General features: G+C 50.3%; 36 protein-coding genes and 1 pseudogene. 9 read left to right on the top strand and 28 right to left on the bottom strand.

Annotation, left to right across the window (positions count from 1 at the left end):
• Together RW092_RS10415 and RW092_RS10410 are read left to right on the top strand one after the other, a co-directional pair.
• A partial coding sequence (locus RW092_RS10415) for an ABC transporter permease (RefSeq protein ID WP_316010169.1) occupies nt 1-726 on the top strand: 726 nt, incomplete at its 5' end.
• Between the two features lie 330 nt (nt 727-1,056).
• Nucleotides 1,057-2,256 (top strand): IS4 family transposase, encoded by a 1,200-nt coding sequence (locus RW092_RS10410; protein ID WP_316010168.1) that lies wholly within the window; start codon nt 1,057-1,059, stop codon nt 2,254-2,256.
• 285 nt (nt 2,257-2,541) lie between these two features.
• Here the strand turns inward: RW092_RS10410 and RW092_RS10405 are convergent, their stop codons facing one another.
• The 3 genes from RW092_RS10405 to RW092_RS10395 all read right to left on the bottom strand — a co-directional run bounded on the left by RW092_RS10405 (nt 2,542) and on the right by RW092_RS10395 (nt 9,533).
• Nucleotides 2,542-3,513: a LacI family DNA-binding transcriptional regulator gene (locus RW092_RS10405; RefSeq protein WP_016313072.1), complete on the bottom strand. Its 972-nt coding sequence runs from the start codon at nt 3,511-3,513 to the stop codon at nt 2,542-2,544.
• Nucleotides 3,514-3,981: 468 nt separating this feature from the next.
• A complete protein-coding gene (locus tag RW092_RS10400) occupies nt 3,982-7,335 on the bottom strand; it encodes a GH36-type glycosyl hydrolase domain-containing protein (protein WP_316010167.1) in 3,354 nt (1,117 codons plus the stop codon).
• A gap of 32 nt (nt 7,336-7,367) precedes the next feature.
• On the bottom strand, nt 7,368-9,533 hold the full coding sequence (locus RW092_RS10395; protein ID WP_316010166.1) for a glycoside hydrolase family 3 N-terminal domain-containing protein: 2,166 nt from the start codon (nt 9,531-9,533) through the stop codon (nt 7,368-7,370).
• 475 nt (nt 9,534-10,008) lie between these two features.
• Between RW092_RS10395 and RW092_RS10390 the strand changes: the two genes are divergently transcribed.
• From RW092_RS10390 to RW092_RS10380, 3 genes are all read left to right on the top strand, one after another.
• Nucleotides 10,009-11,280, top strand: coding sequence for a sugar ABC transporter substrate-binding protein (locus RW092_RS10390; protein WP_316010165.1), 1,272 nt, complete (start codon nt 10,009-10,011; stop codon nt 11,278-11,280).
• Nucleotides 11,281-11,387: 107 nt separating this feature from the next.
• Entirely contained in the window at nt 11,388-12,275 is an 888-nt protein-coding gene (locus RW092_RS10385; protein ID WP_316010164.1) for a carbohydrate ABC transporter permease, read from the top strand.
• Nucleotides 12,276-12,299: 24 nt separating this feature from the next.
• Nucleotides 12,300-13,130, top strand: a complete 831-nt coding sequence (locus tag RW092_RS10380) for a carbohydrate ABC transporter permease (RefSeq protein ID WP_016313077.1) — start codon at nt 12,300-12,302, stop codon at nt 13,128-13,130.
• Between the two features lie 60 nt (nt 13,131-13,190).
• Here the strand turns inward: RW092_RS10380 and RW092_RS10375 are convergent, their stop codons facing one another.
• The 4 genes from RW092_RS10375 to RW092_RS10360 all read right to left on the bottom strand — a co-directional run bounded on the left by RW092_RS10375 (nt 13,191) and on the right by RW092_RS10360 (nt 17,282).
• Nucleotides 13,191-14,255, bottom strand: a complete 1,065-nt coding sequence (locus RW092_RS10375; protein ID WP_016313078.1) for a sulfate/molybdate ABC transporter ATP-binding protein — start codon at nt 14,253-14,255, stop codon at nt 13,191-13,193.
• Nucleotides 14,256-14,592: 337 nt separating this feature from the next.
• The gene (locus RW092_RS10370) at nt 14,593-15,189 is read right to left on the bottom strand and encodes a TetR/AcrR family transcriptional regulator (protein ID WP_016313079.1); all 597 of its coding nucleotides are present in this window, start codon (nt 15,187-15,189) and stop codon (nt 14,593-14,595) included.
• A gap of 5 nt (nt 15,190-15,194) precedes the next feature.
• On the bottom strand, nt 15,195-15,827 hold the full coding sequence (locus tag RW092_RS10365) for a YigZ family protein (RefSeq protein ID WP_085170038.1): 633 nt from the start codon (nt 15,825-15,827) through the stop codon (nt 15,195-15,197).
• 99 nt (nt 15,828-15,926) lie between these two features.
• Nucleotides 15,927-17,282, bottom strand: coding sequence for a glucose-6-phosphate isomerase (locus tag RW092_RS10360; protein ID WP_016313081.1), 1,356 nt, complete (start codon nt 17,280-17,282; stop codon nt 15,927-15,929).
• A 237-nt stretch (nt 17,283-17,519) separates the two neighbouring features.
• Between RW092_RS10360 and RW092_RS10355 the strand changes: the two genes are divergently transcribed.
• The gene (locus RW092_RS10355) at nt 17,520-18,407 is read left to right on the top strand and encodes an NAD(P)-dependent oxidoreductase (protein WP_036625137.1); all 888 of its coding nucleotides are present in this window, start codon (nt 17,520-17,522) and stop codon (nt 18,405-18,407) included.
• Nucleotides 18,408-18,508: 101 nt separating this feature from the next.
• Here RW092_RS10355 and ppnP read toward each other — a convergent pair whose 3' ends face one another.
• The 4 genes from ppnP to RW092_RS10335 form a co-directional block, all read right to left on the bottom strand.
• Entirely contained in the window at nt 18,509-18,838 is a 330-nt protein-coding gene (gene ppnP, locus RW092_RS10350) for a pyrimidine/purine nucleoside phosphorylase (RefSeq protein WP_016313083.1), read from the bottom strand.
• Nucleotides 18,839-18,919: 81 nt separating this feature from the next.
• A complete protein-coding gene (gene tkt, locus RW092_RS10345; protein WP_016313084.1) occupies nt 18,920-20,944 on the bottom strand; it encodes a transketolase in 2,025 nt (674 codons plus the stop codon).
• Between the two features lie 384 nt (nt 20,945-21,328).
• A complete protein-coding gene (gene purU, locus RW092_RS10340) occupies nt 21,329-22,228 on the bottom strand; it encodes a formyltetrahydrofolate deformylase (protein ID WP_085278947.1) in 900 nt (299 codons plus the stop codon).
• A 39-nt stretch (nt 22,229-22,267) separates the two neighbouring features.
• Complete coding sequence (locus RW092_RS10335) at nt 22,268-23,380, bottom strand: deoxyribonuclease IV (protein ID WP_016313086.1); 1,113 nt, start codon at nt 23,378-23,380, stop codon at nt 22,268-22,270.
• 237 nt (nt 23,381-23,617) lie between these two features.
• On the opposite strand from RW092_RS10335, the gene RW092_RS10330 reads away from it, so the two are divergent.
• On the top strand, nt 23,618-24,031 hold the full coding sequence (locus RW092_RS10330; protein ID WP_410055530.1) for a DUF2621 domain-containing protein: 414 nt from the start codon (nt 23,618-23,620) through the stop codon (nt 24,029-24,031).
• An 81-nt stretch (nt 24,032-24,112) separates the two neighbouring features.
• On the top strand, nt 24,113-25,036 hold the full coding sequence (locus RW092_RS10325) for a TIGR01777 family oxidoreductase (RefSeq protein ID WP_316010163.1): 924 nt from the start codon (nt 24,113-24,115) through the stop codon (nt 25,034-25,036).
• A gap of 60 nt (nt 25,037-25,096) precedes the next feature.
• Here the strand turns inward: RW092_RS10325 and RW092_RS10320 are convergent, their stop codons facing one another.
• The 12 genes and pseudogenes from RW092_RS10320 to RW092_RS10265 all read right to left on the bottom strand — a co-directional run bounded on the left by RW092_RS10320 (nt 25,097) and on the right by RW092_RS10265 (nt 36,905).
• Nucleotides 25,097-26,131 carry a FecCD family ABC transporter permease gene (locus RW092_RS10320; protein WP_016313089.1) on the bottom strand — a complete coding sequence of 345 codons (1,035 nt, stop codon included), beginning with the start codon at nt 26,129-26,131 and terminating at the stop codon, nt 25,097-25,099.
• Nucleotides 26,128-27,165: a FecCD family ABC transporter permease gene (locus tag RW092_RS10315; RefSeq protein ID WP_316010162.1), complete on the bottom strand. Its 1,038-nt coding sequence runs from the start codon at nt 27,163-27,165 to the stop codon at nt 26,128-26,130. Before RW092_RS10315 ends, RW092_RS10320 begins: the two co-directional genes overlap by 4 nt.
• A 122-nt stretch (nt 27,166-27,287) precedes the next feature.
• Entirely contained in the window at nt 27,288-28,931 is a 1,644-nt protein-coding gene (locus RW092_RS10310) for a DUF6382 and FHA domain-containing protein (RefSeq protein WP_316010161.1), read from the bottom strand.
• A gap of 20 nt (nt 28,932-28,951) precedes the next feature.
• Nucleotides 28,952-29,455, bottom strand: coding sequence for an A24 family peptidase (locus tag RW092_RS10305; protein WP_316010160.1), 504 nt, complete (start codon nt 29,453-29,455; stop codon nt 28,952-28,954).
• A 19-nt stretch (nt 29,456-29,474) separates the two neighbouring features.
• A complete protein-coding gene (locus RW092_RS10300) occupies nt 29,475-30,485 on the bottom strand; it encodes a pilus assembly protein (protein WP_316010159.1) in 1,011 nt (336 codons plus the stop codon).
• A 31-nt stretch (nt 30,486-30,516) separates the two neighbouring features.
• Complete coding sequence (locus RW092_RS10295; RefSeq protein WP_244268315.1) at nt 30,517-32,838, bottom strand: TadE/TadG family type IV pilus assembly protein; 2,322 nt, start codon at nt 32,836-32,838, stop codon at nt 30,517-30,519.
• Nucleotides 32,753-33,415 carry a TadE/TadG family type IV pilus assembly protein gene (locus RW092_RS10290; RefSeq protein WP_316010158.1) on the bottom strand — a complete coding sequence of 221 codons (663 nt, stop codon included), beginning with the start codon at nt 33,413-33,415 and terminating at the stop codon, nt 32,753-32,755. Before RW092_RS10290 ends, RW092_RS10295 begins: the two co-directional genes overlap by 86 nt.
• 2 nt (nt 33,416-33,417) lie before the next feature.
• Entirely contained in the window at nt 33,418-33,612 is a 195-nt protein-coding gene (locus RW092_RS10285; RefSeq protein WP_016313096.1) for a Flp1 family type IVb pilin, read from the bottom strand.
• 22 nt (nt 33,613-33,634) lie between these two features.
• A complete protein-coding gene (locus tag RW092_RS10280; protein ID WP_410055529.1) occupies nt 33,635-34,510 on the bottom strand; it encodes a type II secretion system F family protein in 876 nt (291 codons plus the stop codon).
• Nucleotides 34,511-34,526: 16 nt separating this feature from the next.
• On the bottom strand, nt 34,527-35,345 hold the full coding sequence (locus RW092_RS10275; RefSeq protein ID WP_316010156.1) for a type II secretion system F family protein: 819 nt from the start codon (nt 35,343-35,345) through the stop codon (nt 34,527-34,529).
• Between the two features lie 24 nt (nt 35,346-35,369).
• Nucleotides 35,370-35,720 (bottom strand): annotated as a pseudogene (locus RW092_RS10270) (CpaF family protein); the annotation flags it as partial.
• Between the two features lie 81 nt (nt 35,721-35,801).
• Nucleotides 35,802-36,905 carry a DUF3800 domain-containing protein gene (locus RW092_RS10265; RefSeq protein ID WP_089545517.1) on the bottom strand — a complete coding sequence of 368 codons (1,104 nt, stop codon included), beginning with the start codon at nt 36,903-36,905 and terminating at the stop codon, nt 35,802-35,804.
• Nucleotides 36,906-37,234: 329 nt separating this feature from the next.
• Between RW092_RS10265 and RW092_RS10260 the strand changes: the two genes are divergently transcribed.
• Nucleotides 37,235-38,998: a DUF4365 domain-containing protein gene (locus tag RW092_RS10260; protein ID WP_316010155.1), complete on the top strand. Its 1,764-nt coding sequence runs from the start codon at nt 37,235-37,237 to the stop codon at nt 38,996-38,998.
• 145 nt (nt 38,999-39,143) lie between these two features.
• Here RW092_RS10260 and RW092_RS10255 read toward each other — a convergent pair whose 3' ends face one another.
• The 5 genes from RW092_RS10255 to RW092_RS10235 form a co-directional block, all read right to left on the bottom strand.
• Nucleotides 39,144-40,511, bottom strand: coding sequence for a VWA domain-containing protein (locus RW092_RS10255; RefSeq protein ID WP_316010154.1), 1,368 nt, complete (start codon nt 40,509-40,511; stop codon nt 39,144-39,146).
• Between the two features lie 3 nt (nt 40,512-40,514).
• On the bottom strand, nt 40,515-41,609 hold the full coding sequence (locus tag RW092_RS10250) for an AAA family ATPase (RefSeq protein WP_316010153.1): 1,095 nt from the start codon (nt 41,607-41,609) through the stop codon (nt 40,515-40,517).
• Nucleotides 41,610-41,807: 198 nt separating this feature from the next.
• A complete protein-coding gene (locus RW092_RS10245; RefSeq protein ID WP_316010152.1) occupies nt 41,808-42,167 on the bottom strand; it encodes a hypothetical protein in 360 nt (119 codons plus the stop codon).
• Between the two features lie 145 nt (nt 42,168-42,312).
• On the bottom strand, nt 42,313-42,654 hold the full coding sequence (locus tag RW092_RS10240; RefSeq protein WP_009225706.1) for a DUF4258 domain-containing protein: 342 nt from the start codon (nt 42,652-42,654) through the stop codon (nt 42,313-42,315).
• Nucleotides 42,655-42,679: 25 nt separating this feature from the next.
• Nucleotides 42,680-43,576, bottom strand: coding sequence for a DUF6744 family protein (locus RW092_RS10235; RefSeq protein ID WP_316010151.1), 897 nt, complete (start codon nt 43,574-43,576; stop codon nt 42,680-42,682).
• Nucleotides 43,577-44,297: the final 721 nt, after the last annotated feature.

Genomic DNA, 44,297 nt, shown 5'->3' with positions numbered 1-44,297 from the left:
TTCTTATCCTGGTTGGGACCGCTGATCGGAATCACGTTAGGGTTCGACGCCGTCAATTCCGAACGGAACAAAGGCACATTGGGGCGCCTGCTGTCGCAGCCGATCTACCGCGATGACTTCATCAAGGCCAAATTCGTTTCCGCTTTGGTGATCATTGCGGTCGTGGTCTTCTCGCTGGGGCTGCTGGTGATGGGACTCGGGTTGTTTACGATCGGATATCCGCCAACTCCAGAGGAATTCGCCCGCATCCTGATCTTCCTGCTGATTGCGGTGGTCTACATCGGCTTCTGGCTTTGCTTGTCGATCCTGTTCTCCATCCGCTTCCGGCAGGCAGCCACCTCAGCGCTGTCGTCCATCGCCATCTGGCTGTTCTTTACGATCTTCTACGGCATGATCATCAATATGATCGACAGCGCGACGGCCGTGTCGCAAATGGCGGCACCGGATGCGCAGCTGCGGCAGATGAACCTCGTGCTGACGTTGAATCGCCTGTCCCCGACAGAGTTGTTCTCGGAGACGATCTCGACAATGCTCTCCCCTGGCGTTCGCGCCTTGGGGCCGCTGACGATGGATCAGCTCGTCGGGGCGATCGCCAGCCCGCTGTCGCTGGGCCAGAGCCTGCTGTTGATCTGGCCGCAGCTGACCGGTCTGCTGGCCGCCACTATGATCTGCTTCGGCCTGTCCTACGTCCTGTTCATGCGTCAGGAAGTTCGGTCGAGAGCCTAAAATACGAAGAAGCCGCTGATTCGATGGATCAGCGGCTTCTTTTGGGTTTCGTCGCGGTGATTCACTTGTCAAAATAGCGGTCATTTATGGCCTTATTTCGGCCTTAACCCCTTGTTGCGGGAAAATAAGGCCATTTTAGGGTCTTATTTTCGCCAGATAGTGCTTTGAAGGGCACTCGCGTTGCATTAACTTTTCAAACGATATTTCAAATCAACAATTTACTAAATCTGCAAATTATAGGCTGGTTTTCATGTACAAAAATAAAGAAATCCCCTAATGTTGAGTTGATCCAAAGGTTATCCATCAACCTCTCAACAAAAGGAGATTTCTATGGATAACAGTACAAATTTAAGTGTCATATGTCAATGTCTACAAATGTTAAATATTAATTCTTCCCGAGATAGCGTTTTGGATTATCGTGCTCGCAAGCTTTTTGTCGGTTCTTCCCTACTGCTGTTCATTGAAGCCCAGTTACAGCAACGAGAGTCTTATGCTGAAATGTCCGAGCATCTTGAAGCCAATGAAGATTTTCAAGCGATACTTGGTGGACTTGAAAGCATAAGCCCATCCCAACTCTCGCGGAAAATGAAGAAGCTTCCCCTAGAGAACCTTCACCTGCTTTTCATGCAAGTAACGAGACAAATCCAACAACTAACGGAGAATAAGCCAGGAATCACGACTAAGATCGGAAAGCTCGCGATCATGGATTCTACTCAAATCACCTTGCCAGCGATTCTTTCCAAATGGGCTTACTGCTCTGCGTCCAATCACGGCGTGAAAATGCACACTTCACTTCTAGTCGTCGACGCGAAGACGATGGTTCCAGATAAAATCATCGCCTCAACCAAAGATGTCGCAGACCACGAAGTTGCCCCAAACTTTACGGTCGATAAAGAAGTGACCTATGTGATGGACCGGGGCTATCAGGTACACAAGCATTTTCAAGCCTGGGTGGACCAAGGGATGAAGTTTGTGGCTCGGGTTAAGGATAATACCCGATTGACGATCATCAAGGAACGGGCTCTTCCCAAGCGGGGAGATTTCATTCGGGATGCGGATGTAACTCTGCCAGGGCAGCAAATGAAGTTGCGACTCATTGAGTTTCAGGATCAGCAAGGTCGTTTATATCGCCTTGTGACAAGTCGCATGGATTTATCCGTGCACCAAATTGCAGATGTATATCGGCATCGTTGGCAAATCGAGCTATTCTTTAAATGGATTAAGCAACACCTCCGTTTAGTGAAGCCTCATGGGTACACCGCAGAAGCCATCTGGAACCAGATGTATATCGCGTTGATATCCTATGCTCTGTGCCTGTTGCTACGCCTGAAGCTAGAGTGCAAGCAAACCGTTTGGCAGTTACTTCGATTGATTCGACTCTATGCCGATCGGTCATGGACTAGGCTGCATGAAGCCTTATTCAAAAAGCCCACACGGAGTTCAAAAGGACGAACGAAGCGAAACGGTCGGCCCCCCAAGCAGGCGAACAAATCGATGAAGCCACGAATCATTGTAGAAGTATTGAACTAAATACTTAAATTTTATAAAATGGGTAACGTGCGGGTTTAATCCCCTCTAAACTTTTTCAAATTTAAGCAAAGTGTGTCTGTAAAATATATACTAATATGGTTTATATATACTATATCGTTGTTCTGTATTTGTCTGAATCAAAGCAGAAAGAAGTCTTAATGCAACGCTAGTGTTTGAAGGGGGATTTCGGCTCGTTTGGGGCAGAATAAGACCCTTTTTTACCGTTATATGCCCGATTCTTCGCTTAACATGAAAAATAAGGGTAAATGATACCCTTATCTCTCCTTACGATCTCGCTTGGCCCACGGATTCGCCCTTCACCAACGTCACGTACACCCGCTCATGCTCAACCGGCTCCCCGGCCAACACCTTCAACAACTGCTCGGATGCCAACGCTCCCCACTTCCGTTTGGAATAGTCAATCGTCGCCAGACGCGGCACCGTATATTCGGCTAACTCGATGTTATCGAAGCCAATAATATGGATGTCTTTGCCGATCACATAATCGGTCTGTTTCACCGCATTGTAGAGGCCTATCGCCATTTCGTCGTTCAGGCAAAATACGCCCACCGGTGAGGTCGCGTCCCGAAGGATCTGCTCAGCCGCCCGTTCGCCGGCGTCCTTGTTGAAGTTCCCCTCAATTTCGGTCAGCTCCACCCCGTCGAAACGAGCAACCGTCTGCTTTACTGCTTTTAGCCGCTGCTTCGAGTCGTAGGAACCTTTGGGCCCTGTAACGACATAAAGCTTGCGGTGCCCCAACTCGATCAAGTGCTCGACCGCCAAGGTCGCTCCCGCCTTGTTATCCAGCAGAACTTGATTAATGTTCGGATGGTTAAGCTCACGGTCGAGCACTACGATTTTATGCCCAATGTCAGCGTATTTGAGCAGCTCCTGACTGGAGAACGTGGCATCCAAAATAATCGCCCCGTCGACCATCCGTTCAGGCAGCAATCGATGGGACTGCTTGCCGCTGCATACGACCATGTCGTACCCTTTTTGATTCAGCACTTCTTTGACGCCTTGCAACAAGTCGCCGTAGAAAGCGCCGCTGAAGTCGGTCAAATACACGCCGATGATTTTCGATTCACGGGTTTTCAAGGAACGTGCGGCAGCATTGGGCACATAATTCAGTTCTTCAGCGATCGCCAAAATTCTTGCGGTCGTCTCGTCGGTAATTTTCGGGCTTCCATTTAGAGCATAGGATACCGTGGAGATGGAGACTCCGGCTTTTTTGGCTATGTCCTTAATGCTTACCACAACATTACTCCCCTTAATTGGTAGTTCAAAAAGTGTTCTTCCCATCACGATGAGTTTCTTAGATGCAAACTCGACGTCGAATCTTGAATTCAGCCGGCCCTTCCGTTGCTCACGTAGGTTTTGCCTACGCTCCGCTACTCAGTCCCTAAGCTTCATCCAACCTTCTCGGTGCTGGAAACCCCACTTTTTGAACCTCTATTTTACTCGGTAGTTCAAAAAGTGTTCTTCCCATCACGATGAGTTTCTTAGATGCAAACTCGACGTCGAATCTTGAATTCAGCCGGCCCTTCCGTTGCTCACGTAGGTTTTGCCTACGCTCCGCTACTCAGTCCCTAAGCTTCATCCAACCTTCTCGGTGCTGGAAACCCCACTTTTTGAACCTCTATTTTACTCGGTAGTTCAAAAAGTGTTCTTCCCATCACGATGAGTTTCTTAGATGCAAACTCGACGTCGAATCTTGAATTCAGCTTACATCCAGATTTCAACGACGTTATGATCATTCGACCCGAACGCCGCAAAATCCTGCCGGCCGATCCGAACGCCGCCGCTCCGGTAAAAGCCCGGGTTCTCCCGGACCGGGATCAATTGGCCGTTGATCCGCACCACGCGGCCTTGGCCTTTCAGGTGGTAGATGAACGTGGTGGGGATGCCCATCCACGCAAATTCAAACCGCAGTCCATCTAAATGCGGCGGCAGCACAGGGTCGATGATTAGGTCCTCCCCTCGCACTCGAATGCCTAGGCAGTTGGAGATCAGCTGGTTCATATAGATTCCGGGGCCGCTGGAATAGATTCGCCAGCCGCCTTTCACCGGCACCTTCCCGCTCCGCAACTCATCAAACCGCTCCTCCGCCTCGTAACGGGTGGCGAATTTACCGTCCGAACTGCTGAAGTAGACGTTGCTTTGCCGCAGCTCCGCATTTGGCACGACGTCCTTCAGCCCCACCGGGTTAATCTTGTGCAACCCGCTCCAAGCTTCCTCGGCTTTGCCCAGCTTCGCCATCGCTTCGATGAAGCGGATATGGGCATGGACGTACTGCAGTCCGATCTCACGCCCGAAGTTGGACGCCTGCTCCGCCCGCTTGAAGTGCGTGCTCACACCGCCTCGGTATTTGGCCGGCCGATCCATCAAGCGCACGCCATCCGGATGGTACAGCTTCTCTCTAATCACGCCGTAATGGGCTTCCGCCTGTTCCGCAGTGAGCAACTCGGCGATCATACTGCGAGTCATCGGCAGCAGGCGGTAATGAATTCCCGTTTTCGTATCCGATGGATGCAGCATTAGTTCGGCTTGGCCCGGTTGTTCCATATAGACGAAGCCCGGGATTACTTCGGTGCTCAGCATATACTTGTTAAAATCACGCTTGATGCCCTCCGCCAGCTCCGCAAGCTCCTCCGCCCAACTCGGTTCCTCTTCCGACAGCGCCTCCGCCAACTGACGGAACGTCTGGTACGTTAACGCCACCGTCCAGCTGCTGCTCATAAAGCGCTTGAGCTGGGCGTTCGCCGGTTGAAGCGTATCATCCCAATCCCCGTCGCCGTAGGAAGACAAGTAGGTGTCATGCAAGAAATGGCTGCGGATATAGCCAATTTCCTTCATCGCATGCTCGCGGATCGTCGCCGATGCAGCAGACGGTTCAAAGCTTCCTTTGACCGTATACGGAACCTTTTCATCCAGCAATCCATAGTCCCCGGTCGCCGTCAGATAATCACTTAGCACCTTCAGCGGCCAAACGATGATGTCGCCATGGCTCTCCTCTTGCTGAATCCGGAAGTACCGATCAAACATAAACCATTGCGGCCAATTGCCATCATCCTCATATTGGTGAGCATACACCGTCTTCAGGATGTCCTTGACCACCTCGTATTTTTGCGTCGCCAAAAAATATTCCGCCGGCCCCTGGCACACATCGCGGGTTCCCCAAGCGGCCCCGCCGTATTGCTCCAGCCCGTGAGGCACCGAGAAATGAACGAGCATATTGTGCGTATACCACCAGGCCAGCGTATTAAGCTTTTGCAGCTCCTGAGCTGCGGGTGCGGACACTTCCTCCAGCGATAACCGGAAACCGTTCATCACTTGGCTCAAAAACGCACGATACCGAACACTTTCTTCCTGGACTTCCTGAATCGCTGGCTGCGATTCCCCGCCGTGCAGCAGCCCTTGCACCGTCAGTGTCCAATGGCTGCTAGGCTCTGTTTCCAACACCACCAGTGACGAGCTGCCCGGCGCGGCATCCGGAGCCAGCCGACGCTCATCAACCACGCTAAAGCCCGTTCCCGTCACGTGCATCCGGTACGCCAGGTCCGGATAGACGGAAGCAGACAACGCTTCACGGTCGGCGCGGAATGTCAGCACTCCATTGTTTTGCTCCATAAGGAAAGATCGTTGGAACTCCACATCATTCATCACGATTTGGTTTGTCACCAAATAACGGTACGCTCGGCCGTTCTTAGACACGACGTTAAGCGCAAGTTCCGGGGAATCCGTTGCGGTATAGTTGGTGATGACGATTGTATCTTCTGCCAGTTTATAGGTCCAACGGGCATAGTTAAAGCCCATCTCAAACATCGACGGCATCGTCAGCAGCCGATACACTCCGTCCACTTCCACATAGATCCGTTGCCCAGACGCTTTGGAGACGTTCAGCGCGTTGCGTACGTTGGATACCCACTTGTGGAACGAGGTGTTGCCCACGACGACTTGGGAATTAAAGACGCCGTACATGTATGAAGTTGTCGTGATCACTTCGCTGCCCACCCGGTCGTTCCCGCCGGACATCAAGATGATGCCATGCGGACGCTCAACTCGAAGTTCTTTGGCCTTCAAAACGACATGCTCGTGCGTATCCGTAAAGAATGACAGCAGCTGCCCGTCATCCCGCTCCTCATGCTGACGATGCGGGAACGAAGCCTCGATTTCGGCCTCGTCCATCGGTAAACCCGACAACGGCTCGCCAATTTCCTTCGCCAAGGCTACGGAAGCTGCAGCCTCAACCGCATTTACAGGAGCGGCCTCGAATTCACGCCACGCATCTTCAATCAACTCCTGGAATTCCAGCGTCTCGATCGCTTCCGGATGATCCTCCCGCACCAGCCCGTAGAAGACAACCCGCGCTTGCCCATTCAGCACCTGACGACCTGTTTGAAGCGCCGCATACGCAAATTCGTATTGATATACTTCGTTCGCCAGCTCCTTGCGCATCAGCGCTTCAGGGTGATCCGTCTCCTTATAGGACAACCCAAAAAATTGAAAGCCATCGGTCGAAAATCCCGTTGCTCCAGTCAGCGCCCCTTGCTGCAGATATGGGAATTTCCCGCGCTGCGGCTGGTTTTGCCGCGAGCAGATAACCGCCCCTCGCCGTTCATGTTGAAAGACGGTATGGTCAATGTATTGTGACATATACGCTTCATTACTTCGCACCGCTCCCGGTTCGGCAAGCCCGATATCTTGGCCATAAACCACATCGACCTCAACCGTGGTTTGTCCCTCCAACCGAACATCCCAGAACCAAATTCCCCGGGAATCGAGTCTCAAAACGACCTCGTACTGAATCCCTTCGGCTTCCCCTTTCCAAACCGCACGATCCGCTCCGAAGCTCAGCCGACTGTTCGAGCGAATGCCGAGTAAGGGAATGGCCCGAATCCCTTCGGGATGATGCAGCCGTAAATAAAGATTGTTCATCGAGCCTTCCACCGGGCCGGATAACAGCTGATTCATCAGGATGTCCCGATATTTCATTTCGTACAGATCGCCGCTGTTCCATAACGTAAAGGTCAAGTCCCCCGCACGAAGAACTTTCCTCGCCTCCGTTGCTGTCGTCATCCTTTCCACTCCTTTGATCCTTATGATGATTTCTATTTTTGCAAAATAAATCGCACGCCGGCAGCATCTCGGCTGTTGGGACCGACAAAGGCAATAAACTCGCCCGCATCGCTGCTGTAAGTCAAATCGCTGTGATGATATCGCAGCTGCGCCTCGTTGATGTCAAAAGTGACTTCCCGCGTTTCCCCGGGCTGCAACAAGATTTTGCGAAATCCCTTCAGCTCCTTGACCGGTCGAACCACGTCCCCCGCGATATCGCGGATATAGAGTTGTACGGTTTCCTCAGCAGCTGCCGATCCGGTATTCGTCACCTTCACCTTGATGGTTAGCGGCTGCTTAGGTGTCATCACCGTTGTCGAAAGTTCCGGCTCGCCATATTCAAATGTGGTGTAGCTAAGACCGAATCCAAACGGGAATAGAGGCTCGTTTGGCATGTCCAAATATTGCGAAACGTATCTGATCTGAGCATCTGGCGCTCCCTTCGGACGTCCGGTGTTGAAATGGTTGTAGTACACAGGAATTTGCCCTGCAGCATAGGGAAAAGACATCGACAACCGTCCCGACGGCTGTACGTCTCCATACAATAGGTCGGCGATCGCGTGGCCGCCTTCGCTGCCCGGGAACCACGCTTCCAGCACGGCATGGGCGCGATCCGCTACGCCGTGAAGATCCAGCGGCCGGCCGTTAAACAACACCGCCGCCATCGGTTTGCCCAACTCAGCCAGGCGCTCGATCAGCGCCAGCTGCACCTGTGGCAGCCGGATATCTCCCCGGCTTCCTGCCTCACCGCTCATTTCCGAGCTTTCGCCTAAGGCCAGCACGATCACATCGGCGCGAGCCGCTGCAGCCACCGCTTCCTCAAGCTGGCGCTCATCGCCTTCCTCGATACCGCATCCCTTTGCTACAACGATGCGGCTTGCGCCTGCCTTCGCGACGAGGCCGTCATAGAGCCGAACCGCCGCTTCCGTCGACCCCTGCCAGGACCACGGCCCAAGAATGTCGCCGCTTTGCGCAAACGGACCAATCAACGCGATGGACTGATCCCGCCGCAGCGGCAGCACGCCGTCGTTTTTGAGCAGAACGCAGGATTTGGTTGCCAGCTCGCGGGCAGCGGCCCGGTGTTCGTCACAGAAGACGATCTCCGCTTCCCGCTTCGGATCTGCACCGCGATAAGGATTGTCAAACAGCCCCAGCTTCTCTTTAAGTTGCAGGATCCGCAGCACAGCTTCATCAATCCGCTTTTCCTCAACCACCCCGGTCTTCACCAGCTCCGTCAAGTGCTTCATATAACAGGTGGTCATCATCTCGATGTCGATGCCCGCTTCGATTGAGCGGCGGGCCGCTTCCTTCTCGTCAGCTGCAGCTCCGTGCGGGATCAATTCCTTGACTGCGCCCCAATCCGAGATAATCACGCCGTCAAAGCCCCATTCCTCGCGAAGCAGCTGACGTAACAAGCGCCGATTACCGGTTGCCGGAATGCCATCCACCGTATTAAACGACGCCATGACCATTTCGCAGCCCTCTTCCAACGCGGCCTTGTAAGCCGGCAGATAAGTCTCGCGGAGCTGCCGTTCCGACATATCGACGGTGTTATAATCCCGTCCGCCTTCAGCCGCGCCATAGGCGGCGAAATGCTTCACGCAGGCAGCCACCCGGCTGGTATCGTTCCGCAAATCACGTCCCTGGAAGCCGCGGACAAACGCCCGAGCAAATTCGCTGTTGAGGTATGGATCTTCGCCCGTCGATTCCATGACCCGCCCCCACCGGGGATCGCGCACCAGATCGACCATCGGGGCAAACGTAACGTGAACCCCTGACACGGCGGCTTCTCTCGCAGCAATCTCAGCGCTTCGCTCCGCCAGAGACAAATCCCAAGAACAGCCGATGGCCAGCGGTACGGGGAAGATCGTTTTAAAGCCGTGGACGATATCGGCCATCATCAATAGTGGAATGCCTAATCGGTTCTTCTTCAAATGCGCCTGCTGCACGTTGATTGCTTCCTGCGCCCCGGATAATCCGAGAACCGAGCCTGTGTTTCGCACCGTCTCCTCGGTTACGCCCAGCTCCTGCATCGGACCCGTGATTTCCCCTTCCGTCTGAGCTCCTTCAAAGAACGGGACGGCAAGCTGCAGCAACTGGTCAACCTTCTCCTCCAGGGTCATCTGCTTCAGGTAATTCTCTATGGGTTGTTGTGTCATGGGTTCCCCACCTTTTTCGGTATAAAGATTATGGTTAATAGCATATCGGTGAAACGTTTCGATTATTTGAATAGTTGGATTATATATCGAATCAAAAAATCCGTCAATTTTCATAGAAGGCGATTTCATAATTTATAGAAACGTTTCAATAAAGTCATTTTAACAAACTGAGCATCAGGTAATGATCCGAAAAAAAGATATTGAATACGATTACAATCTGTTTTATAATTAGTCGAAACGTTTCACTTGGTTCTGATTTTCTAGGAATCAGGTTTATATTTTTCAAAATCGAAACGTTTCACCTGTTTATGATCGCGCAACTGGCGACATCAACTTTGTTATTTCAAGGGGACTCATTTCGATACTTGAGAAGGAGGTGTTGCTGTCCTCAAGGCCGGCTCATCTGTTTTGCATAAAAAAGTTAAATAATGTCTCATATTACTTACAGCTATTATTTTCAGAAAGGACGATCCTTATGTGGAAAAAAACAGCAACTACCCTCATTGCCAGCTCACTGGTGCTCGCTAGCCTTCTTGCTGGCTGCGGATCGAAAGATAACGCTGCGAATGGCGGGAATGGGGCCGCAAACGGCGGCGACAAACAAGTGCAAATTAGCGTATGGGCGATGGGCGACGAAGCGAAATCGCTGCCGCAAATCGCGGATGACTTCATGAAGGAGAATCCCAACATTAAGGTGGATGTTCAAGCCCTGCCTTGGTCGAATGCGCATGACAAGCTGCTGACCGCCGTCGCTTCGAAGAAAGGTCCGGACGTTATTCAAATGGGGACAACCTGGATTCCAGAGTTTGCGAATGCCGGTGCGCTCATGGATCTGACTTCTGTGGTGGACAAGTACCCGGAATTTAATGAGGATCAATTTTATTCGGGCGCCGTTAACACAACGAAATATGACGGTAAAATCGTGGGGATTCCGTGGTACACCGAAACCCGCGTCCTCTTCTACCGCACGGATCTGTTGAAGGAAGTGGGTTACGACCAAGCCCCAAAAACATGGGAAGAACTTCGCGATGCAGCGAAGAAGCTGGCGGACCGCGGCAACGGGAAATACGGGATTAGCATTGATATGAACGAACAATCGCTGGCGTTTATGTTCGCCCGTCAGAACGGCTCCAAGCTGCTCGACGACCAGAACAAGCCGCTGTTTAACCAGCCGGAGTTCGTGGAAGCGGTAGAATACTTGAACGGATTCTTTAAAGACGGTTCCGCACCGATTGACCTTGGATTGGACCCTGTTCAAGGGCTGAGCGGCGAGGGCGTTGTTCCGATGTTCATCAGCGGCCCTTGGATGATTAACTCCATCAAGACGCAAGCACCGGATTTGGAAGGCAAATGGGCGGTGGCTCCGCTGCCGGCGAAGAAGAACAATATTTCCGCGCTGGGCGGCTCCGATCTGTCGGTATTCCAATACACGAAACATCAGGACGAAGCTTTGAAGTTCATTCAATACATGAGCAAGCCGGAAACGCAAATCAAGTGGATGCAGCTGACCAAATCGCTGCCGACCAACTTGAAAGCTTGGGAAGATCCGTCCCTCAAAGACGATCCGAACTATCAGGCGCTGCAAGAGCAGCTGGAGCATTCCGAACCGATGCCGCTGCTCACCACTTGGGAGCAAATTGCTCAAACCTACTTGAAGAGCTTTGAACGTATCGTTCGCGGCGGCGCGGATGTCCAAAAAGAAATGGACGCCTTCAACGCCGAAGCTGAGAAAATCCTCAGTAAGTAAGCGAAAGCTTTACCATACCGCCTCCAGCCCGCCGGCAGCTCCGGCTCCCCGGCGGGCAGAGGTGGTGACGTTAGCTTAGACGCGCTGAATAAAGGAAGTGATCCGAGATGAAAGGCTTATCGCAAAAAAACGCACCTTACTTGTTCATTGCGCCGACCCTGATTTTGCTGGTGCTCTTTTCGCTGCTTCCGATCGCCATTGCCCTGGTGATCAGCTTCACCGACATGGATTTAGCCGGGTTGGCCGACCTCTCCAACATCAGCTTTGTAGGTTTCGATAACTATAAGGAAGTGCTGTTGGACCCATCGTTTCAAAAATCCATTTTTAACACGTTATTTTACGTTATTATCGGCGTACCGCTCGTTATCATCATTTCCCTGTTGATCGCCTTGCTGATCAACTTCGGTAAAGCCCGTATTTTCAAAGCATTTCGGGTCATCTTCTATATGCCGTCGGTTACCAACGTCGTGGCGGTAGCCGTCGTATGGAGCTACCTGTACAACCCGTCGCTGGGACTGCTCAACTATATTTTGAACTTGCTGGGGTTCGGGTCTGTCCCTTGGCTGCAAGATCCGGTCATGGCGAAAATCTCGCTGATTATCCTGGCCGTATGGCGGGCGATTGGCTTAAACATGATTATTTTCATCGCTGCAATCAAAGGCATCTCGAAAACGTATTATGAAGCGGCGCAAATCGACGGGGCCAGCAACTGGCGGCAGACCTGGTCGATTACGATTCCGCTGCTGCGCTTCGCCATCTTCTTTGTGTCCATCACCACGATGATTGGCTGGCTGCAGTTCTTCGAGGAACCTTTTGTCATGACCAAAGGCGGTCCGCTGGATGGCACGATCTCCGTAGCTTTGTTTATTTATAACAACGGCTTTCAATTCAGCAAATTTGGATATGCTGCGGCAGGCTCCTTTATTCTGTTCTTCGCGATTATCCTGATCACGCTGATTCAATTCAAATTTCAAAACAAGGAAGCGGATGTCTAATGTCATCCCGGGAGGTGTACACATATGCAAACCAGAACCTCGGGCGATAAAGCGCTGCAATGGCTGGTCGGAATTCTGCTCGGTGTGATGGGCCTGCTGATGCTGCTGCCATTCGTCTGGATGATCCTGTCGTCATTTAAACCGGAAAGCGAAGTAGCGCAAATCCCGCCTACCCTATGGCCCCACCAGTTCACGCTGGAGAACTTCCAAGAACTGTTTGAGAACATGCGGTTTGGCGTCTATTTGCGAAATACGTTAATCATTGTTGTCTTCTCCTTCCTGGGCCTGTTCCTGAACGCCCTGGCCGGCTTTGCTTTCGCGAAGTACAAGTTTAAGGGGCGGGATGGTCTGTTCTATCTCGTCTTGGCCACCATGATGATTCCCGGACAGGTCACGATGATTCCGGTCTATCTGATCCTGAACATGATGGGCTTAACTAACACCATGGTTGGGATTGTACTACCGGGCTTAGTCGGAGCCTTCGGCATCTTCTTGTTCCGCCAGTTCATGTCGACGATTCCCGACGAGCTGATGGAAGCTACCCGTCTGGACGGCGCTGGCGAATTCCGCATTTTCGTACAGATCGCTTTGCCGATTTCCAAGTCAATCCTGGCGGTTCAAGGCATCCTGACCTTTATCGCCGGTTGGAACAGCTTCCTCTGGCCGCTGATCATCGCGAACGACGAGAGCCTGTATACCTTGTCGGTTGGCCTGCAGTTGCTTAAGGGTCAGTACGGAGGCGATTACGCCTTGCAGATGGCGGGCTCCGCATTTATGGTCGTTCCGATCATCATCATCTTCATCATCTTCCAAAAACATATTATCGAAAACTATTCGATTTCCGGTATGAAATAACAACTAAAGGGCTGTATCGTGGAAAGCCGCAGACGCTTTCCTTGATACAGCCCTTTAGGTTTAAATGATCACGCTGAGCGGTTCGCGCTTCAACGGATTTTCCAGAATCCAGCTCCGTTCGTCGTCAAACAGATAAGCGCGGTGCACCAACACGCGTACTTCTTGTCCGGCCTTCAACGTTTCCTTCTCCAGGGAACGGAAGGTTGTCAGTGTATGTCCGCCCACCTCGACCTCCACCAGCCATTCGCTGCCGCGGAAGTGGAGATGCTTCACCACACCCGGGGCGGTTGCGGAGAGCAACGTAAACTCATGCTCGTTCCCCACTTCAATGTACTCTGGACGAATCAACGCTTTGGTCGCCGGCCCTCCGCATTCTTCCTCGAAGCCCTTCAGATCGGCGGCACGCTCCACCAGCGTGGATTGGCCAATAAACGAGGCGACAAATGGGGTCTGCGGCTCTTTATAAATATCCCAAGGCGTCCCTTTCTGCTCCAGCTGGCCTTGGTTAATGATCATAATCTCATCAGCAACTTCAATCGCTTCATCTTGGTCATGGGTAACGAAGATGGAGGTGATGCCCACCTGCTCGATCAGCTCACGCAGCCACGACCGCAGTTCCTGACGGATCTTCGCATCGATCGCCGCAAACGGTTCGTCCAGCAGCAAGAGCTGCGGCTGCGGCGCCAAGGCCCGGGCAAAGGCGACCCGTTGTCGCTGCCCGCCGGACAGCTGATGCGGATAGCGGTTCTCGAATCCACTCAGCCCGGTCAGCTGAACCAGCTCCATCACCCGCTCCCGTATTTCTGCCTTCGGGACTTTCTTCACCTGCAACCCAAAAGCGATATTATCGAATACGGTCATATGCTTGAACAGGGCATAGCTCTGGAAGACAAAGCCGATTCCGCGATCCTGCGGCTTTAACTCATTCACCCGCTGTCCATCGAACAGGATCTCCCCTTCATCCGGCTGCTCCAAACCCGCGAGCATGCGAAGAATGGACGTTTTACCGCCGCCGCTCGGCCCCAGCAAGCCGATGAGTTGCCCCTTTTCGATGCCAAAACTCACATCTCGAACGGCATGGAAGCTGCCAAAATGCTTGTTTAAATTCCGCACTTCTACATGCATGCCAAACCCCACATCCTTTCCAATTTCGAAAGCCCAAGTCAAGTTACTGCCGTTCTTCTCATTGCTGCCCGAATCCGTATCATCATTCGTTAAATTCTGATAAATTTACTTGGATTAATATTAAGAATAGATTACCAAAGCTCAGGCATTTCGTCAATCTGAAAAAAAGTATCAGCTTACCGCGAAACACGGCTGTTTTCACCATTCCCTCAAACAAAAAAACCGGCAAATCCCGATGAACTTCAACTCGGATTGCCGGTTTTGTCAATTAGTGTTATAAAGTATTGATGCTATACTGGTGTAATTGGATAAAGTGCGAAGTGAAAACAAAAACGCCTTATGACGTTACACGGTAAACGCTGTGGCTTAATAACTTTACGTGGGCGACAGCAGCCGGCTTAATCTCTTCAAAGGTCAGCCGATCTTGGATGTAGTAAGAGATAAATCCATGCATACCCAAAAACATACTGAGCGGAAGAGACGGATGCTTCTCCAACGGATGCTTCTCTTCCTGCAGAAAACTGCGAATGAGCGACTCGAACATATTAAAACATTTAGCTTGTTCGTTGCGACAGTATGCTAGGATTTCCTCATCCCTGAGCATAAACATGATTTCGTATTGGTGCGGATGCTCCAAGCCAAATTTAATAAATTCCAGCATCAGCTGCTCCGCTTTGGTCAGCCCGTCAGCTGGGGGGCGTTTTGTCACTTGCTCGCACAGGTGGGTAAGCGACTCGAAATCTTTTACAACGATGGCGTAAAATAATTCGGCCTTTTCCTTGAAGTGATAATATAGCGAGCCGTGGCTGTATCCCAAATGCTGACCGATGCTCCTCATGGATATTCCGCGGTACCCTTTGGTAATGAACAAATGACGGGCCGCTTCCATAATTCTTTCTCTCGACAACTCCTGATCAACTGCTCTTCTTGCCATAGGCATTATTCCCCTTCAATAAAATAAACCTTGTCACCTTCCGTCATCACGGCCTGACCACCCGTCAAATCAGTCATCCAATCCATGAAGGCGTTTGCCTCCGGATGAAGCGGCAGACAGCATAATGTCACTTTATCCGCGAACTCCGTCTCTCCCGTACGGATGCCGCGGTTACGCAGTTCATTTTCCACTTTGCCCAGCCAGGTGTAATCCAGCTCAACAAACACTTCTTGGTGTAATACGCGGGTAATGACTTCACCTGCTTCAAGCGCTGCGACAGCTCCATCAGTGTATGCACGGATAAGGCCGCCCGCCCCTAGCATGATCCCGCCAAAATACCGGGTTACGACGATTGCAACGTTCTTGAGGCCCTGGTTTTTGATCACCTCCAAAATCGGCTTGCCGGCCGTACCACTTGGCTCTCCGTCGTCGGATTGCTTCTGGATCTCGTCCCGTTCCCCAATCATATAAGCGGAACAGTTGTGTGTCGCGTTCCAGTGTTTCTTCTTGATTTCCTCGATAAACTGGATTGCTTCAGCTTCGGTTTCCACCGGCTTCACATGTCCGATGAACCTTGATTTCTTGATGACGATTTCCTTCTCTCCGGATTGCCTGACCGTCTTGTACTTTTCTAGCATATGAGACCATCCTTATGAATGTGCCAAGAAGCAGCTCCTCCGGAACTTGCCGGTGAACTGCTTCTGGCACTGATAAACATTTAATCGAAATGACGTAGATTACTTGGAAAGACGTGCTTCGAGTTCAGCCTTTTCCTTCTCGTACCCCGGTTTGCCAAGGAGCGCAAACATGTTCTTCTTATACGCTTCGACGCCCGGTTGGTCGAACGGATTTACGCCAAGCAGGTATCCGCTGATACCGCAGGCTTTTTCAAAGAAGTACACCAGGTAACCAAAGGAGTACGGCGTCAAATCCGGCACATTCACAACCAAGTTCGGAACTTGACCGTCTGTATGCGCCAGCAGCGTACCTTGGAACGCCTTCTTGTTCACGAAGTCCAGCGTTTTGCCAGCCAGGAAGTTCAAGCCGTCCAAATCCGCAGGATCGGATTCAATCGTGATGTGGCTAGGCACCTCGGTTACTTGGATGACCGTTTCAAAGATATTCCGGTTGCCCTCTTGGATAAATTGACCCATGGAGTGCAAGTCGGTGGAGAAATCAACCGATGCCGGATAAATCCCTTTGTAGTCCTTACCTTCACTTTCACCATACAGCTGCTTCCACCATTCCGATACATAGTGGAGGGAAGGCTCGTAGTTTACGAGAATTTCTGTAACTTTCCCTTTCCGGTACAGCGCGTTCCGGACAGCTGCATATTGATAGCTCATGTTCTCAGCTAAGTTCGGGTTGCTGAATTCCTTCTGTGCATCGGCAGCCCCTTGCATCATTTCTTCAATATTAATACCTGCTGTCGCAATCGGCAACAGGCCAACCGCAGTTAATACGGAATAACGTCCGCCAACGTCATCCGGAATGACAAAGGTTTCGTAACCTTCTTCGGTAGCCAGCTTCTTCAGCGCGCCTCTTGCTTTGTCGGTCGTCGCGTAAATGCGTTTACGCGCTTCTTCCTTGCCGTACTTCTTCTCCAAGGCTGCACGGAAAATACGGAAAGCAATCGCCGGCTCCGTAGTTGTCCCCGATTTGGAGATAACGTTCACGGAAAAATCCTTGCCTTCGATCAGTTCAAGCAAGTGATTTACGTAAGTGGAGCTGATGTTGTTCCCGGCAAAATAAATTTCCGGCGTCTTACGCTTGTCCTTCGGCAAAAGGTTATAGAACGAATGGGACAGCGATTCAATAGCGGCGCGTGCCCCCAAGTAAGAGCCGCCGATCCCGATGACGATCAGAACGTCGGAATCGCTTTGGATTTTGGCCGCGGCCTTCTGGATACGAGCGAATTCTTCTTTATCATAATCGGTCGGCAGGTTGATCCAACCCAAGAAATCGGAACCTGCTCCGGTGCCATTATGTAATTGCTCATGAGCGACGCGAACAGGCTCGGCGAAATAATCGATCTCATGTTGCCCAACAAATTGCAGGGCGTTGCTGTAGTCAAAAGTCACTTTTTTGGACATAGCTGATACTCTCCTCTTTCTAATATTTATCATACTGGCCCTATCCAAGAGGAAACGTTCAATATCTGCTGCTAGCTGCAATCTGGTAAATATATCCGGGCTGAACGCCCCCTCAAATAACTTAAACCTAGGATACTGTAATTTCCCAGCGATGACAAGGGCACAATATACAGGTTTCCACAACCCGTGCTAAAATAATTAAATGATGTTCAATTTTTATGGAAGTTGGTGACGAACTTGAAATCAATCGGATTTATCGGCCTCGGGACGATGGGTGCACCGATGGCTTCGAACCTGCTTCGTGCAGGTTATCCTGTAACTGTATATAACCGTACCGCCTCTAAAGCGGCGCCGTTAACCGAATTGGGTGCTACTGTAGCTGCTTCACCACAGGAAGCTGCCGCTGGAGCGGACGTTGTCATTACGATGGTCAGCAATGATGATTCCATTATCGAAGTCTACGAAGGGGATAACGGTGTCTTAGCCGGAATTCGGTCTGGAACCACGGTCATCGACTGCTCCACCATCTCACCAGCGCTCGTCCAACGTCTGGCTAAGCAGATTGCTGCACTTGGCGGCTCGTTCCTTGACGCCCCGGTCACCGGGAGCTCACCAGCCGCCATCGACGGCACGCTCGTCTTTATGGTCGGCGGCTCAGCGGAAACACTGTCGCAAGTAACGGATCTATTCGATACGATGGGCAAAAAAGTGCTGCACATGGGCGACAACGGCAGCGGCGCCGTCGCCAAGCTGGCCCATAACACGATCGTTGGCATCAACAACCTGGCGCTGGCCGAAGGCTTTGCCATCGCGGCCAAGTCCGGTCTGCCAGCCGACCGATTCCTGGAGCTCGTACAGCTGGGCTCCGCCGGCAGTAAAGCCGCCGAACTGAAAGGCCGCAAAATCATCGAACATGATTTTACGAATCAGTTCTCGCTGGCGTTGATGCTCAAAGATTTGAAGCTCGCGTCTTCGTTAACCGACGGCTCCGGCATCCCTGCCCCGATGCTGAATCTGGCCAAGAGCCTGTTCCAAGCGGGGCAAACCCAAGGCTTCGGCGATGAGGATCTCTCCTCCATCGTCAAAGTGTATGAAGCCTGGATCGGCAAGCAAATCGGCGAATAATCAACAGCCGGTTCGAACAGAAGAGGAACATAAAGGCAGGTTCAGCGATGCAATTCTTTCGCTGATACCTGCCTTTTTGGTTGTTATCCTGCCAAAGGGGCTTACGCCTCGGCTCCCGCTCCGTAAGAGCAGCAGTAATCCGTCACGCTGCGCACCTCCAGCTTGAAGGAAGACTTGGCGGGAACGGTGAACGTTCCACGCCCGCTAATTTCGCGCCACAGCGTTTCGCCTGGAAGCAGTACCTTCAGGTCCCCGGACAAGATGTCCATCACTTCCAGCGAATCCGTGCCGAATTCGTACTCGCCAGGGAGCATGATCCCCAGCGTCAGTTTGTTTCCGTCAGGAAGCCATACGGTCCGGCTCGTGACTTTGCCGTCGAAATAAATGTTAGCTTGCTTATCTACAGTCACATTTTGCAGTTGCTGGGTCACGTTCCCCTCTCCCTTCCATCTCCTAACAAGAAGTCGTTCACCAAGCCGGCCTTAACCTGACTTGGTGAACTTACACGTCCATTATTTCAATTGAGCTTTCACATGGCTTACGACATTCTCAACCGTAAAGCCGTACTCTGCGATCACTTTGTCGCCAGGCGCGGATGCCCCGAACTTGTCGATGCCGATGACCGAGCCTTTCTCGCCGACAAAACGTTCCCATCCAAACGGATGTGCCATTTCTACAGCTACACGGGCTTTGACATCCGGCAGGATGACGGAGTCCTTGTAAGCTTGATCTTGCTTGTCAAACAGATCCCAGCTTGGCAAGCTGATGACACGAACATGGATGCCTTCTTCAGCCAAGGCTGCTTGCGCTTTGACGGCCAGTTGAACTTCAGAGCCTGTCGCGATGATCTGAGCCACCGGCTTGCCGTCCTTCGCATCGGATACAACGTATCCGCCGCGTTTCACGCCTTCGCGTGCTTTTTCAGCCGTGCTTTCCAGGATCGGCAGGTTTTGACGCGTCAGCACCAGAGCTACCGGATTCGCTTTATTTTCTACGGCATAAGCCCATGCTGCGGACGTTTCGTTCGCGTCTGCCGGACGGATGACCGTCAAGCCAGGGATGATGCGCAGGGAAGCCAATTGTTCGATCGGCTCATGCGTTGGGCCGTCTTCGCCAACCGCGATACTGTCATGCGTCAGCACGTAAGTTACCGGCAGCTTCATCAGAGCGGACAAACGTACAGCTGGACGCAGGTAGTCAGTGAACACGAAGAACGTACCGCCGAATACTTTCAAACCGCCGTGCAGCATGATTCCGTTCATCGCTGCAGCCATGCCGAACTCGCGTACGCCGAAGTACAGGTTGCGGCCGTCGCGGGTTTCCGGCGTATACATTGCCAGATCGTTCAGATGAGTCATCGTCGAGCTTTCCAGGTCAGCGGAGCCGCCCAGCAGCTGAGGCACGTTCGGAGCCAGTCCGTTCAGTGCGTTACCGGAAGCAACGCGAGTCGAAACGGCTTTGTCCGACGGGCTGTATTTCGGCAGCTTCGCATCCCAGCCGGATGGCAGGTCGCCGGCAATCGCGCGCTCGAATTGAGCCGCCAGCTCTGGATATTGTGCTTTATATTGCTTGAACGTTTCTTGCCAAGCTTGATATGCCGCGATACCGCGTTCTTTGACTTTAGCAAAATGCTCGCGCACTTCTTGCGGCACATAGAAGTCTTCTTCATAAACCCATTTATAGTTCTCTTTCGTCAGCTTCGCTTCTTCAGGTCCCAGCGGGGAGCCGTGCGTACCGCCGTGGCCGCCTTTCCCTTGCTTGTTCGGGCTGCCGTAGCCGATGATCGTCTTCACTTCGATCAGCGTTGGGCGTTCGGTGTCACGTTTCGCTTCTTCGATCGCCGCTTCGATTGCAGCCAGATCGTTGCCGTCTTCGACGCGCAGCGTTTGCCAGCCGTAAGCTTCAAAGCGTTGACGTACATTTTCCGAGAAGCTGAGGTTCAGCTTACCGTCCAGCGAGATATCGTTGGAGTCATACAGGAAGATCAATTTGCCCAGCTTCAGGTGACCGGCAAGCGACGCTGCTTCGCTGGCTACGCCTTCCATCAAGTCGCCGTCGCCGCAGATGCCGTACGTATAGTGGTCGATGACTTTCAGATCGCCTTTATTGTAGGTCGCAGCCAGTTGCGTTTCGGCAAGCGCCATCCCCACGGCCATCGCCAAACCTTGGCCCAGCGGACCGGTGGTTGCATCAACGCCGGCAGTGTGACCATACTCTGGATGGCCTGGCGTTTTGCTGCCCCATTGACGGAACTGCTTGATTTCTTCCATCGGAAGGTCATAACCGCACAGGTGCAGCAAGCTGTACAGCAGCATGGAACCATGACCAGCGGACAAAACAAAACGGTCGCGGTTGATCCAGGTTGGTTCATCTGGATTGTGGACCATCGTTTTGGCGAACAATTGATAACCCATCGGAGCAGAGCCCATCGGCATGCCCGGATGACCGGATTTCGCTTTTTCGATCGCGTCGATCGCCAGCGTACGAATTGTGGTGATCGAGAGATTGTCGATCGAATTGTTGTCTGTAAGTGGCATTCGTGTTTCCTCCTTAATGATGAAAAAAGTCTTGAAACTCATGAAACTTTAACGCTGCAATTACAAAACAATCATTTTGAAAAAATCATTTTGACTTTATCTATTGTAGCACTTCCTTCTCGCCTTTTCCATACCATTATTCCATTATTCCCAAACCTTCTTACACGAATGATATTTTTTGTGATGATGATGATGAAATACTTTGAGCCCAACCAATTTCCTGCCCGCATGACCACCACCACCACGGAGTTTATCGATGGCGACTGTCTGCTGATGATCGACGGGATTGCCTACCGGGGAGCCTAATCATTGCCCAAAAAAACGGCCACCCTGACGATTCGTCTGGGTGGCCGGCTTCATTTTTTGTGGACATTGCACAGCGAGTTAGTTAAACACTACCGTTTTATTTTGATGCACCAAAATTCGGTCTTCGATATGCCATTTCACTGCCCGAGCCAATACAACCCGTTCGATGGTGCGGCCGATGCGTTTCAGCTCGCTGACATCGTCCCGGTGGCTGACACGCTGCACGTCTTGCTCAATGATTGGCCCGCCGTCCAGCTCCTCGGTCACGTAGTGCGCAGTCGCACCAATGATCTTCACCCCGCGCTGATACGCCTGGGCATACGGTTTCCCGCCAACAAATGCGGGCAAGAACGAATGATGGATATTGATGAGACGATTGCGATACGGCTCGATCAAGGCCGGAGAGAGAATTTGCATGTATCTTGCCAACACGATCAGGTCAACTTTGCCGCCAACGATCTCTAGTTGCTTTTGCTCCGCTTCGTGTTTGGTGTCCGGCGTTACAGGGATATGGTAATACGGAATCCCAAACGACTCGACGTACTCCTTCATATCCGGATGGTTGCTCACCACCATGGAGATTTCAGCGTCCAGGTCGCCGGCCTGCCACTGCCAGAGCAGCTCAACGAGGCAATGATCCTCCTTCGATACGAAGATGGCCAGCTTCTTCTTGCGGCTGAGCTGATAGATGTTCCATTGCATCTTAAACTGCGAAGCGATTGCTTCAAAATCGCTCTTGAGCGCATCGATCCGCCCGTCCAATCCGTCCAAATCAAACTCGATCCGCATAAAAAACATCCCGCCCTCGGGGTCCATCGTATATTGGTCCGATTGCACGATATTCGCTCCATGCTCATACAGGAAGCGGGATACGGCCGCAACGATCCCTGGTCCGTCCGGACAGGAAATCAACATGCGCGCGCGATTGCTTTCATGAGGCTTCACGGGTTGTCCGCCCGTTTTGACATGTGTATCCATTGTTCTTCTGATCCCCTTGCTTCTTGTGTTATCTATATCTTATTTACCGCTGGCGAACCAGGCCACCAGGCGATGGTTGATCTGTTCTTCCGTCAAATCCGGGAACAAGCTGGCTTCGACGGTGAGGTCGTACAGGCGCTCCATCGGTTCACGCGGGTCCGCTTTTTTCGCTTTGGCGTCATTTTTGAGCAAATTCCACGTGTCTAACACATAGGAACGCGAATGGATGTCCTGCTTGGCGAAGAAGTCAGCCAACCGCTCCACATCGTTCAGGAAGCCATCGCCAAACCGTTCGGCAACGTTTCCGCGCAGCAGAGCGATTTCAACCTCGTACATCGGGCGTTGCGTCTTCGCATCCTTCCCAACCCAAGGTGTCTCCAGAATGAACGGCCGGCCTTGCAGCGCCTCATGGTGCACAACGCGGTTGATCGCTTCGAATCCGATCCAGCCGGAGCCGATCGGCGTATGGCGGTCTTTGGCCGCGCCTACCGGATTTTTGCTGTCATTGATATGCACGACTTCAATCCGCTTAAGTCCAATCGTGTCATCGAACTTCTTCAATACCCCGTCCAAATCATTGACAATATCGTACCCCGCGTCATGGATATGGCAGGTATCGAGGCAGATCGTTAACCGCTCATTGTGTTGAACTTTATCAATGATCTGCGCAATCTCTTCGAAGCTCCGGCCAACCTCGGTGCCTTTGCCGGCCATCGTTTCCAGGGCAATGCACACATCCGTTTCGTTCGTGCCGTTTAGAACTTCGTTTAATCCCTCAGCAATGCGGTTCACCCCGTATTCGGCATCCTTGTCCGTAAAAGCGCCGGGATGAAGCACGATATTACGTACACCCAGCGCATGCGTCCGGCGGATTTCCTCCTGCAGGAAGTCAACTGCCAGCTGATAGGTGTTCGATTTATAAGAACCTAAATTGATAATATAAGGCGCATGGACGACGATTTCGCCGATTCCGGCTTGCTCCATCGCCGCTTTGCCTTCTTCAATATTCATCGATTCAATCGGTTTACGCCGCGTGTTTTGCGGTGCCCCCGTGTATATCATGAACGAGCTGGAGCCGTAGCTTACCGCCTCGGCCGTAGCGCTGGGCAGACCCTTGTCCGAGAACGAAACATGGGAACCAATTTTCAACAAAGTGTTTTCCCCCTTTTGGACAATAAATCGCTAAACAAACCTATTTTAGCTTGAATGCTGAAATAAATAAAGAAATAAGGTATAATTTAGCTGATTATCTTCGATTTAAAAAGATTTAATTCCTACTATTTCATAATAGCTGAATCTTTCGCGAAAAGCGAAATCCGTTCTGAGGTGATAAATGTGCTGCAAACGTTCGGTTACATATTAAGCGCCCAAGGCCCTAACCGCTGGTTTATGAACAGCATTGCGTTTTGGGGCTTCGTGCTGCTCGGCATGATGGCGATTGGCGGATATTTTATGTTCCGCAAATTCCTGAAGGTGCTCCCGAAGGCCGACGGCATGTCGAAGCTGGACTGGCAGAACTATTGGGTGGAGAAGAGCCGTCATCTCTGGACCGAGGAGGCCAAGGCGTTCCTCGATCGGTTGGTTGAGCCGGTTCCCGGGCCGTTCCGGGATATCGCCAAGCATTCGATTGCTGCCGAGATCGGCAAAATCGCGGTGCAGGAGAACGCCTCTGAGGTTACGCAAGAGCACTGCATCCGAGGTTATATCATCGCGACGCCAAAGCGGGATAACAAGTTCCTCGTCAAGTTTTTGGAGAAGAATCAGATCGATTATCGCCCTTACCAACATTTAATGAACAAGTAACGTCTACCCCGCAAAATCACATCCGGCACCTTGTCTTGTACCAGGTTGCTGGATGTTTTTGCATAAAGGAGGATTCGTCGCATGAAAGCGGTCATTTTCGGGGGATCGGGGTTTATCGGCCGGGCGTTAGCTGAATATTGGCTGGACCTTGGACAGGAGGTTATCGTCGTCACACGGGGAGCGGTTAAGGGAAATCGTTGGCTGCGAGAGACCGCCTATAGGAATGAGAGGCTGACCTCTGTAACATGGGCTGAGGTTGAGCACACCTCCTCGTTGCTGGAGGGCGCCTCCGTGATCGTCAATCTGGCCGGAGCTACGCTAAGCCAGCGCTGGTCGCAACAGGCGAAACGGCGTATCTTGGAATCCCGCCTGGAGTCTACCCGGGCGGCGGCACGCGCTGTCACGAGGATGAAGCGCAAGCCCGAAGTCGTCGTACAAGGCTCCGCGGTCGGCATCTACGGCACCTCGTTCACCGAAACGTTTGACGAGAGCGCCGCCATCCCATCGCCGCCTCCCGATTTTCTCGCCGAGGTAACTGCAGCCTGGGAAGAGACGGCGGACCTTGAGTTCCATGGCGTTCGCCTCGTGAAGCTGCGGACCGGAGTCGTGCTGGGGCGAAACGGCGGGGCTTACCCTTTGATGCGTCTGCCCTATCTGCTTGGCGTTGGAGGCAACCTCGGCAGCGGCAAACAGTGGGTCCCGTGGATTCACCTGCGGGACATGGTGAGGCTGATCGATTATTGCGCTACCCTTCCGTCCATTCACGGGCCGGTGAACGCGGTAAGTCCACAGCCGGTGACGAACCAGGAATTCGGGCGGACGGTCTGCCGCGTGCATCACCGTCCCTTCTGGCTGCCGCTCCCAGCATCGGTGCTCCGAGCAGCATTAGGCGAGATGTCCATGCTGCTGCTTGAAGGGCAGAAGGTCGTTCCCCAAGCGCTGTTAGCTGCGGGATTCACCTTCAATTTCCCTGACCTGGAATCGGCCGTCGCCGATTTGAGGTAAAATGGGCCCGGAAGACTGGAATATCCAGTTCTCCGGGCCTTTTGTGATCTTGCCCCTCGATTAAATTCGAGACTTCGATAACAAGTACAAGAAATACGGTGCACCGATGATGGCTACCACAATGCCCGTTGGGATCTCGGCTGGCTGCAGCACCCATCGGCCCAGCGTGTCGCCGAGGATCACCAGCAAGCCGCCGGCCAGCGCAGAGGCCGGGAGCAAATACTCATGCTTGGGCCCAACCAGTCGGCGGGCCAAGTGCGGCGCAATCAGCCCCACGAAGGAGATACCGCCGCCCACCGCAACGCAGGAACCGGTTAAACCGACAGCTGCCGCCAGCAGCCCCAAACGGGAGCGCTCCAGCGAAGTGCCAAGGCCTGTGGCGGTTTGATCCCCCAGGTTCAGCACGTTCAGCGAACGGGACTTCGAGAACACATAGGGCAGCAATACGATCAGCCAAGGCAACAGCGCCAGCACGTACTTCCAGGACGTCCCCCAGATGCTGCCGACTAACCAGATCTGCAGCATTTGGAAGTTCTCCGGACGCAGTCGCAGCTGCAGCACGATCATCGCCGCGTTGATGCCGGCAGCAACCGCGATCCCGACCAGCACCATCCGGATCGGGAGCAGCCCGTAATTTCTTTTGAACGAGAGCACGTAAATTAATGTGGCTGCCCCAGCCGATCCGAGGAACGCCAAGACTGGCATTAAATAGACGGGCGCACTAGCCGTCGTCGGATAAAATGAAATAAACAGCGTGACCGCGAGGCCCGCGCCGGCATTAATCCCCAGCACGCCGGGATCCGCCAGCGGGTTACGTGAAATCCCCTGGAAGATACAACCCGCTACGGCCATCCCCATCCCGATAAGTACAGAAATGACGATTCGCGGCAACCGAAATTCGTAGAGGATCAGCTCTTGTTTGTCCGTCCCCATCCCAACTAAAGTCTTAAATACATCCATAGGCGATAGCCGGATATACCCTGTATTCATACTGAAAATGAACACCGCGATAATCAGCAGCGCAAATACGGTCATGACGATATAAGCTTTGCGGGCTTTCTGCCGCAAGTGTAAAGGAGCTTCGATCCGGTTCATTCCAATCCCCCCTTCTGCTTCATGGCAAGGTAGAGGAAGAACGGTACCCCGATGACAGCGATAAGCGCGCCGATTGGCGTTTCATGTGGCGGATGAACCAATCGAGCCAAAATATCTGCAAACACCATCAGCAAGCTGCCAAGCAGCGCCGAGGAAGGGATCACCCAGCGATAATCGACGCCCACGAGAAAACGGGCGATGTGCGGTACCATCAGCCCTACAAAACCAATTGCGCCGACGATCGAAACGGCGCTTCCGGCCAGAATTAAGACGATGATCATGCCCAGCACTTTGATTAAGCCGGTTCTTTGCCCCAAACCGGTAGCTACCTCTTCGCCAAGACTCAGCAGGGTTATCGATCTTGACAGCAGCAAGGCGCATAGCAAACCTGCGAAGACCCAGGGCGATACCATCTTGATTTGCAGCCAGTCGGCCCCGGCAATCGCACCAGCGTACCAGAAGGCAAGATCCTGTCCGATCTTAAAATAGATGGCGATCCCTTCGCTGATCGCGGTCAGCAGCATGCTGACGGCGGCACCGGCCAAGGTCAGTCGAACCGGGGACAAGCCGCCTTTGGTCAAGGAGCCAATGCCAAAGACGAGCCCAGCACCCAGACCGGCCCCGATAAACGAATATAGCATCGTCAGCAGGAACGGGGTACCCGGCATCAATGCGAAGCAAATAGCCAGCGCCAAGCCCGCGCCGGAATTCAGCCCCAGCAAGCCCGAATCGGCCATCGGGTTGCGGGTCATCCCCTGCATGATCGCACCGGCTACCGCCAGCGCCGCCCCGATCAAAGCCGCGGCTAAAGCGCGTGGGAGACGCAGCTCCACAATAATTTGATGCTGGGTTTGTTCCGCATGAAAGTGGAACAACGCATCCCAGACGGTCGCGAGTTTAATGTCCGCCGCCCCGACGGAAATCGAGAGACTGATCGCAAATAGCAGCAACGCCGCGCCGCCGATCAGAATGAACGTTGCCGCCAAGGGGCGGGAGCGCAAGCGAGGTTTAGAAGATTGGGTTAATGCAGACATGTCGAGAACCATCCTTTAATCAGTTTTCCAGCAAACTATGTATGTACCTTGTAATTGAGAATAATTCTCGTTCATTATACCCGCTTTTCCGGTGAGAATCTACGGTCATTTCAAATTCGAGTTTAAGCTGCTTCCACCCCAAACTTAAACCTCGTTTCCGCCAACACGAACACGTCATCATTCTGCAAAGGGTATTCTTTATAAGGCGCTACATTTTCTCCGTTGAGGTAAGTCCCATTGGTTGAGCCAAGATCCTTTAAGGTACAGCCGTGCGATGTCACTAAGATTTCCACATGCGCACGGGAGACACCCGAAGTATTCTCCACATATTGTGCTATGTCTTTCGAGCGGCCAATCACGAAACTGCCCGGCGTCAGGGGAATCCGCTCCGCCGTTCCGCCGGCAGACTCGTACCGCTCCAAATAGTAACGCGGAATGCGTTCACGAGCCGGGTTGTCCTGGCCTGCCAGAGCAGACCGGCTCAGCAGAACCGTAGGCGGTGAAAATCTCACTTCGGATTCCGGCTCAGGTATGACGGAACCGGAGGGCTCCACCCTCATGTCTGGAAGGCCTGACCGAGGAACAAATGCCTCCATCGAGACCTTCGCCGCAGACTCCGAACGTTCCGATATTGCGGCATGTTCGCCAAGGGAAGAGGAGTCAAATTCCCGTTCGTTCGTGAAGCCCAACGGACGTAACGTTCCGAGCGACCCAAGAGATTCCTCCGGAACATCGCCTGCCTCTTCTTCCTGGCTGATCGAACTGCTGCAAAACTTACGCCACAACACAACCCCTGTAACCCCTAACAGTACGGTAAGCAAAGCGCCAAGCGCTAACCCTAATGTTCCAGGACGATCGAGATAGAGGAACTTCCAACCCAAAGCATCGACCAGAAGGAGCCCGAGGACAAGGTAGGTTGGTTTAATTCGCGTCACAACTGCTGCCATTGCTTCATCCTCGAGACCCGGCCACGTTTCTCTGATTGCATTTGCATCAGTTGAATCATGGGCAGTCGCCCCAGACAATTTAGACGATTGGGTCGTGGTTGATATATCTGTAGGAACATATTCCTTAACAACGGCAGAACGGGAGGATGAGACTGCAGGTCGAGGAACCATTCTTGGCAGCGGCTCGTTAAGTATGGATTTTCTCTCTCCAACCCTCTCACCGCTCATGGACTTGGCACTCGGTTCATCCGACAATAAATGGAGCAGCATTTTTTTCAGTTCCCCTAGCGAAAAAAGTTCATCTCCGCATAACCGGACCAACTGCGGAATCCCATCGCCCTCAACCCGTGAGACGCAGGTGAGCATCCGGGTAATCAGCGATAGCAGTGACTGAGACAACGGGAGACCGGGCGGCGCTTCCTTCCAAGGGACATAGGTAAAATACATCGCCCCGCTGGACAACGGCTCCTCCACAAAAATGTGCGTCTCATCCAATAAGAAGCCGGATGGCGACAGCATATACCGCTTGCTGTCCTCCAGTACAGCCACCACTTGGAGCAGTAAACCATAAAACTCCGGCATACTGATCTTGTCGCTGCGAAGACACTGGGAGAGCATTCTTTTTCCGGTGATATCATAATGCAGGCTGATTTGATAATCGATTTCGCGAATATCAAGCCGCAGCAAATTCGGTACGGTTACCGCGGCCAGCATAGACCGTTGAACCCGGTTCAGATCTTCCGGCCTCAGCCCCTCCTTCGCCTGCAGGATCATGTAGGTACCGCCGTCCCGGACAAAATCAGTAACCAACTCCGGCATGTTCCATCCCTCCCCATACGTTACATATAGTAAATCGCCAGTAGTACCCCCGGTACCACAGCCAGCATAAACGGAAACTGAAGTTGGTGTCTGGCGACCGCTTGGATCGGAGCTGGGCTGCGCAATACCGCTGCCCCGAGGAGACTGCTGGCGATCCGACGCAGACGATGCCCGGTCTCCCGCCGCCAAATCAAAAGGATCAGACCGATGCACCCGGCGGCTAGAATCGAATACATCATCGTCGATAAAGTTAAAGCGATGCCCGTCCAGGCCCCAATTCCTGCAAACAGCTTAACATCGCCGCCACCAACAGCTCGAAGCAAATACAGAACAAGCATCAGTCCAAATCCAACGGCCGCCCCAGCCGCTGAGAACCAAGCGCCTCTCCACCCATCCGTTAACAGGTGATAAGACAGTCCGGTAAAAATGCCCGTAACCGTAATCACGTTAGGAATTTTCATCGATCTTAAATCCGTTACGAAGGCTGCAAGCAGCATCAGCAAACAGCCCCAGAGCTCAATCATCTGTCCCCACTCCCTTCTCCTATTGTGAACGCGGGCTGACCACCTCGAACGTGGCCGTCGTATGTACGCCTTCCTCCGTTTCAATTACGAAACTCCACGTCCCCGGCGTGGTGTTTCCTCCGACCAGCCAAGTCCAGCTGATTTGTCCTTGATCATCCGCCGTTGCTTCACCTAAATATTTCGCTTGGCTGACCCCGCTCTTGTAATACACGGTCAGCTTGGCTGTTGATCCCGGAGCAACCTTAGCTAGAACCGTCGCCCGGCGTCCAGCATATGCCGGGTCAGGCTTGGCAATCACGACTGCTGCTTGCCCCGTCTCTTCACCGCTTCCGTCCCCCGATTCCAGCTCTCCGGTATCCCCGATCCACAGCCGCTCCTCCGCCCTCGTCTGCAGCACCAGCTGCCGACCGATAAGCGGTACCTTCAGAGGCAGCTCATAACTTAACTCAAGACCAAAGTACGGCTGCTTCCCCGTCTTTAAGTTCGGAACCGTAACGCGGGTCACATGCAGACGTTCTTCCTCCAGGAGGGTACCGCGAAGAAAAGGACGCAACATCGGCTTGATCAACGGATCTAATACAGCCTCAGATACTTTCGTTTTAAGCTCTTGCAGCGGTTGATCACCTTTACGGGCAGCGTCGATTACCCATGTCGACAGCGGCGGCGGCAAGTTGGACGCATATTGCTGCGCCCATTCCTCCAGCGACAGAGATGGCATCTGCCAGGAAAACGAATCACTTCCCGATGTACTCTCAGGGTTACCGAGTCCCCCAGCCGAAGAAGTTGCCGAATTCTCGTTCTCCGAATTGGCGGTTGGAGATTGCCCTCCTTGCCCCTCGGTATGCTGAGCCTGTACGGCGAGCGCCACTGGATAAATATGAGCAGAGATCTGTTTTACCGCATTGGCTGCGGCCAGATGCAACTGCCCGTAAAGCAGCGTCATATGGACGAGAAACACAAACCAAAAGACAACCAGTACAAATACCGGAGCGACCAGGGCAGCTTCCAGAGTGATGCTTCCTTTCGACAATTCCTTTCGGAAGCCGCACCTCATCGTTCCGCTAATACGAAAAATCCGCTTGCTTGGCCACATAATACTGGCTTCCTTCCACATGTCCTTTAAGTACGCCGACCTTCCCCAGCGCTTTGCTTACTCCCGGCAAGAACCATAGCGGCATCGCCACGGTCACGTTCCCTTTGACATAAGTGGACCGTTCCGCTGGATCCACCCCGGTATTCAACGCAATCACGGCCAACATCCGCGACAATCGTTGCTCACTGCGCCCATGCAGCAACAGAAATAATCTGAGATGATCCCGGTAGGTCAAATCCACTTTCAGATAGTCGCTTAGTTGAATCTTTCCGTCCCGGGTTAAAGAAATCATGTCCTGCAGCGCATGTTGTGCTCCGTACAACAAGGCTGCGGCAAACACCAACAGCGGGTTGCCTTTAGCCGCATTTTTCACCAAGCCCTCCATCGTCCGAATTGCCAGCCGCATGGCAAAAATCTCACCAAACGCTGCAGCGATATTCCCCGCCGGATGGTGCGCGCCGTACAGAATATACTCAACCTCTTGGCTCTCCGGTGCCAGCTGGCCGCGAATCGCTTCCAGCGCGTCAGCTTGGTTTTTGCCCTCGAACAAACCATTTAAGACACTGACATCCAGGAAATGAAAATAACTCGCAACGTATTCCGTTTGATAAACGTTATCCGACATGCCGCCCATCAGGCTTGCTAATCCGCCATAGATATTGTCCATCATCCCCATGGAGGCGCGTCCTGCCTCACTTGGATCATCGTTTACGCTCGTAGCCCCCGCCTCCTCGCCGGCAACGGAACGGTTCAACGAACGGTTCGCTTCCATCTTCTCCTTGAGCAAATCAAATTTCGCTTGATGTTCACTTAATCCGCTTTTAAGCTGTTCAATTTTGCGGATCCAACTGGCTGCATCCTTCAGCGTGGCACCTGCCGCCTTTTCGGCGGCCTTCCGCTCCTTGTCAGAGGACCGATGGGCATCCAGTTTTCGGGCACTTGCCTCCAAAACATTGCCTGAACCGGAAGTAACGAATTGCCGTAGATAGGCATCGCTTGCTCTGACAGCATTATTCACACTCGCAATGACAGAGCTGGGCGGAGCTGTGGCGGATAATACGGAACCGCTTTGGGCCTGCAGCGCATTCCCCGTGCTCCGGAGTTCAGCGAAGGCCGTTGTCTGCCGATCAATATCCGAGGCCAGGCTGGCGAATAACTCCTCGGACAGCAGCAAAGCATCGGCTTGGCCTCGAATCTCGGTGATCGCTCCGCCTTCACCAACCGGATCCAAGTTGCCGCTGCGGGTGCTTGTCCCGGCGGACACCTCATTATACGCCGCTTGTTCCGGGCGATGTTTCGCCTCCGTGATCGTTTGCCGCATTTGCTCATTGATCCGCCGTGCTTCATCGAGCAACGTCTTCGCCTGCGGCAGGTACGAGGCATGCCTCTGCTCTGCGATACGCAAAGCGCGATCCAAGGAAGCAAATAACCCGCTGGTTGCGGAACGGTAGCGGCTGATTTCTCCGGTATACATCCGATCCTCCGGTTCCAGACCCGCATCCGCCTCAACTTGATTCACAAATTCAGGATATTCGGCTGCAGCATCGACCAAAGTAGAGAGGCTGCCGCTCCCGCCGCCTCCCGACAGCGCCTTCGCATAAGGCTCCACCGTCTTGCCGGCTTGTCGCTGCAGTTCCAGGAGCTGATCAAGCTTGGCCTCTCTCTGGTCGTAAAGCTTCTGCAGCTTTCCCAGCAAATCTACCGTATTGGAGGCTTCCTTCATGACTCCGGCCATCGGCTTAAAGCGGTTCAACAGCTCGATGGTAATGTCGATGGGTGCCCGATACTTCATTTGCTCGCGAATTTGTTGTTCGAACACCGGATATGTCCCGATCGGATGCATGAATTCGACGGCAGAGGAATCCAACCTCGCATTTAGCAGAGGGAATCCTTCCTTTTGCCGGACCAGCTCGAATTGGTCTTGGAGCACCTTCGACATGATGTAATTCCCATCCGTTTGCCCGTATGCAAATAACCCGTACCGTTCAGCCAATTCACGATCGTATGCTGACAGGACCGATCTCGAAGCTGCGTGCGCCAAGGTCTCCACCTGAGCTTGCAAAGCAAACATGCGGGCGAAATCGATAAACAGAGCAACAAACGCAAACACCGCAGCAAATATGACGATAAAAAATACCGTGACCGCCCCGTGCTCCGAGCGATTCCGTGAAAACACCGACAACTCCGCCTCCTTCTCCATCCGGTTATTTTCCGAACCGTACCAACGCTTCTTGCGCCTCCTGCTTGTCCATTCCTCCCGCACTTGTACCGCTTCGGAACTTCTCGCCATAATATCGCGCCAGTTCAACGGTCCGGATCCATTCCGTTGGCTCGACCACATACGATTCAGCCCGACTGCGCTGATGGATATCGTCAATCCAGGCCTCCAACGGAGCCAGCGGGATCAGCCGATCCAGCGCAACACTGACCTTGCGCAGCAGTAATCGGTTATCATAGCCCATCTCCCCGTCGATGCCTTCTGGCAGCTTAGTCCCTGTCCGATTCAGCTTCTTTAACGGAAGCGACTGGCCCTCTCCATCACCTGCACCCGCAGGCAATGTCAACTTCACCACTCCGCTGCCGCCGTCCCCGCCAAAAATCGCTTGCAGCAACCCATCATCCCCGAGGCGCCAATAGAGGGAGTCGTGCTTGCCATCGACATAGGCTCCGGTTAAGCCGTCCCGGTAGCTGTTATCCCAGGTATAAGCGGTTCGCTCTGCCGCAACGATGGCCGCTTGCCCCAATAGTGCCTGTTGATAAAGGTAAAGACAGAAGAACAGAAGAATCAGTACCGTGTAAAAAATCAACGGAAGCACCAAAGAAGCTTCGATCGTAAAAACCCCGCGTTGATCCTGCCAAAGCTTCATTCTTACGTCTCGTCCATGAAGTTTTCCGTTTTCGTCTTAGCTTTATCGAGCAAGCTCTCAATAATCGCCTTCAATTGTTTGCGAAAAATCGCAGCGATAATCACAATCACCGCGATAATCAGGATCATTTCCAGCATTCCAAGCCCCTCTTCATTACGCCAAAAGCTTCTCATCTCTTTACGAATTGTCGTTAACATGTTTTCTCCTCCTCTGTGTGCATTACAAATTCATGATCATAAATGCCGGTGCCCCAACCAAAATCAGTACGGCCATAAACAGCAACACCATCGGAAACACCAGCTTGGACGAAGCTTGCTCGCCCAACGTTCTGCTGACGGCTTTGCGTTTCTCCCATAATGAATGGGACAAGTCCCGCAAAGCCAAGGCAAAATCCTCCCCGCCGCGGCGGTAGTTTAACAGAACGGATGTCGTAAAAGCCGACACCTCCTGAATGCCGCAGCGTTTGCTGAATCCTTCCATCGCCTGCTGAAATGAATCCCCCCCTTCCCATTCCTTCTGCATCTGCAGCAGTTCCCGGTATAGGGGATGCCCGATTTGTTCTCGCTTGCGCTCAATGCATAACTTTATCGCTTGCTGGACCGTTGATCCGGCACCTACCAGCAGCACGATTTTGTTCAGCAACTCCGGCAGCTCGAGCAGGACAGCCTGTTCCCGCCGCTGTACCTTGCGATGAAGGTCATTAAGCAGCGCCATCGGCACCAAAACGGCGAACAGGACGCCGATCCCTAAGCCGGCAGGACCGTCGCTCAATAACGTCAACAGACACCCGAACAGGAGACAAATGTAACTATACGTGAGCGCCTCCGCTAGCCAGAGCAGCGTCAATTCACGGCTGCGCCGGCTGCCGCCGATTTTCTGTACGGCACGTTGAACCTTAAAGAAGAAACCCGGAAAACGCTGAGTTACCTTCATTCGCTCCAAAAGCAGCAGCATGGGCGGTGAGAAGCGAACAAGCTTTAATCCTTCTAGAGATACTTCCGTATGCCACCGATAGAGGGGGCGAGATTTCGGGTAAACGTATAGCCAACCTCCACTTAACACGAATAGCAGCAAACCCGAAGCCACAAGGTACAATCAACCAACACCCCCTTTACACTCGGATATCGATGATCTTTAACATCAGCCAGGCGCAAAATGCGTATAACAGCAACGCCAGACCCGAGATCAGCAACCCTGCACCTTGATGCAGCGGACGCATATAGTCCGGGGAGGTAAGTTGCATAAAGAGCAAGAACAAGACCGGTGCCGCTAACATCGCTTTCGCTTCAAATCGTTTCTGGGCGATCATCACGCTGATCTCCTGAGTGATCTCCAGCTTCTCACCGATCAGGTTCGATGTCCGCCGGATCACTTCCACCAGATCGCCACCGGAACGCTTGCAGGTCGTAAACACATCGGCAAAATTGTCGATATCCTCCATGGCGGCACGTCGGCTGAAATCCAGCAGCGCCTCCTCGATCGGCTGACCGTACTCCATCCGGGCGCATATGATCGCCAACTCCCGCATGACATCGTTATCGCCATCCGGATACAACAATCTAAGATCGTCGATCGCCTCACGAAAGCCGTTCTCTACGGAGCGGCCAGCGGCCAATGAAGAGGACAGCGAATATAACGCTTGCTTAAAATGAAGGCTCAGATTCTCCCGTCTTCGGCGCAGCAGGTAACGGCTCCAGAACTTGGGCGTATATAAGCCGCTTAACGAAAGCAACAGTGCCAGCGGGAGGGCATGGAAGAAAGTGTAACCTAGTGTAAAGAAAGCAGTTCCTCCAACCAACGTGCAGATCAGGCGCTGTCGCGGAGACAGAGGATACACCCGATAATCCGCAAGACTGGTTGGATCGGCCGCAGGTTTCACTCCGGCCCCGGTCTTCCGGCGCTGCAAACCGGACCTGGCTTTCAGCAACAAAATGAACCCTCTCCTTCCTGTGCATTAATCGACGGGCAATCCAGCCATACGCAGCTTGTCCGTGTGGATTAACTTAGCGCCGCTGCGCTGTAACTGCCCTACAATTCGGCCGTTCTGCTCCCCTTCTTCCTGAAACGCAAACAACGGCTGAAGCACCACCTCCCCGTCCCGCAGGCCAACCACCTCGGAAATTTCAGTTACTCGGCGTGAGCGGTCACGCAACCGCGACAAATGAACGAAAACATCGATCGACGAAGCGATCTGCTGACGAACAACCGGAAGCGGCAACTCGGCTCCACTCAACACCATCGTCTCCAGCCTGCTGATCATATCTGCTGTGCTGTTGGCATGCCCCGTCGAAAGAGAACTATCATGGGTGTTGTGGTAGTGATAAGAGAATTAAAAAACAGCCTCCAAGGAGACTGTTAAGGTAATACTCAATCAAGTTTATGTATGTTAATCCAACATGCGAATGTTTATAAAATCATAATATTGCTCAGTTTCAAACGTTTCTGGATTAATTCCAAATTTGTCGAAAAAATACTTTGCCAATTGATCCTTTACATTAGTTCCATCCGGTAAGTTTAATCTTCGATTAAGGCAACCCATGAAAACATCTGCCACTTGGATAAAAGGATCAATATGTGATTCCACTGCTGTGAATGCTCCGAGTTTTACCATTCCATCAAAGCCTGCTTTGATATGTCCAGCTACATCCAGCCTCAAGGCTTCTAAAAATAGAGTATCTTTAGCATCTTCTTTATCTTTTATAATATTTAGTGTACGAGGAATTGATATGCGGCCTGTCTCAATTTCATGCCGTAATCCATCTGATATTCCCACTTTATAGAGTCTAGTGACTATATCCTCTGGCTTCTGACCAGATCCCTTTTGACAGAAACATAGTGCTTTGAACCCAATATTTGCTGATTCTTCAGCTACTATATCGATTAATCTAACATAGTTTTCTATATTTTTCTTATCTACATCGACAAAATGGAACTCGTCTTTCGACTCCATCTCTAATTGTTCTCGTAAATCCATAATTTTTGACCGAAGGTTCCCGCCTTGTCCACTTCTCCACATGCCACCCACTGAAATAAAATCCTGAGTTTTTCCTGTTTCATCGTAGAAAATAAAGGACACTGGTGTCGCATCTTCACTAAGCTGAATCTGGCTGGTTCGGTATGTATTTTCTCGTTCCGTTCTTATTCTTTTGACATCTTCACTTGATCCAAATTCACCAAACGTATTTTGAATCTTTGCCCTTGCCCTGGTTATATCGCTTTGTTGTTCTAGTTTAAGAAATGCTTCTTTCGTGATGTTCCCATCGTTATATAAATCATTTTGAAATATTTCCCAATATCTCAATGTGAGTAACCGATCTGAATCACGGGTGTCAGGATAATGATTAAGGATGAATGCAACTCTTGCTGTTACAGTTTTCAAAACCCCTTCACTCAATTGCTTCATTAAATTCTCTTTTTCCTTTTGTACTTTTATTAATCGTTTCTGTTCTGGCGTCACTGCTTCAGATACATTCTCCGTGTCTCCCAACATCGAGTCCCTCCCCCTGATTCGAGATTATTCGACTATATTTTAACATATAAGATATAGAAAATACATTTTTCCAGTTAATCTACCTCTCCTTTCAGATGAAACTCTAGATATGTATGATCTTGATCATCTTCATCCTTATTTAAATTACATGATAGTTCAATTTTCGATGGATAAATCCTACATGTATTCAGTAGTAATACCACTTTTTATGACTTCTTTGATAATATTACCTTATAGATCATCGCTTACTTAAAACTGCTTAAGGTGAATTTTTTCCAAAATTATTCTAGCGATATACAATCGCTTTCTGATAAGGAGCATTAAGAACTATGAATAAGCTGTCAACTGATATTATAGAAAGACTCGCTGTACAAGCAGTCAAAAGTGAAGTTACTAAGCCTCCATATTTCTTAAAAGCTGAGATCCCAGAAGGAGATAAAGGAGTATCATTTGATGGAGAGATAATCGTTTTTAATGATAGTTCTCACACTGCAAGTTCCTTCAGAGGATCTATTCCAGTACAAGTGAAAGGTACACAAGTAAAGTCCTTTTCTGATAATAAAAGAACATTTTCACTTCAATTAGCTCACTTTGAAAACTATTATAAAAAGAACGGGGTTATTATTTTTGTAGTTGAATTACGAAAAGAGAGAAGCAAAATCTTTTATAAACAACTTCTTCCTCTTGAACTTTCCCAAATTATCAAAAAATGCAAACATAAAGAAAAAAAATCGCACAGCATTGAATTAAGATCCTTAAAAGGTACAGACATGCATCGAATTTGCCATGCTTTTCTGAAAGAACAATTACATCAACCAATTGTACTTATAGAAGATGGTGAAACATTACTAGATGAGGACCATCAGCAATATGTCTTCAGAAGTCTCACATTTAATCCATCAAACATGGACTTTAGTGAGCTATTTGAACATGATTTTTTTATGTATGCATTGGAGAAAAATCTGCAAATCCCCATTAGTGTTGGAAGGTTTTCGTCTTTAACTAGCAGTTCTGAGATGGATGTAATTATCGATGGGAACATTCAAAAATTTAATGTATCATCAACATTCAATTCTGGAACCTTGACGATAACATTCGAAAATGTTTTGAAAATGGTTTTAGATGGAACCGAACTCAAAATTAGCAATTACCAGTTCCACTCTTTATCCAGTCAATTAAAGGTTATACCATTATTGTCAAGTTTAATAGAAGGAAAGAAGTTGACGCTACCTATTGGAGACATCCAAATAACCGATTTTTCAGAAAAGAACATAAGATTTATTAATGAAATTAAGGAACACATACTATTTATTGAGGACTTAAAAGAGGCTTTTCTATACTTTTCTATAGATCCAAATACTAACTTTTCTGAAACTAAGGAAGGAATAGAGTTGAATTTTGGTCTTTCTTTTTTAATTAGGGCCTCCAAACATGGGGACATTTCGAATTTCAAAAAGCGATTATCCAGCAAGAATAATTCATGCCTCATCAATTTATTAATTGGGGATCAAACTATTGTTTGTTTGTACCATGACGGTAAATTGAAAAATATTTTTTCTAAAGATCAAATTGATATAAAAGCCATTCTTGGCTACAATACACCTGACCAATGCGACTACAGCATTTTTGTACAACTAAATGATGAATCGCTTACTAAGGGAACAAACTTAGATTTTCAAGCGATAAAAGAGTCTTTTCAAGAAATTGATCCTTTCGTTAATGAACTTGCCTGTAGTACAACAACTAATTTTTGTTTGCGATGTATTGCTGCTTATGACAAGTCTAATAGAAGAGAATTGCTCTTATTAGCAAAATATATTCTATCCATGCATCCGTCTATTGAAACAGATGATTTTAATTATATTAATCTCTTACAAATCAATAAAAGACTTAACGGCTCATTAACAGCAGAGGAAGAAGATAAATTAATAACTATCAAGAGCACAGCCCCCTCGGATATTCTGAAACAATTCGGTGTTAGCATTTTACTTGAAAGCAAGATTGAGGCTAAAAGACTCTACTCTAAGTTGGATAAAAAAAACCAAGAAATTATAGATTCGACGCCTATTATGAAATTGTATTCGGACTTGTGAATCTCATTTTTATTCGTTTAGGAAATTCAGAAAAGAAAGCCCAAGAATGTTGATTTACAGCATTCTTGGGCTTTTTCACTTAAGGCGCGCCCAGCTGCCTTCTAAAAATTAAAGACAGGGGAAAAATACTTTGCCACGCTCTTTCTCAAATTTCAAACGCCTGATACACTGACTCATCTTCAAATGAAGAAGCTCTTACAATTCGATCTGAGAAACCTTCCACTCCTTGAACAGATTCCCTTCCAAGAAGTAAAGATAAGACCGCAAATCCTTTCTTGTCCTTCAACTCATTCCACGACTTTAGAAAATGCTCGTTCACATGGGATTCGCCGTCTGTCACAAACACAATATCCGCTTTATTAAAGCGACTCTGTTGGATGACTTGACTTGCTGCCCTAAGTGGAGGTTCAAAGCTTGTTCCTCCACCTAAAAAAATAGTGGCCAGTTGTATCATATCCTGAACGGTAATTTTCCCACGCTCATAGATTAACGGGGCAGCAGCATTCGAAGAAAATGGAATCCATGCAAAATCTCTTCTTTGCTTACGGGCAATACTCATTAAGGCAAGGGCAAACCCTTTTGAGATTGCGTCCTGGTTTGTCATACTTCCCGATTGATCCAAGCATAGAACAATCGGCCCCTTACCAAGCTGTTCAGGCCCCTTTGTTTCGTACTGAAGTGTTTGGCCCTCAACATATCGGCGCAGGAAATCCATTTTGGTCAAAGGGCTGGCATAACTGCCAAGTTCCATTGGCAATAGCTGCTCTACAGCATTGCCCTGCCGAACACCGTTACGGCTGGTCGCATCCTTATGCTTAGAACGCTGTTTACGATTGGCGATTACCTTCATGCGCCCAGCCCATTTCGCAATCTCCTTCAATTTCTTATCGTGACTCAACTTTTCTGCCAGAAGCAATTGATCCTTTAATGGAACCCTTTTTAGTTCACTATCTCCACTTCCCGCCTTGATTCCACCCAAGAGAGACTTTACATTCTCTTTGGCTTCTATGGCTTCCTGTGTAGCTTGAGACAACATTCGAGATAGAGAGTTTCCTTGCTGGTTTAGGGCTGCGGACAAAGCATCTGCTGCCTGCTGAGAAGCGCCCTGTTTTCCATTCATCAGGTTCTGTAATGCTTCAGCTAATTCTTGATCCCTCTGTGCTTGTTCTTTCACCCAACCAAGAACCGTCTCGCTGTACTTTGTTGTGCCAAGTGCAGCGGCCAGGTCATCCAGACGAGTAAACTCACGAAACTCCTGATAGCCTTCGTCTGACATCACCCGTTCCATAAGCTGATGATTCATCTCTAACCCTTCAGGAACTTCTTCCAGCAACTCAGGCTTCATTTTAAAAAGGCCTGCCCACATGTCACCCATTAAAGGTTGGAAAGAGGGAAATAATTTACTTCCCTCTTTACTAACCTCTCTGAGCTTCTTGGACATCTCTAAAATCTGCCCGAAGCGTCTCCGATCATATGAATCTGTGTTTAAAACAGAACCTTTAAGCTCCTTCATCTCCTACACCCCCAACACTTGGGATGCGATATCAGTTAACGACTTTTGAACAAGAGCAACAGCTTGCGCAACTTCCGTCCGGTTCGGACTATCCTTCTGTAGCTTTCTAAGTTCGATGACTAAGCTTTTAAGCTTCTTCGTGCTTTCTACAGCCACATCCGTTGAGTTGTTAGACTGTTCAAGACTCTTCAAGATATCAGCAGCTTCAGTTTTAATCTCTTCCACACGTGTCTTCACCGCATCCTGAGCATGATTGCGAACGATCTTTGCGACCTTATCACGCTGCTCCGGCTTTTCCCACAGACTATGCTTGAGAATCATGAGGTCTTCAAGTTCTGCGTGATCTCTTCCGGCTAACACAGCCTTAGCACGAATTACTGAAAGAACTTGCTTGAAACGCCGATCTGAAGGACGAATACCTTCATCCATTAACTCGCGTCTGATCTTGCTCAGTGCATCAAATACCTCATCAGGAATAGTGACTGTATCACTAAAGAACTGGAGTTCAAATAGTTCATCTATGCTCATATCGGCTGGAGATGGTGCAGAACCTTTCAGCATCGAAATAAAAGATTGATCTTCACCAATGTAGTCCACTTCATATCGGAGCAAGAAACGGTCAAACAATGCTTCCAGTCCTTCACCTTCTTCGGGATATTCATTTGAACTTCCGATTAAGGACATTAAGGGAACCTGTGCCGGTGCGCCATCGTTATAGAACACTCGTTCATTGATGAGAGTCAGCAAGGCATTCAAAATTGCACTGTTAGCCTTGAATATTTCATCAAGAAATGAAGTGTGAGCTTCCGGCAGCTTTCCCGTCGTATTCCGTTTGTACACGCCTTGTTCCAGTTCCTTTAGCGAAACAGGACCGAACAATTCCTCCGGCGTACTAAAACGAGTCAGCAGCCATTGAAAATAATTTGCTCCTGTAATCCGCTTAGTCAGATCACTTACAAGGGCGCTCTTTCCTGTTCCGGGCGGCCCGATCAACAAAGCATGCTGACGGGCGATCAATGCTACCATCAGCCCCTCAATCACTTCTTCTCGTTCAGAATATTGACTATTTAATGCATTCTGGATATCCTTGATTTTCATTTAGCTACCTCCATTTTTAGATAAAATAAAAAGAGCCAACGCTTCTTATGAAGAAGTCATCAGCTCTTTGTTTTTATAATGTGGGGTCAATCGCAGGAAGTCCAAGATGCCCACGTCAACTCCACATTCAACCTCCGAAAAAATAAAAGCCACGAATCCCGCACGGGAAACTCATGGCTTTTAATAGTGTTTTTGTTTTTACACCGTGACTGGCAACCCGATCCATTCAAGCAGATCGATGGCTTCAGGCACCGGACGACGATTCTGGATGCATTCCAAAACCATTTCATTCACTTCTTCTTCGATGCTCGCGCGGAGCATCAAATCTGACACCGTTTCGCCATCGTCAAAAATGTATTCCGGTATGTTCGTAACCGTCACTGTGTAGATTTCATTCCCGACCTCCACAGTGTAAACTTCCGATCCATACCGGAGATGACCAGTTCGTCCGGTCAGTTCAATCGTTTCCGGGATTTTCTCGCGGTACGCTTCCATGGCCATGCGCGAAAACTTCGCCAAGCTGCCGTTCGCAAATATTCCCGCTTTAAGCTTAAACATACGGTTTTCCTCCCTGTTCACCCGAACGGCTGGAAGGGTAAAGTTGCGCGGATGATCAGCCTTGGGTCGTCCGACTTTGGACATGACGATCACACCCCTTTACCCTTTATTATATCCGTTCAGATAAATTTTTGCATTACAAAAATTATTTTCTTCTTTGGAAGTTGTCTCTCCACTCCCCGCTTCGGGGGTCGTATGTCGTTTTCACCGTCCACGATTCTGGATGGACAACATTAAAAACACATACGACATGGAGCGGACGGTATTGCCCTTTTCCGATTTTAAGAAAATACATCAGAACGATGGTAACATCCGCACCGTCCTGACGCCTCTCAATCGGCCATCCGTTCAAGACGGCGTTTCGTATGTCTATTTCGGAGATGCCGCGCTCAATTTGTCTGTGAAGCGCATGTTTGGAAATCACAAGCTTTCCATCTCCCTCTTCAAGCAGTTCAACAAACTTTCTATGCTCAGTTTCGGCATTCATTTCTTTTCTTCTCCTTTCTGGAGAATTACACGGCCATATTCACCAGCGCTTCACCCACTTTCATGCGAAGCGCCGACACCAGACGTTCCATTTCCGCCAGATCGCCGGTGACAATTTCGCGATACTGCGCAAAATCGTTTGCCACCGACCGAGCGTTTTCTATCAACTCTTTCATCTGGCCTTTGGTCAGCTGTCTTTCCGTGCTTTCTTCGCATGCAGCGAGAGTGTCACGGAGATGATCCAACAGCTTGCGTGTCACCATGTTTTTCATATCCATGGTGTTCATTACAGGAACCTTCTCCGCTTCTCCTTTTTCAAGAGATGATACGAATTTGACCAATGCATCCAAGTTGCTCTCAAACTGTGCCGGTATGAAGTAAACACCACCTGATGGTCTAACCGGTGTAGGTGACATACTCTTTAAGACGCTGGTAATCAACGTACGTAGTGTAGTAGAACCATAATTGTTTCGATAAATTTCAAACTGCAACGCAGCATTATTAACTAGTTGCTGCGCCATTGATGAAATATAGCTGGTCTCTACTGTCTCCGTTTTTCGATCTAATACCAGCGCTCCTACGTCTGGAACATATTTTAATCTTCTACCTTTTGTATCCTTGGTTTCGCAAACTAGGTTTCGTTGAACGAAAGTGCTGGTAGAAGCCACCTCTCGGAACATGTAGTTTTCATAGACTCCGGGTGATACTTCACGCTTGAATTTTTCGCTTGTAGCTCTTCTGAAGGCATCCGGGAGTCGGATATCCTTCGGCATCCAACCAGCCCCTAATCCAGAATCAACAAGCTTTTGTTTTAGCTCATCCGGGGTAATCAGCATGTTGGATAGAGAATTCCAGGTTAAAAATCCAATCGTGTTGTCTTTACTGGATGGTACAGCAACTACATCCTTTAAAATGGTACTCATAAGAAAAAACCTCCTCATTTTTTAATAAAAAAAGACCAATTCCTAAAAAATTAAAAGTAAGGAACCAGCCTTTGCTTAACATTTAATTTGGTTAATGGCCTACGCCCGAAATACTTTCTCATTCAAATCAGAGATAATGAGGCTATTTTTCATCTGCTGTGTCAGACTAGCCATTTCGGTTATAAGTTAAGTGAATTCGGATTGAACACAATTTCCTTTTCTAAATAATTTGAACATGGGTTCATTCATCCTCTCATTTTTATTAAAAAGCAAAAAAAGCCGATCCCTGCACAGAATAATCCATGCAAAAATCGGCTTTTAAAAACAGTATCCAAATTTCTAAAGGCGCATGTGAATGCGTAAAATAAAACTTTTATCAGAGCCTTTCGGTACTCTTCAATCCTTTTCTTCTGCAAACGGAAGTGACGGATCAAGTGAAATTGTCCTGCATTTTTCCTCTCTTCATATCTGGAATTTCCAAATAGAAGCTTACAGGGGAGGTAATAAAACTACTTGTCCTTTCGGGACAACAAGCTCTTGTCTCCAGCAAAATAGGGAGTACAGAGGTACATATAATTACAAAATTATTATAACATTCGCCCTTCATAAATACAATCGAGCGTTTTGCAGTAATCTGAGGCCTTGAGCCGTAAGGATTTTCGGACATAAGAAAAACGCCTGGCGGCGTCCTTTTAAGTTCGTTCAACTGAGTTCATACGTG

The organism is Paenibacillus sp. 3LSP, from assembly GCF_032465655.1.
Classification (GTDB): Bacteria; Bacillota; Bacilli; order Paenibacillales; family Paenibacillaceae; genus Fontibacillus; species Fontibacillus barengoltzii.
Note: the sequence above shows the minus strand (reverse complement) of the source record. Positions and strands in the feature narration are given on the sequence as shown.

Bases quoted from the DNA above. Each gene is read 5' to 3' on its own strand.
- RW092_RS10410 (WP_316010168.1), top strand. From the start codon at position 1,057: ATGGATAACAGTACAAATTTAAGTGTCATATGTCAATGTCTACAAATG.
- RW092_RS10400 (WP_316010167.1), bottom strand. From the start codon at position 7,335: ATGACGACAGCAACGGAGGCGAGGAAAGTTCTTCGTGCGGGGGACTTG.
- RW092_RS10395 (WP_316010166.1), bottom strand. From the start codon at position 9,533: ATGACACAACAACCCATAGAGAATTACCTGAAGCAGATGACCCTGGAG.
- RW092_RS10390 (WP_316010165.1), top strand. From the start codon at position 10,009: ATGTGGAAAAAAACAGCAACTACCCTCATTGCCAGCTCACTGGTGCTC.
- RW092_RS10385 (WP_316010164.1), top strand. From the start codon at position 11,388: ATGAAAGGCTTATCGCAAAAAAACGCACCTTACTTGTTCATTGCGCCG.
- RW092_RS10380 (WP_016313077.1), top strand. From the start codon at position 12,300: ATGCAAACCAGAACCTCGGGCGATAAAGCGCTGCAATGGCTGGTCGGA.
- RW092_RS10375 (WP_016313078.1), bottom strand. From the start codon at position 14,255: ATGCATGTAGAAGTGCGGAATTTAAACAAGCATTTTGGCAGCTTCCAT.
- RW092_RS10370 (WP_016313079.1), bottom strand. From the start codon at position 15,189: ATGGCAAGAAGAGCAGTTGATCAGGAGTTGTCGAGAGAAAGAATTATG.
- RW092_RS10365 (WP_085170038.1), bottom strand. From the start codon at position 15,827: ATGCTAGAAAAGTACAAGACGGTCAGGCAATCCGGAGAGAAGGAAATC.
- RW092_RS10360 (WP_016313081.1), bottom strand. From the start codon at position 17,282: ATGTCCAAAAAAGTGACTTTTGACTACAGCAACGCCCTGCAATTTGTT.
- tkt (WP_016313084.1), bottom strand. From the start codon at position 20,944: ATGCCACTTACAGACAACAATTCGATCGACAATCTCTCGATCACCACA.
- purU (WP_085278947.1), bottom strand. From the start codon at position 22,228: ATGGATACACATGTCAAAACGGGCGGACAACCCGTGAAGCCTCATGAA.
- RW092_RS10330 (WP_410055530.1), top strand. From the start codon at position 23,618: ATGAACAGCATTGCGTTTTGGGGCTTCGTGCTGCTCGGCATGATGGCG.
- RW092_RS10325 (WP_316010163.1), top strand. From the start codon at position 24,113: ATGAAAGCGGTCATTTTCGGGGGATCGGGGTTTATCGGCCGGGCGTTA.
- RW092_RS10320 (WP_016313089.1), bottom strand. From the start codon at position 26,131: ATGAACCGGATCGAAGCTCCTTTACACTTGCGGCAGAAAGCCCGCAAA.
- RW092_RS10315 (WP_316010162.1), bottom strand. From the start codon at position 27,165: ATGTCTGCATTAACCCAATCTTCTAAACCTCGCTTGCGCTCCCGCCCC.
- RW092_RS10310 (WP_316010161.1), bottom strand. From the start codon at position 28,931: ATGCCGGAGTTGGTTACTGATTTTGTCCGGGACGGCGGTACCTACATG.
- RW092_RS10305 (WP_316010160.1), bottom strand. From the start codon at position 29,455: ATGATTGAGCTCTGGGGCTGTTTGCTGATGCTGCTTGCAGCCTTCGTA.
- RW092_RS10295 (WP_244268315.1), bottom strand. From the start codon at position 32,838: ATGGCGAGAAGTTCCGAAGCGGTACAAGTGCGGGAGGAATGGACAAGC.
- RW092_RS10290 (WP_316010158.1), bottom strand. From the start codon at position 33,415: ATGAAGCTTTGGCAGGATCAACGCGGGGTTTTTACGATCGAAGCTTCT.
- RW092_RS10285 (WP_016313096.1), bottom strand. From the start codon at position 33,612: ATGTTAACGACAATTCGTAAAGAGATGAGAAGCTTTTGGCGTAATGAA.
- RW092_RS10265 (WP_089545517.1), bottom strand. From the start codon at position 36,905: ATGTTGGGAGACACGGAGAATGTATCTGAAGCAGTGACGCCAGAACAG.
- RW092_RS10260 (WP_316010155.1), top strand. From the start codon at position 37,235: ATGAATAAGCTGTCAACTGATATTATAGAAAGACTCGCTGTACAAGCA.
- RW092_RS10255 (WP_316010154.1), bottom strand. From the start codon at position 40,511: ATGAAGGAGCTTAAAGGTTCTGTTTTAAACACAGATTCATATGATCGG.
- RW092_RS10250 (WP_316010153.1), bottom strand. From the start codon at position 41,609: ATGAAAATCAAGGATATCCAGAATGCATTAAATAGTCAATATTCTGAA.
- RW092_RS10245 (WP_316010152.1), bottom strand. From the start codon at position 42,167: ATGTTTAAGCTTAAAGCGGGAATATTTGCGAACGGCAGCTTGGCGAAG.
- RW092_RS10240 (WP_009225706.1), bottom strand. From the start codon at position 42,654: ATGAATGCCGAAACTGAGCATAGAAAGTTTGTTGAACTGCTTGAAGAG.
- RW092_RS10235 (WP_316010151.1), bottom strand. From the start codon at position 43,576: ATGAGTACCATTTTAAAGGATGTAGTTGCTGTACCATCCAGTAAAGAC.